Source organism: Amycolatopsis sp. NPDC004772 (genome assembly GCF_053601215.1).
On record NZ_JBSGBK010000036.1, the window covers coordinates 1 to 57,122 of the forward strand.

Below are 57,122 nucleotides of genomic sequence, written 5' to 3' on the forward strand. Positions count from 1 at the left end.
CGTCGTCGCGCTGCTGCTGGACGCACCCAATGTGGCGTTCGGTGCGTCCAACGCACCGAACGCCACATTGGGCGCGCTGGACGCAACCAACGCCACATTGGGGCGCTTGCTACCGCCCGGCGTCGAGTACGTCTTCGGCGACTCGATCACCGCCCTCACCGAGGAGGCGCACGGCGTGCGCGTCGAGTTCGAGCACGGCGGCTTCCGGACGTTCGACCTGGTCGTCGGGGCGGACGGCCTGCACTCGGCGGTGCGGCGGCTCGCGTTCGGCCCGGAAGCGGACTTCACCCGGCACCTCGGGCAGTACCTGGCGATCTTCCCGACGGCCAACTTCCTCGGTCTCGAGGACTGGCAGATCTGGTTCCGGCACGAGCACACCGGAGGCGTGGTCTACCCGGTGCGGGAGAACACCGAACTCCGGGTGACCCTCGGCTTCGGCTCGGAACCGCTGCCACGCATGGCCGTTCCGGAGCAGAAGCGGCTGGTCGCCGAGCGTCTCGGCGGGGTCGGCTGGGAGGTGCCGAAGCTCCTCGAAGCGATGGCCGCCGCGGACGTCTTCTACTTCGACGCCATGGCCCAGATCCACCTCGACCGCTGGTCTTCGGGCCGGGTCGTGCTGCTCGGCGACGCCGGATATTGCGCGTCGGCGCTGTCCGGGCAGGGGACGAGCCTCGCGCTGGTCGGCGCGTACGTCCTCGCGCAGGAACTCGGCCGGGCTCCTCGCGAAGAGGCCTTCGCGGCTTACGAACGGCGGATGCGGCCGTTCGTCGCGGTGAACCAGGCCCTGGCCACGGAGAACCTCGAAGGGCCGGCGTCGGAGGAGTCGGTGGAGCGGGCGAAGAACGCCATCAGTCTCGCTTGAGGAAGCCCGCCAGGGCCGCCGACGTGCGGTCCGGCACCTCGAGGTGGGGGAAGTGCCCGACGTCCGGCCAGATCTCCGGCTCGGTGTGCGGGCCCGCCCAGCGCGTCGACGACGTCGCCGTTTCGGGGAGGATGCAGGTGTCGTCGGCGCCGTGCAGCTGCAGCGTCGGCGCCGCGATCCGGGCGCCGACCGCGTCGGTGAACCGGCGGCCTTCGCCGCGGAACTGGGCGCGGAAGGCCCACCGGTAGTACTCGAGCGCGCTGTGCGCGACCCCGGGCACGAGCATCGCCTGCCGGAACGCCTCGACGCTGCCGGTGAAGTCCGAAGTGGACCGCCAGCGGCGCCCGGCCCAGCCGCCGAACAGGTCCTCGACGGCCTGGGCGTCGTCCTTCACCAGCCACTTCTCCGGCGCCATCGGCACCTGGAAGCGGAAGAGGTGCCCGGCCGCCCGGCCCTGGCCGCGCCACGGCCGGGCCGCGCCCGAGCGCAGGGCGAGCGGGTGGGCCGCGCCGATCGCCGTCACCGAGGACACCAGCCGCGGGTGCAGTGCCGCGACCGTCCAGGCGAGCATGCCGCCCCAGGCGTGCCCGACGAGGTGGGCGCGGCGCGCCCCGAGCGACTTGATCAGGCCGCCGACGTCACCGGCCAGCGTCCAGGCGTCGTAGCCGCGGGGTGGCTTGTCCGAGTCGCCGTAGCCGCGCAGGTCGACGGCGACCGCGCGGAACCCGGCGTCGGCCAGGGCGCTCAGCTGGTGGTGCCAGGTCCACCAGAACTCGGCGAACCCGTGCAGCAGCACCACGACCGGCCCGTCCCCGAGTTCGGCGACGTGCAGGCGGATGCCGTTCGCGGACACGTCGCGGTGGACCCACGGGCCGTCGAGCCGGACGATCGACGGGTCGGGGGACGCGTGCAACGACTCAGTCGCGCGTGGTCACGCCGGCTTCGGGCGCGCGCTGCGGCTTGAGCGCGGCGGCGGTCTCCTTGACGCTGGCGATGGTCCGCTCCGGTGCCTTGAACTTCTTCACCTTGCGGTAGCCCAGGAAGCCGGCCGCGCCCGCGACGAGCAGCATCAGGACGAACACGATGCCGAACGCGATCCAGCGGTACCGCACCCACTCGGCCAGCCCCTCGGCCGCGAAGAAGAACAGGAAGAACGTGCTGTACAGGAAGACCGTCAGCGCGATCAGGAAGAAGACGGCCCCCTTGAGGCCCTTCTTCACCTCGCCGACCAGCTCGGACTTCGCCAGCTCCATCTCGGCCCTGACCAGGGTGGAGATGTGCTGGGTCGCGTCGCCGACCAGCCGGCCGATCGACTGGTCGCCGGGGACGTCGGAGGCGGAGGACAGCGGGAGGTAAGGCACGGCCCCCACGCCGTCGGGGGTGCGTTCGTGTTTGGGGCTGCTCACCGGGTCATCGTGCCATGTGTCCCGAAACCGGGCGCGGCGGACTCACAGTGTGTCGGAGATTCGCGCATGAACCTTGCTACGACGGAGTAGCAAGGCCGCCGCCAGCAGGGACGCTGCCGCCGACGCGATCAGCACCGCCGCCTTCGCCAGCTCGCTCGTCTCACCCGGCAACGCGAGCTCCGCGATCAGCAGGCTCACCGTGAACCCGACCCCGCCGAGCACGGACAACGCGGCGATGTCCCGCCAGCCCATCCCGCGCGGCTTCTCCGCCAGCCGCAGCTTCACGGCGAGCAGGCTGGCCCCGAGGATGCCGACGACCTTGCCCCCGAGCAGCCCGGCGAGCACCGCGAGCGGCAACGCCGTGGTGAACACCGCGCCGAGCGCGTCGGCGTTGACCGAGATCCCGGCCGCGAACAGCGCGAACACCGGTACGGCGACGGCCGCCGACCACGGCTGGAGCCGGTGTTCCAGGCGCAGCGCGGGGGCCTCGGCCTCGCCCTCGTCGGCGCGGACGCGGGTGAGCAGGCCCAGCGCGACGCCGGCGATCGTGGCGTGGATGCCCGCCGAGTGCACCGCGACCCAGGTGATCAGCGCCAGCGGGACGTACAGCCACGGCGTCCGGACGCGGCGGTGCTGCAGGAACGCGTAGAGGGCGAGCGCGACAACGGCCACGGCCACGGCGACCAGGTCGAAGCCCGTCGTGAACAGCACGGCGATGACGATGATCGCGCCGAGGTCGTCCACCACGGCCAGGGACAGCAGGAAGACCCGCGCGCTCGACGGCAGGTTCGACGCCGTCAGCGCGAGCACGCCGAGCGCGAACGCGATGTCCGTGGCGACCGGGATCGCCCAGGCCCGTTCGATGCCCGGCGTCCCCCAGCCCACGGACAGGGCGACGAGCGCGGGCACGATCATGCCGCCGAGCGCGGCGACGACCGGCAGGATCGCCTGCTTGAACCGGGACAGCTCGCCGATGACGAGCTCGCGCTTGAGTTCCAGCCCGGCGACGAAGAAGAACAGGGCGAGCAGGCCGTCCTTCGCCCAGTCGCCGATCGTCAGGTCCAGGTGCAGGAATTCCGGGCCGAGCCGGAAGTCGCGTAGCGCGTGGTAGCTGTCCCGCAGCGGCGAATTGGCCCAGAGCAGCGCGACGGCCGTGGCGCCGAGCAGGATCAGCCCGCCGGTCGTTTCGGTGCGCAGGTACCGGGCGAATTCGCTGAACGGGCGGGTCATCGGGGCGGCTCCAGGGGTCGCTGATCACTGTTGCCGACCAGGCTTCCCGGCGCACCGTGGTCCGATTTTACCAGCCCTTTGTCACCCATTGTCATGACCGCTGTCACACGGGGTGCCGGTGGTGGGTAACCAGCTGGACTCTTAGCATGCGAAACGACAACGAAGTCCCTAGACAAAGGAAGACGAGTTGTGAGCACCTCAACCGAGGTCCAGCAGGACACGAGGTTCTTCGGGCACCCACGAGGACTGGCGAACCTCTTCGGCGTCGAGATGTGGGAGCGGTTCTCCTACTACGGGATGCTCGGCATCCTGCCGATCTACCTCTACTACCAGGTCGAGCAGGGCGGGCTGGGCCTCGCGCAGGAGTCCGCGCTCGGCATCGTCGGCGCGTACGGCGGCCTGGTGTACCTCTCGGCCGTCATCGGCGCGTGGGTGGCCGACCGCCTCCTCGGCTCCGAGCGGACGCTGTTCTACAGCGCCGTGCTGATCATGATCGGGCACATCAGCCTGGCGCTGCTGCCGGGCCTGGCCGGCATCGGTGTCGGCCTCGTGTGCGTCGCGGTCGGCAGCGGCGGGCTGAAGTCCAACGCGACGGCGATCGTCGGCACGCTCTACGCCGAAGGCGACGAACGGCGCGACGCGGGCTTCACGATCTTCTACATGGGCGTCAACCTCGGTGGCTTCGTCGGCCCGCTGCTGACCGGCCTGGCCCAGACGGAGGTCGGCTTCCACCTCGGGTTCGGCCTCGCCGCGATCGGCATGGCGCTCGGCCTGACGCAGTACACGTTCGGCCGCAAGAACCTCGGCGACAAGGCGAAAGAGGTGCCGAACCCGCTGCCGTCGTCGCAGCGCGCGCTGGCCATCGGTGCCGCCGTCCTGCTGGTGGCCGCGGTGGTGACCCTGGTCGTCACCGGTGTCGTCAACCCGAACAACCTCGCCGACGTCGTCGTGTGGGTGGTCGGCGTGATCTCGGTGATCTACTTCCTGGTCATCCTGACCAGCGGCAAGATCACCGCCGTCGAGCGCAGCCGGGTGTTCTCCTTCATCCCGATGTTCATCGCCAGCGCGGTGTTCTTCTCGCTGTACCAGCAGCAGTTCACGGTCGTCGCGGCCTACACCGACCAGCGGCTGGACCGGGACCTGTTCGGCTGGGTGATGCCGGTGTCCTGGGTCAACTCGATCAACCCGGTGTTCATCATCGTCTTCGCCCCGGTGCTGGCGGCGCTGTGGACGAAGCTCGGCGAGCGGCAGCCGTCGACGCCGATGAAGTTCGTCCTCGGCACGGTGCTGATGGGCGCCGCGTTCCTGCTGTTCCTGCCGATGGTGGGCAGCGGCAAGAACGCGAGCCCGATCCTCGCGATGGTCGGCATCCTGTTCGTGTTCACGATCGCCGAGCTGTGCCTGTCCCCGGTGGGGCTGTCGCTGTCGACGAAGCTCGCGCCCGAAGCGTTCCGGACGCAGATGGTGGCGCTGAACTTCCTGTCGATCTCGTTCGGCACGGCGATGTCCGGCAAGCTGGCCGAGTACTACTCGGTCGACGACGAAGCGCCGTACTTCAGCACGGTCGGTTTGGTCGCCATCGGGGTCGGCGTGCTGCTGTTCCTGGGCATCCCGTTCATCCGCAAGCTGATGAAGGGCGTGCACTAGCCCACGGTGACCCCGAAGACGACGCCGACGAAGTAGGTCACGACCATGGTGAGGGCGCCGACGCCGACGTTGCGGACGATCGCGCGCCCCACGTTCGCGTCGCCGAGCCTGGCGCTGACGTACCCCGTCAGCGTCAGGCCGACGACGACCGCGGCCGCGCACGCCCACACCCGCAGGGAGACACCGGCCCAGGCGATGGACAGGATCGGCAGCAGCGCGCCGATGGAGAAAGCGAGCAGCGACGCCCACGCGGCCTGCCACGGGCTGGTCAGGTTGTCCGGGTCGATGCCGAGCTCGGCTTCCGCGTGCGCCTGCAGGGCGTCCTTTTCGGTCAGTTCGCGGGCGACCTGGCTCGCGAGGTCCGGCGAGAGCCCCTTTTCCTGGTAGATCTCGGCGAGCTCGCGCTCCTCGGCCTCCGGCATCGTCTTCAGTTCCTGCTTTTCGAGCCGGAGCAGCGCCTGTTCGGTGTCGCGCTGGGTGCTGACGGAAACGTATTCCCCGCCGGCCATGGAAAAGGCGCCGGCGACGAGCCCGGCGATTCCGGCGGTGAGGATCGTCGTGCTTTCCGTGGTCGCCCCGGCCACGCCGACGACGATGCCGGCGACGGACACGATGCCGTCGTTCGCCCCGAGCACCCCGGCCCGCAGCCAGTTCAGTTTCCCGCCCACGCCCTGGTGTGGTTCGTGCGTGTGCTCCACGGCGTCACCGTCGATCGTTTCGGTCACGAGAACAGTGAAACACGAACGCGGAATCGTGGCGAGACCTGCCTTTTTTGTCAGGTCCGCCTAAATAACACATGCCTTACCTAAGCCGGTCCAGTGTGGACTCTCAGCTGCGCTGGGTCATGATGGGCGGATGGAAGAGCAGGTGTGGCAGCCGCTGGTCACGGTGGAGGGCTTGCCCTTGCTGGGCGGCGAGGGCCGCTTCCGGCTGCTGGAGCGAGCGGCGACCGGCCTGGCCTACTTGATCCACTACCCGGCGGGCGTGGCCTCGCCACCACACGCGCACGACCACGACTCGATCGTCTACGTGCTGTCGGGCCGCCTGCGGGGCGCGGTGGAGGGCGTCGAGGCCGTCCTCGAGCCGGGCGATTCGGTCGTACACCCACGCGGGGCAACCCACCACGTCGAGGCGCTGACGGACGCGATGTGGGTCGAGTTCAAGTCACCCCTGCCGGCCCGCCCACCGATCGCCTGAAGCGCCCCAATGTGGCGTTCGGTGCGTCAGATGCACCCAATGTGGCGTTCGGTGCGTTGAACGCAACCAACGCCACATTGGGGCGCTTGGAGCCGGTCGGAAAAGCGGAAACGCCCGGCCCGCGCGAGGCGGACCGGGCGTCTCCTGGAGTGAAGCTCAGGCGTCCAGCTCGGCGAGGGCCTGCTTGGCCTTCTCGAGCTCGGCCTCCAGCGCGGCGACCTTCGCGGCCTGCGCCTCGCGGGCCTGGTTGATCACCTCGTCGATCGGGCCGGACAGGTCGCTGTGCAGCTCCTTCGCCGCCCGCGAGACCGCCGCGGCCGGGATCTCGAGGCCCTTCGCGACCCACTTCGAGCCGTTCTTCAGCTCGGCCTGCCACTCGCCGTCGGCGGTGCCGGTGACCGTGAGGGTCAGTTCGACCGTGCGGGTCTTCTTCGCCGTCGACGCCGTCGCCGCGCCCTTCGGGCGGCCGCGCTTCGGCTTCGGGGCCTCCTCGGCGGCGGGCTCGGGCGAGTCCTCCGAGGGGGCCGGGGACGCCGACTCGGTGACGGCCGCCTCGTCGGCGGAAACCTCCGAAGCCGGAACCGGAGCGGAAACCGGAGCCGAAGCCGTTTCCTCGTCGTGCGTCAGGACATCCACGGTCATCGTCGTGTCGTCTCCTTGCCCGGGAAGGGGGTGTGGTTCGCGGCACAGCGTAGAACATGCGTTCGACTCGTGCCACTCGGGGGTGTCATGACAGAGCCCTCCCGGCGCGAAGCCGGAAGGGCTCTGACGGGGAGAACGCTAGCTCACTCCTCCGACTTGCCCGACTTCAGGCCCGACGAGATCAGGTCCATCACCGACGAGTCGGCCAGCGTGGTGACGTCGCCGACCTGCCGGTTCTCCGCGACGTCGCGCAGCAGGCGGCGCATGATCTTGCCCGAGCGCGTCTTCGGCAGCTCCGGCACGACCATGATCTGCCGCGGCTTCGCGATCGGCCCGATCTCCTTCGCGACGTGGTTGCGGAGCGCCTGGATGGCCTCTTCGCCGCCGTCGACGGCGTTGCCGCGCAGGATCACGAACGCGACGATGCCCTGGCCGGTCGTCGGGTCGGTCGCGCCGACGACCGCGGCCTCGGCCACCGTCGGGTGCGAGACCAGCGCCGACTCGACCTCGGTCGTCGAGATCCGGTGGCCGGACACGTTCATCACGTCGTCGACGCGGCCCAGCAGCCAGACGTCGCCGTCGTTGTCGTACTTCGCGCCGTCGCCGGCGAAGTAGAAGCCCTGGTCCTTGAAGCGCGACCAGTACGTGTCGCGGAAGCGCTCCTCGTCGCCCCAGACGCCGCGCAGCATCGACGGCCACGGCTTGTCGAGCACCAGGTACCCGCCACCGCCGGGCCCGACCTCGACACCCTGGTCATCGACGACCTTCGCGGAGATGCCTGGCAGCGCCTTCTGTGCCGAGCCCGGCTTGGTCGAGGTGACGCCCGGCAGCGGCGAGATCATGATCGCGCCGGTTTCGGTCTGCCACCACGTGTCGACGATCGGCGTCTGGCCCGCGCCGATGTTCTCGCGGTACCAGATCCACGCCTCCGGGTTGATCGGCTCGCCGACCGAACCCAGCACGCGCAGCGACGACAGGTCGTACTTCTCCGGGATCTCCGCGCCCCACTTCATGAACGTGCGGATCAGCGTCGGGGCGGTGTAGTAGAGGGAGACCTTGTACTTCTGGACGATCTCCCAGTGCCGCCCCTCGTGCGGGGTGTTCGGCGTGCCTTCGTAGACGACCTGCGTGACGCGGTTCGCGAGCGGGCCGTAGACGATGTAGCTGTGGCCGGTGATCCAGCCGATGTCCGCGGTGCACCAGTAGACGTCCTCGCCGGCCTTGTGGTCGAAGACGTTGTGGTGCGTGTACGCGGTCTGCGTCAGGTAGCCGCCCGAAGTGTGCAGGATGCCCTTCGGCTTCCCGGTCGTCCCGGACGTGTAGAGGATGAACAGCGGGTGCTCGCTGTCGAAGGCTTCGGGAGTGTGCTCTTCGGACTGTCCGTCGACGAGCTCGTGCCACCAGAGGTCGCGGCCGTCGGTCCACGGGACGTCGCCCTCGAGCTTGTCGCCCGTGCGCTTGACGACGATGACCTTCTCGACGGTCTCGGCGCCGTCGAGCGCTTCGTCGACGTTGGCCTTCATCGGCGCGGCCTTGCCGCGGCGGAACTGGCCGTCGGAGGTGATCACGATCTTCGCGGCGGCGTCGTCGACGCGGGCCCGCAGCGCCGTCGGCGAGAAGCCGCCGAAGACGACGTTGTGCAGCGCGCCGATCCTCGCGCACGCGAGCATCGCGAAGATGGCCTCGGGGACCATCTGCAGCTGGATCGCCACGACGTCGCCGGCCGTGACGCCCAGCGACGCGAGTGCGTTGGCAGCCTTGGAAACTTCGGTCTTCAGCTCGGCGTAGGTGATGTCCCGGGTGTCGCCCGGCTCGCCGACCCAGTGGATCGCGACCTGGTCGCCGTGGCCGGACTCGACGTGCCGGTCGACGCAGTTGTAGGCGACGTTCAGCTTGCCGCCGACGAACCACTTCGCGAAGGGCGCATTGGTCCAGTCCAGTACCGTGGTCCACTTCGTGTCCCACGTGAGCCGCTCGGCCTGCTTGGCCCAGAACGCTTCGCGGTCGGCGTCCGCCTCGGCGTAGAGATCGGCCTTCGCATTGGCCTGGCCAGCGAATTCGTCACTGGGCGGGAAGGTGCGGCTCTCGGTGAGCAGGTTGTCCAGGGCTGGGGACTGCTCGGTCATGGTTGCAAGGCCTCCTGTAGTGCGCCGACATGACGGCTAGCGGCACGCTAGCGACGTTAGTCCGCCTTGTAAAAGGTTGCACCCACGTTGGCCGCCCGGTTCACCGTGCCAGGCGAGCCCCGGTGACTAAGCGTTCGTTCAGCCGAGCCTTCGCGGCCGGCCACTCCGGCGCGAGCATCGAGTAGAGGACGGTGTCGCGCGACGACCCGTCCGGCCGGATCCGGTGCGCGCGCAGGATGCCTTCGCGAAGCGCGCCAAGCCGCTCGATGGCGCGTTGCGAGCGAAGGTTCCGGATGTCCGTCTCCCACGCGACCCGTTGCGCGCCAAGGGTTTCGAACGCGTGCGTGAGCAGGAGCAGCTTCGACTCGGTGTTCAGCCCGGTGCGCTGCCAGTCCGCGCCGATCCACGTGTGGCCGATCGACAGGATCCGGTGCTTCTCGACGACCTGGTAGTACGACGTCGTCCCGGCGACCCGGCCGGAGGGGACGTCGATCTGCGCGAACGCCCGGCGATCGGGGTCGGCGAGCGCCTGCTCGACCAGCCGCTCGGCCGCGGGGAGGTCCCGCGGCTGCCGGCTGCTCAGCCACGCCCAGATGCCCGGGTCGGCGCCGGCTTCCAGGAGGCCCTTGGCGTGCTCGGGGGACAGCGGCTCCAGGCGGACGTGCTCGCCGGACAGGGTCGGTCGGGTGTTCCAGTCGGTCACGCGACCACGGTAGATCGGCCAGTGGCTGCCCAGCAGGGCCAATTTCTGATCATTTTCAGAGGCCACTTGCGGGTTGCCTATGCTCGGCGGACCACGACGGAAGGGCGGGCTCGATGGCCGAAGAGCGGGAAGAGCTGAGCTGGGAGCTGTTCGGCACGGCGAGCCGTGAACTGGCTCACACCATCGCCGAAGACGGCTTCGCGCCGGACCTCATCCTCTCCATCGCCCGCGGCGGCCTGTTCGTGGCGGGCGCGCTCGGCTACGCGCTCGACGTCAAGAACCTGCACGTGATGAACGTCGAGTTCTACACCGGCGTCGACCAGCGCCTCGACCTGCCGGTGATGCTGCCGCCGGTGCCCAACGTCGTCGACCTGACGAGCAAGAAGGTGCTGATCGCCGACGACGTCGCCGACACCGGCGCCACGCTCAAGCTGGTCCGCGACTTCTGCCTCGAGCACGTCGCCGAGGTCCGCTCGGCCGTCGTCTACGAGAAGCCGCATTCGACGGTGAAGTGCGAGTACGTCTGGCGGCACACCGACCGCTGGATCAACTTCCCGTGGTCGGTCCTGCCGCCCGTGGTCACCCGCGAAGGACAGGTGCTCGACGCATGAGCGACCCCTTGAAGCCCCTCCTCGACCTCGAAGGCGTCGCGGCGGCGGCGAAGTCCGCGCAGGACGCGGTATTTGCGGTCCACCGCCTCCCGGCGAATCTCCGCGGCGGCGCGGCGACGGCGGCGGAAGCGTCCGTGCGCGCCGCCCGCGCGTCGGCCGGCATCGAAGGCGCGAACCCGGAACTGCCCCTCGACGGCGCGGTCGCCGACCCGGTCCTCGCGGGCGCGCTGCGCGTCGCGGAGACCCTGGAGTCGCTGCTGCCGACGTGGCGCCGGGCGCCGCTGCAAGCGTTGGCGCGCCTGCACGTCCTGGCCGCGGCGGACCTCGTCGAAGACCTCGACGCGTTGGGGCGCCCGCACTCCGGCGGCGGCCGGCTGGAGCTGCTGGCCCAGCTGGTGACCGGGGCGACGTCGGTGCCGGGCCCGGTCCTGACGGCGGTCGTCCACGGGGAACTGCTGGCGCTCAAGCCGTTCGGCAGCGCGGACGGCGTCGTCGCGCGAGCGGCCGCCCGGCTGACGATGGTGGCGACGGGCCTGGACCCGAAGTCGTTGAGCGTGCCCGAAGTGACGTTCTTCCGCCGGGTCCCGCGTTACCTCGAAGCGGCCGAGGGATTCGCGAGCGGGACGCCCGAGGGCGTACGCGAGTGGCTGCTCTTCTGCTGCGAAGCGTTCGAAGCCGGTGCGAGGGAAGCGAAGAGCATCTCGGACGCCGCTTCCTAACCGGACAGCTTCGCCGACCACTTCTCTTCGATCCGCCCGAACCGCCACACCGCCAGCGCGACGGCCCACGTCAGCACGAACAGCCCGACGATCCCGAACCCGACGTAGTCCAGGTTCACCGAGGCGATCGCGGCGAGCGGCCCGGACGTGATGTCCAGCTTTTCGGCGAGGATCGACACCAGCTCGATCGTCCCGATGAGCAGCGCCACCGCGACCGACAGCGCCGTCACCGTGATGTTGTAGAAGATCTTGCGCACCGGCTTCGCGAACGCCCAGCCGTAGGCGAAGTTCATGAAACAGCCGTCCACGGTGTCGAACAGGCTCATCCCGGCCGCGAACAGGATCGGCAGCACGAGGATCGCGTACCAGGGCAGCGCGAACGTCGCCGCGCCCGCGGCCAGCACGAGCAGGCCGATTTCGGTCGCCGTGTCGAAGCCCAGCCCGAACAGCAGCCCGACCGGGTAGATGTGCCACGGCTTGCGCACGGCCTTCGTCGCGCCGCGCAGCAGGCGGTTCATGACGCCGCGGTTGGCCAGCTGGTGTTCCAGCGCGGCTTCGTCGAACTCGCCGCGGCGCATCTGCCGGAACACCCGCAGGATCCCGACGAGCACCACCAGGTTGAGGATCGCGATCACGTACAGGAACACCCCGGACACCGACGTCCCGATCACGCCGGTCGCCTGGTGCAGCGCCGACGAGTCGTCCTCGACCTGCCCGGCCAGCGCGCGGACGCCCAGCGACAGCAGCAGGCACAGCACGAACACGATCGTCGAGTGCCCGAGGGAGAACCAGAACCCGACCGACAGCGGCCGCTGGCCGTCGCCCATCAGCTTGCGGGTCGTGTTGTCGATCGCGGCGATGTGGTCGGCGTCGAACGCGTGCCGCATGCCGAGCGTGAACGCCGTGACGCCCAGCCCGATCCCGAACACGCCGGACGTGCCCAGCGCGTAGTGGTGCGGCGCGACGAACGCCGTGAGCACGCCCCAGCCCACGACGTTCAGCAGCAGGATGACTCCGCCCATCCCGCCGATCGACACCCACTCGCGACGCGACAGCCTGCGCCGCGAGTCCTCGTCCGTGCCCGCCATCGCCACCTGCCCTTCCTCATCTGAGAGGTTAGACAGATGAACAGGTGAAGATCTAGCTTGCTCGCACCCTGAGGTTGTCCAACGCCTTGCGCACGTGCCCGCCCGACGCGTGCAGAGCCTTCGCGGCGCTCTTGACGTCCTCGCCGGACAGCAAGTGCACCAGCGCCACCTTGAGGTCGCCCCCGGCCTCGGTGAGCGCGTCCGAGCAGTCCGCCATCGTCATGCCGGTGGCTTCCTGCAGGATCCGGATGGTCCGGCCGCGCAGCTTCGCGTTCGTCGCCCGCATGCTGACCATCAGGTTGGAGTAGGTCCGGCCCAGCTTGATCATCGTCGCCGTGGAGAACGACGTCAGGATCATCTTCTGCGCCGTGCCCGCCTTCATCCGGGTCGAGCCGGCGATCGCCTCCGGACCGGTGTCGACGGCGATGAGCACGTCCACCCCGGCCGGCTTCGCGGCCTTGGCGTTGCCCGAGACCAGCCCGGTCCGGGCACCCTGGCGGGACGCCGCCAGCAGCGCACCCAGCACGTACGGCGTCCTGCCCGACGCCGTCAAGCCCAGCACGAAGTCGCCGGGCTGCACCATCGCGGCCATCTCGGCGGCCCCCGCCGCCGAGTCGTCCTCCGCGTTTTCGACGGCGTGCCGCAGCGCGCGCTCGCCGCCGGCGTGGTGCGCGATGAACCAGTCGCCCGGCACGTTGAACGTCGGCACCAGCTCGGCCGCGTCCAAGGTGGCCAGCCGCCCGGACGTGCCCGCGCCGACGTAGTGCACCCGGCCCCCGGCCCGCAGGGCGTCCACCGCGTGGTCCACCGCGCGCGCCACCTGGGGCAGCACCGCGGCCACGGCACCGGGGACCGTGCGGTCCTCGGCGTTGATCGCGCCCAGGATCCCCGCGGTGGACATCAGGTCGATGTCCTTGGTGCGGGGATTGCGGGTCTCGGTCGGCGAATCGACGTGCACCGCCTGCACGGGGACGGTCATCATGCGCCTCACAGTTTCTCCGGTCATTACTTGCCGGTTTCCCGCGGACGGCGACGACCGTCCGGCCTGACCCCCAAGCGGTGCGAGCCGACTGCGTCCCTGGTCGCGTCCAGCGCGCTGACCGACGCGTCCATGTGCCGCTGCGCGACCCCGATGAACAGGCAGTCGATGACGGTGAGCTGGGCGATCCGGCTCGCCGTCGCTCCCGAACGGAACGTGGTTTCCCGGGCCGCGGTCGTCAAAACATGATCGGCGACCTCGGTGATCGGGGACCGCGGGAAGTTCGTCACGGCGATGGTGATCGCGCCGTGCTCGCGCGCCACGCGCAGTGCCTCGACGGTGTCGGTGGTCGCGCCGGTGTGCGAGACGCCGATCGCGACGTCACCGGGGCTCAGCACCGCGGCCGAGGTGAGCATGATGTGCGTGTCCGACCACGCGAAGCACACGCGGCCGATGCGGTGCAGCTTCTGCTGCAGGTCGGCGGCGACGAACGCGCTGGCGCCCACGCCGTAGACGTCCACGCGGCCGGCGTTCGCGACGACCTCGATCACCCGCTCGAGGGTGGCGACCTCGAGCTGGTCGGCCGTCTCCTCGACGGCACGGGCGTCGGCGAAGCTGACCTTGCCGATCACGGCGGCCAGGTCGTCCTCCGGGCCGATCTCGCCGCCGAGGTTGCGCGTGGTGCGCGCCTCGGTGCGCGCGGTGTCCGCGGCCAGCGCGATGCGCAGCTGCGGGTACCCGCCGACCCCGACGGCCTTGCAGAACCGGGTCACCGTGGTCTCGCTCGTGTTGGCGGCCAGGGCCACCTCGGTGATACTGCGCCGCGCCACCGACGCGGGGTCTTCCAGCACCACCTTGGCCACGCGCTGTTCGGCGCGGGCCAGGCCGGGGAGCAGGGACCGGATCCGCACCAGCGGGCTGGAGTCGGCGTCCCGCACGGCCGTCTGGACCGATACGGCCTCGGACGGTGCCGTGCCGACTACGGATTCGGTATCACTCACCGTCGGAAAGTTACTAACCGTTGGCATCTGCGACAAGGCTACCCACACCCTTCGGTCGGATCGCAACCCGTCCGTGTCTGCGGATCTGGATTTGCGATTAATCACTGACCAGAAAGTCGCCAACCAGGTCGACCTTGTTAACGAGGTCAAGCTAACGACTTGGCAACTTAGTGTCGCGGTGCAAGCGGCAAAGGGACGGTAAAATCCGGCCGGCGGTGGACGTTCGGCGACCGGCCGGTCACCGAGAGGTCAACTGCCAACCCTCCGCAGTGAAAACGGCCGGGTCTCGTTCACCGTCGAGGAGTGATCGGCCGCTCTCGGTGACTTTCACACCGTCCACCGAAACTCCTCGTCCCGTGTAATTCGGGTCGGTGCTGTAACGCCAGCGCAGGCTCACCGACGCGCCCTGCGGCAGCGTGCCCACCACCCGCCACCAGGCGCGGTGCCCGTGTCCGGAGAGCGACGTCACGATTCCGGAGGGTGCGCCCGGTCCGGAAACCGATAGGGCGATCGGTTGCCAGTTAACGCCGTCGGTGCTCGCTTGCAGCTGAAGTGGATCACCTGGGCCCTCGGTGTCCACGAAGGCAGCGAACGAGACGCGCGCTTGATCACTATGCGTGGTGAAAGCCCGGGTACTCAGCGTAGCAACGGCGGCGTTACCGAGCGTGCTCGCCCAGGCGTCCTTCCCGGCCACCGGCCGCACCGCCATGGCCCTGGCCAGCGACGTCGCCCAGACCTGGCGGGCGGTGTTGATCGAGCCCCAGTTCCGGCTCGGGTGCACCCGGTTGGTCAGCAGGATCGCGAACGACCGGGACTCCGGGTCGATGACCAGCGTCGTTCCGGTGTAGCCGGTGTGCCCGGCGGTGACCGGCGACGCCAGCGCGCCCATGTACCAGGGCTGGTCGAGCTCGAAGCCGAGGCCGTGCGAGTCGTCCGGGAACTGCTGGTTGTAGTTCGTCAGCAGCTGCCGGACGGTGTCCTGCCGCAGGATCCGGTGCCCGCGGTAGCTGCCGCCGTTGAGGATCGCCTGGGCGAGCGTGGCCATGTCACCGGCGGTGCTGAACACGCCGGCGTGCCCGGCGACGCCGCCGAGCGACCACGCGTTCTCGTCGTGCACGCTGCCGCGCACCATCCCGCGCGGCGGGTTCGCCTGGAACTCCGTCGCGGCGATCCGGGCCAGCTTGGCGGCGGGCGGGTTGTACCCGGTGTCGGTCATGCCGAGCGGCGCGGTGATCCGGTCGTGGACGACCTTGTCGAGGGACTGCCCGGTCAGCTTCTCGACGATGAAGCCGAGCGTGAGCAGGTTGATGTCCGAGTAGAGGTACGTCGTGCCCGGCTTGTTCTTCAGCGGGCTGTCGAGCACCGCCTGCCGGCGCGACGGGATGTCCGGGTAACCCGCCCAGAGCGACGGGATCGGGTCGGCGTCGAACCCGGAGACGTGCGTGAGCAGCATCTTGACCGTGATGGCGGCCTTGTCGCCGGTGGCGAACTCCGGGAAGAAGCGGCTGACCGGGGTGTCGATGGTGAACTGCCCGCGTTCGACCAGCTGCATGACGGCGATCGAGGTGAACAGCTTCGAGATCGAAGCCATGTCGAAGATCGTGTCGTTCTTCATCGGGACCTGCTGGTCCGCGGGCAGTTCGGTGCCCGCCGCGTCGGCGTACCGCAGCGCGCCGCCGACCGCGTACCGGTCGACGACCACGCCGTCGTGCGCGAGGAGGCCGACCGCCCCGGAGAAGTGCGGGTGCCCGGAGGCGTCCGGCTTCGTCCAGCTCGCCAGGAAGTCCTCGGCGGCCTCGACCGGCGCCGGGTCGAGGCCGACGTCCTGGGGCCGCCCGTCGCGCAGCGTCGTCCACGGCGGGGCGAACCCCTGCTGCGGCCGGTCGAAGCGGCCGGCCGCCGGATCGTGGCTGGTGATGGCGCTGGCTCCCGAGTCGGACACAGTCAGAGTGGTCAGCGCGACCAGCACGCCGGTGGCCGCGACGAGCACCTTCCTAGCACGCACGAGTCTCCCCCTCAGCGGTACAGCAGGTAGTGGCGGCGTCTCCGGTCGAACCCGGCCAGCTCGGCCCGCCAGGCGCCGGTGACCTCGTCGACCCCCGCGCCGGCGTCGATCATGGTCCGGAGCCGGTCGGAGCCGGACAGCTTGTCGATGTAGTTGTCGGGCCGCCAGGCGAACACGTCCGGGTGCAGGGCCTTCGCCGTGACGAGCATGGCGACCGCGGTCCGGATCGCGTCGAAGGCACGTGGGTCGCTGACGGACAGCTGCACGCCGCCGCACGTCTGGTTGACGAACTTGCTGAACGTCGGGACGAAGTAGGTCTCGCGGAACTTCGCTCCGGGCAGCTGCTCGTCTTCGAGTTTCTCGCGCCAGCGCCAGTCGAGCCCGGGCGCGCCGATGATCTCGAACGGCCGGGTCGTGCCGCGGCCCTCGGAGAACACGGTGCCCTCGAACATCCCGGTGCCCGGGTAGACGAGCGCGGTGTCCGGCGTCGGCATGTTCGGGCTTGGCAGCACCCAGTTCAGCCCGGTCCGGTCGAAGGGCGTGTCGCGCTGCCAGCCGCGGACCTGGACGACGTCGAGCTTCAGCTCTGCGCCCGGCAGGAACTCCCCGGCGAAGAAGCGGGCGAGCTCGCCGACGGTCATGCCGTGCTGCTGCGCGATCGGCTGCCGCCCGATCCCCGAGGCGAACTTCGGGTCGAGCACCGGCCCGGCCGCGCGGCCGCCGAGCGGGTTCGGCCGGTCGAGCACGACGAATGCGGCTTTGACCTGCGCCGCGGCCACCATCGCCGTGTAGAGCGACCAGATGTAGGTGTAGAAGCGCGCGCCGACGTCGGCGATGTCGAAGACGACCGTGTCGACGCCCGCCTTGGTGAACAGCGAAGCGAGCTTCGTCGCGTCGACGCCGTACGCGTCGTAGACCGGGACGCCGGTGCGAGGGTCGGTGTAGTCGCCTTCGGAGCCGCCTGCCTGCGCGCTGCCGCGGAAGCCGTGTTCCGGGCCGAAGGCCGCCACCGGTTTCACGCCGGCGGCGACCATCGAGTCGACGATGTGGTCGCCGTCCAGCAGGACGCCGGTCGGGTTCGACAGCACGCCCAGCTTGCGGCCCTTGAGGGAGCGCCAGCCCTGCGTGGCCAGCTGCTCCGCGCCGGTGAGGACCCGGCCGGCCGTCTCCGCCGCTTCGGGTTGGGCTCCGGCCACGGCCGAGCCGCCCGCCAGCACGGGGACGGCGAGCGCGCTCGCGCCGAGGAAGTGCCGCCGGTTGAGGTTCACCAGGTCAGCCCGTGGCCGAAGGGGTACTTCACGGTCTGCACGTCGGCGCCCGCCGGGATGTCGACCGGCAGCTTCCCGACCGGTTTCGTCTCACCGAGGACGACCTTGGCCAGCGCCTCCAGGGTCGGCCCGATGTAGCCGTAGGTGGCCAGCCACGTCTTCACCGCGCTCGGGTAGCCGGCGTCGTACGGGATCTGCGCGGCGACCGCGACGACCGGCTTCCCGGTGGCCTGGAGGGCGTCGAGCAGCTTGGTCTGCAGGGGGTAGGTGGCGATGTTGTTCGTCAGCACGACGACGAGGTCGGCGGTCTGCGCCTTGGCGACGGCCTGCGCGACCTGGGCGTCCGTCGGCGTCTGGCCGGTCTGGTAGGCCGTCGCGGCTGTGCCGTGGGCGGTCAGCTTCTGCGCGAGGGTCGTCGTCGTGGAGACGCCCCAGCCGGTGACGAGCGCGGTCGCGGGCTTCTGCTTCAGGGGCAGGAGACCGGCGTCGTTCGCGACGGCCGTGATGCCGCGATCGGCGATGTCCTGGGCGGTCGCGAGGTTCGACGGCGTGCCGACGGTCTTCATCACCCGGTTCGGGTCAACGAACGGCGAGAACAGGATGCCGCTCTTGAACTTGAGCTTCAGCACGCGCAGCACGCTCTGGTCGATCCGCCGCATCGGGATGTCACCGGACTTCACCGCGGCGAGGACCGCGTTGATGGCGACGTCGAGGTGCACCGGCATGAGCAGCTGGTCGACGCCGGCCTTCAAGGCGAGGACGGGGATCTCGGCGTCGCTGTGCATCTCGCGCACGCCCTGCATTTCGAGCGAGTCGGTGATGACGACGCCGTCGTAGCCGAGTTCGCCGCGCAGCTTCCCGGTGACGATCGGCTTCGACAGCGTCGCGGGTTCGAGCGACGGGTCGAGGCTGGGGAACTGGATGTGCGCGGTCATGATCGAGTCGATGCCGGCCTTGATGGCGGCCTTGAACGGCGGCACGTCGGTGGCCCGCCACTGCGCCTCGGTGCTGTCGATCCGCGGCAGCCCGGTGTGGCTGTCGGTCGGCGCGGCGCCGTGCCCGGGGAAGTGCTTGGCCGTCGCCGCGACGGACTGCTCGAAGCCCTTGACCTCGGCCGTGACGAAGTCGCTGGCCAGGCCGGGCTGCCCGGAGAAGGACCGGACGCCGATGACCGGGTTGACGGGGTTGGAGTTGACGTCCGAATCGGGCGCGAAGTCCTGGTTGATGCCGACGGCCCGCAGTTCCCGGCCGAGGATGGTGGCGGCCTGCGTCGCGCGCTTCGTGTCCCGCCCGGCGGAGATGGCCATGGCGTTCGGGAACTCGGTGGCCGGTGCACCCATCCGCGTGACGGTGCCGCCTTCCTGGTCGGCGGCGATCTGCAGCGGGATGTGCGCCCCGCTCGTGACGGCGGCCTTCTGGAGCCCGTTGGACAGCTTCGCGACTTGCACGGGGTCGTCGAAGTTGTCGCGCGAGTCGTTGTTGAAGTAGATAACCCCGCCGAGGTGGTACTTCGCGACGACCTGCGCGGCGGTGTCGACGCCGAAGTCGGCCTGGTTCTTCGGGTTGACCTCGTCGGCGGTCTTGCCGTTCACCCAGGTGACGAACAGCTGCCCGACCTTCTGCTCGAGCGTCAGCCCGCGCAGGGCCTGCGTCGCCGCGGCCTCGGCCTGCGCGTCCACGCTCACGCTCGGTGCACTCGCCGCGGTCGCAACACCCACACCGGTGAAGGCGAGCACCCCCACGACGGGCAGGGCGAGCGCATGGAACCTCCGATTTCGGGACGTCACGACTCAGCCTCCCAGAAAGTAGCGGGCGCCGTCGGACGTGAGAAGTCCACTCGGAGGCGCCAGTATCGGGAAGCTACTCACCGAATCCGGCGATGTCCATCGGCCGACCGCGCGAACGCGCCAGTCGTACCCGGATCGGTAGCAAAGTCCCCCTCCGCAACCTGCACCCCCGAGTCCCGCCCCCAGTCACACGAGTCCCGGCCCCAGTCACGCGAGATCCGGCCCCAGTCACGCGAGATCCGGCCCCAATCACGGGAGTCCCGTCCCCAACCCCGCGTGTCGATCCCCCAATCACGCGTGATGCCCCGGGCCGCACGTCTCCGCGCCGCTTGACCCCCCAAATAGACGAGGCGGCACCCGTAGCCGAAGCCACGGGCGCCGCCTGCAAAGCGCGAACTTCTCGGGCGACCAAGCGTGCAACTCTGGTCGTACCTACATGGACTCGGCGTGTGGCGTCCCACTACGCAGTCCCTAGACGACGAGCCTCCCGCGGCGCGCTGCGCGTGGGTACCCGGAGTCCGCGCACGGAGGTTTGCCGGGGTGGAACAGGCTTCTCTTCTACCTGTTCCCTGGCCGACCGAACGTCCGCACCTACTTTCTACGCCGTGAGCCCGGTCACTTCAAGTGCGCGGACGGGTGCACCGGTACAGAGGCTGGATCGGGTGACATGGGCACCCTCCGCGACGGACAATTCGGGGCTGGGCCAAGCAAAGTGGAGGCCGTACGGCCGTGTGGGTGGCGGGTGTCCGGCTAGCGCGACCGACGGCGACGGTTGAGGCCATACCAGGTCGCTCCGGCGGCCACCGCGCCGACGCCGAGGGCCACCATTCCGGCCGATCGCGTCGGGATCCGGGTGCGCAGCGACATCGGCCGGTCGAAGGCCAGGATCGGCCAGCCGCGCTCGAGGGCCTCCCGCCGCAGGAGCTTGTCCGGGTTGACCGCGTGCGGGTGCCCGACGACCTCAAGCAGCGGGATGTCGGTGCTCGAGTCGGTGTAGGCGAAGCACTCGGCGAGGTCGTAGCCGTACGTAGCGGCGAGCTGCTTCGCGGCGACGGCCTTGTTGGCGCCGTAGCAGTAGAAGTCGACTTCGCCGGAGTAGCGGCCGTCGACGATCTGCATCCGCGTGGCCACGCTCCGGGTCGCGCCGAGCATCTCCGCCACCGGCGCGACGACCTCTTCGCCGGTCGCCGACAGCACGATCACGTCGTGTCCGTCTTCGCGGTGACGCGCGATCAGTTCGGCTGCCTCCGCGTACACGAGCGGGTCGACGACGTCGTGCAGCGTCTCGCGCACGATCGCCGAAACCTGGGCGACGTCCCAGCCGGCGCACAGCGCGGAAACTTCGGCGCGCAGCCGCTCGGTTTTGTTCTCGTCGGCGCCCGCGAGGGAGAAGACGAGCTGCGCGTATGCGCTTCGCAACGCCGCGCGACGGTTGATCAACCCTTCTTTGAGGAGGGGCTTGCTGAACGCCAGCGCGCTCGAAGAAGCGATGATCGTCTTGTCCAGGTCGAAGAACGCGGCCACCGCGTGCTCCGGGCCCGGCTTCCAGATGCGCGACGGCGCGCTGCTCGGTTCGGCCACCCGCCCAGGATAGGAGCTTGATCGCGGGGCGTCCCGTTGATCCACCACGCGCGCGTCGCGCCGGGCGGAAAATCCATGACAGGCAGGCACTTCGGGCGCGCTGTGCCGTTATCGAACTGTGTGCCTCATCCGATGCGCGAACCGGCGCCGGGCGGAGTTACAGTGAGGGAGCCCGGTGTCCAACCGGGCCGGTTCAGTCCGACCCCCCGGGGCTGAACCCACGGCGGCCCCCGTCCCTCCCCCCTGGCGGGGGCCGCCCTCTTACCTCCCGATTGCCTTTTCCGGCTGGGATTCCGCATTCTGCGCCGAGACCTTTTTGCCTTCCGCTTACCTTCGGCATTTCTCAGCTCCTTGTGAATCATGGATCGCGAAGCGCACGGAATCTTCGCGTGCGGATGTCCGTGCCCATTTCCACCGCAGCTGCGTCGATCCTGCCACGCCCCGCCCACGGAACCGGTTCGAACGGGGCGCACGGGCGGCAGTTGTCCACAACACCCCACTTGTCCACAGCCGCCCGCCCGACCCGTTGTGCCGCCCCACCCCCGCCCGCGACGGTGGAACCCGGGCCACCCACGGCCCGCACCGACGACGGGGGAGGAACGCATGACGGGGGAACGACCGCTGGTGATCGCCGCGGACGAAACCGTGCTCGACGAAATACTGCGGGTGGCCGCGGTCGCGGGCTGCGAGCTCGACAGCGCACCGGACCTGACAGCGGCGAGCGGGCGCTGGGCCCGAGCGCCGCTGGTGGTCCTCGACGAAGAAGCCGTGCGGCACCCACCGGCCCTGCCCCCGCGCGGCGGGGTCCTGCTGGTCTGCAAGGGCAGCCCGGGCCCGGAGACGTGGGAGCACGCGTTCCGCGGCGGCGTGGAGCGGGTGATCTCGTTGCCCGAAGAGGAAACCGCGCTGGCCGGCGCGTTCGCCGACGTCGTCGAGACACCGGCGGAGCAACCCGGCCTGGTCCTCGGCGTGGTCGGCGGCCGAGGCGGTGCGGGCGCGTCGGTGTTCGCGGCAACCCTGGCCCTCACGGCCGCCCGTGACCCGGGAGGCGCGTTGCTGCTGGACTGCGACCCGCTCAGCGGCGGCCTGGATGTGTTGCTCGGCTTGGAAAAGACGCCCGGAACACGCTGGCCGGACGTCCAGCTGAGCGGCCGGGCCTCGGTCTCCTCACTGGCGGCGGCTCTCCCCCAGCGAAGCCATCGAGGCAGCAGCCTCCCGGTGCTCGCGTCCGGCCCCGAAGGCAAGGGCCCGGACGTCGAGTCGTTGTCGGCGATCCTGACCGCAGGCCGCCGCGCGGGCCGGACGGTGGTATGCGACCTCCCGCGCAGCCTCGACGAGGCGGCCGAGGAGGTGGCGCTGAGAGCCGACCTGGTCCTGCTGATGGTGCCGATGGAATTCCGGGCCTGCCTGGCGGCGAAGAAGGTCCTGGGCCGCCTGTCGAAACTGACGGCCCGCATCGGGATCGTGGCATGTGGACACTCGAAGGACCCGTCCGTGAACACGGAAACCTTGATCGGCCCACCCCTGATGGCCTCAATGCCCCCGGAGCGCAACCTCTGGGGAGCAGTGGAGCGCGCGGAGTTCCCGACGAAGCCAAGAGGCCCACTGGCGACAACGGCAGCACAAATCCTCCAGACAGCCCGCCGAGAAGCCCAGGCGGCCAGCCGATGACCTTCACCGCGGCCGGCCTCCGCCCCACAACCGCCCCGACGAGGGTGTCGGAGCTGTTGCTGCCAACGATCATCAACCTTCTGACCCGAGCCCCAGCAAGCGCGGAAGCGTTCTCGGCACTGCTGCAGCCCAAGCCGGAGCCTCCGGCTCCCTCACGCCTGTCGCCAGACACCCGCGTCACCGCATCGCGCGGCAGCCACCCTGCGGCACCACCGCGCCCCGCTCCGCGCGCCGACCCACGGCCCGGCACCCGTGTCACCGCATCGCGCGGCGATCACCCCGCGGCACCGCCGCGCCCCGGCCCGCGCACCGACCCACCGCCCGGCACTCGCGTCACCGCATCGCGTGGCGATCACCCCGCGGCACCGCCGTGCCCCGCTCCGCGCGCCGACCCACCGTCCGGTACCCATGTCACCGCATCGGGTGGCGGCCGCCCTGCGGCACCACCGTGCCCTGCTCCGCGCGCCGACCCACGGCCCGGCACTCGCGTCACCGCATCGCGTGGCGATCACCCCGCGGCACCGCCGTGCCCCGGCCCGCGCGTCGACCCACCGCCCGGCACCCGCGTCACCGCAGCACGCGACCACCCACCGGCCATCCCGCAACCCACGAACCGACCAAGACGGGCAACCCCATGACCACCGACTTCGTGGACCGCGTCCGCAACCGCCTCGCGGGCGACCGCCGCCGAGCCGATCCGGTCGCCGTCGCGACCGCCGTCCGCGCCGAAGCGGGCGGCGCCCTCGGCCACGACGCCGTGCTCGACGCGGCCCGCCAGGCCCGTGACGAGTTCGTCGGCGCCGGCCCGCTCGCCCCGCTTCTCGACGACCCGGCGACCACCGACGTGCTCGTCACCGGCCCCGCCGAGGTCTGGACCGACGGCCCACAAGGCCTCACCCGCACCGGCATCCGCTTCAAAGGCGAAGAATCCGTCCGCCGCTTGGCCCAGCGCCTCGCCCTCGCGGCCGGACGCCGTCTCGACGACGCACAGCCCTACGTCGACGGCTGGCTCCCCGGCACCGGCCCCCACGGCCGCATCCGCGTGCACGCCGTCCTCCCACCGATCGCGGCCGGCGGCACCTGCCTGTCCCTCCGCGTCCTGCGCCCGGCGACGCACGACCTCACCACCCTGGGCGAACTCGGCGCGTTCGACGACGCCGGCGCCAAGCTGCTCCGCAACGTCGTCTCGAGGCGCGCGGCGTTCCTCGTCACCGGCGGCACGGGCGCGGGCAAAACCACCCTCCTGGCCGCACTGCTCGGCGCCGTCGAACCGGGCGAACGCATCGTCTGCGTCGAGGACGCCGGCGAGCTGCAGCCCGCGCACCCGCAGTTCGTCAGCCTCGTCGCCCGTCCGCCCAATGTGGAGGGTGCGGGCGCGGTCGGCCTGCCCGAGCTCGTGCGCCAGGCGCTGCGCATGCGCCCCGACCGGCTCGTGGTCGGCGAGGTCCGCGGCGCCGAAGTCGGCGCCCTGCTCACCGCGCTCAACACCGGCCACGACGGCGGCGCCTGCACCATCCACGCCAACTCCCCGGCGGAGGTGCCCGCCCGCATCGAGGCGCTGGCGGCGCTCGGTGGCCTCGGCCGCGACGCCGTGCACAGCCAGCTCGTCGCCGCGATCCGCGTGGTGCTGCACATGCGGCGCGAACCGGGTGGCCGCCGTCGCCTCGCCGAGGTCGGTGTCCTCCGCGCCGAACACGGCCGGGCGCGGGTCGTCCCGGTGTGGCGCGCGGGCCGGTGGACGGTCGATCGGCACCTCTTCCCGACGTCGGGGGCGATCGCGTGCTGAGTCTCCTGCTGGTGCGGATTTCCTTGCTGCTGAACGCTTTCCCGCGCAACCGAAGGAGGCGGCGATGATCACCCCGTGGCTCCCGCTGTGCGTGGGAGCGGCCCTCGCCTGCTGGCCCGCGGCGCCGAACCGGTTCCAGGTCATGATCGAGCCGACGGCCACCCTTCGGAAGCTCCACGGGTGGCGCGCCGTCCGCTGGCTGCTGCCGGCCGCCCTCGCCGGCTTGCTGGCGGGAGCGGGCGGCGCGATCGCCGCCGGCGTGCTGACGCTGGCGTGGAGCCAGGAGTGGCGAGCCCACCGCCGGGCCACCGCGGACCTGGCGATGGCGACGCACACCGCGACCGCGTTGCGGACGATGGTGGCCGAGCTCCGTGCCGGCGCCCACCCGGTCACGGCGGCAGAAGCCGCCGCGGACGTGGTCCCGGCGCTGGTGGGAGACCTCCGAGCCCTCGCGACGGCGGCCCGGCTCGACACCGAGTTGCACGCACCAGCGCTGCCGCACGTGGCCGCGGCCTGGAAGCTGGGCAAACGCCACGGCCTCCCGATGGCCGACGTCCTCGACGCGGCCCGCCGCGACGCCGAGGCAGGTGTGGCGTTCGCCCGCCGGATGCGCGCCAAGCTCGCCGGGCCCCGCGCGAGCGCGGCGGTACTCACCGGGCTGCCGGTCCTGTGCGTGCTGCTGGGGGAGGCCATGGGCGCGGCGCCGCTGCCCGTGCTGACCGGCAGCACCCCGGGCCAGGTGCTGCTGGTCGCCGGGTGCGCGCTGCTCTGGGCAGGTACGGCCTGGTGCCGGGCCCTGACCGGACGGGTGCGGATCCAATGACCGCGATCGCGCTCCTCTTCTTCGCCGGTGCCCTGCTGAGCTGGCCGGACGACACCATCGCGCGGCGCTTCGCCCGGCTGACCGACGGCCCGAAGCCCGTCCGCAAGAGCCACCGCGCGCTACCGCCCATTGCGGCGGCAGTGGGCGGAGTCTCGACAGCGGTGCTGGTCGGCGGGGTCGCCGGAGTGGTGGCAGGCACGATCGTGACGGCCACCGGATGGTGGGCGATCCGCCGCACCCGGCGGCCACGATCACCGGCCGTCGACATCGCCGCCAAGCTGCGGCTGGCGGGAACGCTCGACCTCCTCGCCGCGTGCCTGCGCGCCGGGCTGCCGGTGCCTTCGGCACTGGAGGCCGTGGCCGGCGCGGCGCCCGCGGCGGCGAGGGCGGCGCTGAGCTCGACGGCCGGCCTGCTCGCCCTCGGCTCCCGGCCGGACGAGGCGTGGGCGCCGGTGCGGGCCGTCCCGGGCCTCGGCGAGCTGGCGGCCACGGCGATCCGGACGTCCCGGTCGGGCGCGGCCTTCGCCACGGCGGCCGGCGACCTCGCCGGACGGTTCCGCGACGAGCTGGCCACCGAAGCCGAGGAGCGCGCCGAGAAGGCCGGGGTGGCGCTGGCCCTGCCGGTCGGTCTGTGTTTCCTGCCGGCCTTCTTCTGCCTGGGCGTGCTGCCGGTCGTCCTCGGCCTCGCGGGACGGCTCGGCCCGCTGTTCTGACCACAAACCCATACGAAGGGAATCCCCATGCGCGCGTTCCGCCGCCGCTTCCGCTCGGACGACGGTTCCACGACGGTCGAGTACGCCATCGTCACGGTCGCCGTCGCGGCCTTCGCCGCCGTCCTCTATTCCTTGCTCACCGGGGACTCGGTCGTCTCGTGGCTGACGAACCTGGTCATGAAGGCCCTGGCGGTGCCGTCATGAGGCACAAGGACGAAGGCTCGGTGACGGTGGAGGCAGCACTCGGCTTGGCCGGCCTGACGGTGGTGACGGTCCTGCTGGTCGCGGCCCTGGCGGTGCTGACAAGCCAGCTGCGCTGCACGGACGCGGCCCGCGAGGCAGCGCGCCTGCTGGCCAGAGGCCAGCCGCAGGAGGCAACGGCCGCGGTCCACCGGATCGGCCCACCAGGCGCGGACTTGGCGTTCGAGCAAATCGGCGAAGAAATAACGGCCAAGGTGACGGCCCACCCGGCGGCCGGCCTCCTCCCGGACATCCACCTCGACGCAACGGCCTACGCGGTGGCCGAGCCGGGCACGGAGGTGACGAATGGCTGACAACCAGGCCCCCGACAGAGGAGCGGCCACCATCTGGACGGCCATGGCGGTGGCGGCCCTGACGGTCGTGGCAACGCTGGTGTTGTGGCTGGGGGCGACGGTGACGGCACGCCACCGAGCGGAGTCAGCGGCCGACCTGGGCGCCCTGGCGGCGGCCTCCCACGCGAGCGAAGGCCCGGTCCGCGCATGCGAACGAGCAAGATGGGTGGCCGACCGCATGAGAGTGACGCTCCGGACCTGCCGCTGGCAACAGCTCGACGCACTGGTCGAGGTCGAGGCAAGCACCCCGGCGATCGCGGGCCTGCCGAGACCTTCCGCCCACGCTCGCGCAGGCCCAGCGGCCGAACCAGCACCCCCAGCCCCGGCAATCTCGGGGGACAACCTCGGCAGCACGCCCATCCGCCCACCCCACAGCTGATCCCAGCGGCAAGCGCCCAGCCTCGCGCGCGGACGAACCGACGCGCAGCCTCGGCGGCAGAGCCCAGCCGCCCGCCCAACGGCTGAGCCCGACTAGCGAGCGGGCATGCCTTCCGCCTCGCGCGAGGCTGAACCGACGCGGGGCCTCGGCGGCACGGGACGCGAGGCCTCGGCGGCACGCTCCATCCGCCACCCGGGGGGAGCTGACGCACGCAGCCCGCCGTTGCGCACGTGCCGCACCCTTCGCCCGTCCGCGACATCCGTCGCGGACCCGCGACACCCCGTCGCGCATCTGCGACACCTGCCGCGCTCGGCGATGCCTGTCGCCCGTCCGCGGCATCACTCGCGGACCCGCGACACCCCGTCCCGCACCCGCGAGACCTGCCGCGCTCGGCGCTACCCGTCGCGCATCCGCGACACCCCGTCGCGCACCCGCGACAGCTGTCGCGTACGGGTGATGCCCGTCGCCCGTCCGGGACACCCGCGAGACCTGGGAGCCCGGTCACCGAGGCATCCACCCTCAGACCCGTCGCACCTCGACGACAGCGCAACCCCAGCCAACCCGAGCCGCCCGGCGGACGCCGACCGGTCGGTATGGGGCGGTGACCGGCTGATCCGCGTGGGCGGGCGATGAGCGGCTGATTGTCACGGGCAGCGGTCGTTGGTGCACGGCGAGCGGTCGAATCGGCTGCTCACCTGGGCCGAAGCAGAGTCTCCACCGCGCCGGACGAGCGGCCGGAAGCCCTCGGATCCCGGGGTTTGCCACGACGAACGGTCCGTTTGCGGTCGCCGTTCGCCGTCCATCCGGGCCCGGGGGTTCGGTCGGGCCGTACGGATCACTGGGCGTTCATCGCCTCGTAACCACCGGTTGTCGCGCGGGGGTTCCGGGCAATGTGCAACTTGCCGTTAAGTGAGATGTGCGACACCACGGGGTCGCGGAGAACCGGAACTTGAAGGCAGGAAACACTGATGTTGGACGCGAATTGGCCGGACAGCTGGCGCGGTGCCTTCCGCATCGAACTGCGGGCGGAGGCGATCGGCCTCGCTTGGCGCGGCTGGCCGGTGCTCCCGGGTGTCGACCCCGCCCCGCTCACCGGTGGCGACGACCTCACCTGGCGCCGTCCGGTTCCGGCCATCGACGCCTGGCGTGAGCAGATCGGCACCCACGCCCACGAGGTCGCCACCTGGTTCTCCGACCGCACCCACAGCCTGCTCGTCGCCACCGGCACCGTGCTCGACGCCCTCGAGGTCGACGACGAGATCGGCAAGCGCGCCTGCCGCCTCCTCCGCGCCATCGGCCACCCCGCGCCGATCATCGCGCTGCCGAACGGCCGCTGGCTCTTCCTCACCACCGTCGCCGACCACGTGCCGGCCGAGCTGGCGTCGCGCGCCGGGATCCAGTGGCACGGCAAGGACAGCTACATCCCGCTGCCGCCGTCGCCGTTCCAGCACGGTGTCGTGCACTGGCGCGTCAAGCCCGAGGTCTGCGGCTGGCAGCTGCCGGACGCCGCCGAGGTGCACGACGTGCTCGTCCGTGCGCTGGCCGGCGCCGAAGCCCCGCAGCTGGTCCAGACCACCGCGGCCTGACAACCGGACCACCGCCGCCGGCCGGTCCCAGCCCGGCCGAGGCGGAGCAGGACACAATTCCATGGACCACCAAGTGGCCGTTCTAGGCACCGTGTTGACGCAACGCCCCGAGCACGGTGCCCAGCACAGCCACTGCCCCCGCCTTGTCCAGCGGTTCGTTGCCGTTCCCGCACTTCGGCGACTGAACGCAGGACGGGCATCCCGTCGGGCACTCGCAGGAGACGATCGCCTCCCGCGTTGCGGCCAGCCACGGGACAATCGCGGCATAACCGCGTTCGGCAAATCCCGCACCCCCGGGATGCCCGTCATGCACGAACACCGTCGCCTCCCCGGTGTCTTCGTGCCACGCGGTACTCACCCCGCCGATGTCCCACCGGTCGCACGTAGCGAACAGCGGTAGCAGGCCGATCGCCGCGTGCTCGGCGGCATGCAGGGCACCGGGGACCCGTGCCGGAACCAATCCGGCACCCCCCGGTGTCCTGCCACCCTCGCGAACGGGCCCCCGACCGTTCGCCTGGGTCTCCTCCCCGGTCCCCACCGGCCCCGCAGATTCGGTCCCCACCCGATGGCCCCCGGTCCCCACCTCGCCATCCGAACCATCCGAACCAGCAGAATCAGCCGAGTCCCCGGAACCGAGCAGCGAAGACGACACCGTGTACCAGACCGCACGGGTCCGCAGGCTCTGCTCCGGCAGATCGAGCGGCGTGTGGTCCAGGACCTCCCCGGACGGCCGTCGTCGCAGGTACCCGACCACCTGCGACGTCACGGCCACCTCGCCGAGGCAGACGCTCACCCCGCCGAAGTCCTGCTTTTCCTGCGTGCCCAGCACCGAGATGTCCACGATCTCGCGCGGTGTCGTCGTCCAGTCCGGGTTCTCCGCGTGGACCAGCGCCAGCCCCTGGTCCAGGTCCAGCTCGTCGACGACGTACGACGACCCCTGGTGCAGGTACACCGCGCCGGGGTGCACGGCGAAGCAGGCCGACCCCGGGTCGACCGTCCCGAGCATCCGGCCCGAGTCCGACTCGACCACCGCGATCTGCTCCCCGCCGGTGCCGCGGATGCCGACCTCGGCGTGCGGCCGGTCCCGCGAAGTCCAGTACCAGCCGCTCGACCGGCGCCGCACCAGCTTCTGCTCCGCCAGCTCGGCCAGCACCTCCTGGGCCGCCGCGCCGCCGAAGACCTCCAGCTCGGGCAGCGTCAACGGCAGCTCGGCGACGGCGCACGCGAGCTGCGGCGCCAGCACGTACGGGTTCGCGGGGTCGAGCACCGCCGTCTCCACCGGCCGCGAAAGCAGCGCGTCCGGGTGGTGCACCAGGTAGGTGTCGAGCGGATCGTCCCGCGCGACGAACACCACCAGCGCCGAATCGCCGGAGCGACCCGCCCGGCCGGCCTGCTGCCAGAACGACGCGAGTTTGCCCGGGTAGCCGGCCAGCACCACCGCGTCCAGGCCCGCGATGTCGACGCCGAGCTCCAGCGCGTTCGTCGTCGCGACGCCCAGCAGCCGGCCCGACAGCAGCGCCGCTTCCAACGCGCGACGTTCTTCCGGCAGGTAACCAGACCGGTACGCCGCAACGGTTTCCGACAACACCGGGTCCACTTCGGACAGAATGCGGCGCGCGCCCAGCGCTGCCAGCTCCGCGCCCCGCCGCGACCGGATGAACGCCAGCGATCGCGCGCCTTCCAGCACCAGGTCGGCGAGGATCCGCGACGTCTCCGCCCCGGCCGAACGCCGGACCGGCGCCCCGTTCTCCCCGGTCAGCTCCTCCAGCAGCGGCGGCTCCCACAACGCGACCGTGCGGGCGCCGCGCGGCGAAGCGTCCTCCGTCACGGCGACACAAGACACGCCCGTCAGCCGCGAAGCGAACGAAGCCGGCGAAGCCGTCGTCGCCGAAGCGAGCACGAAGACCGGCGAAGCGCCGTAGTGCTCGGCCACCCGCCGAAGCCGGCGAAGCAGCAGGGCGACGTGCGAGCCGAAGACGCCGCGATAGCTGTGGCACTCGTCGACGACCACGCAGCTGAGCCGCCGGAAGAACGTGGCCCACCGGCCGTGCGCCGAGAGGATGCCGCGGTGCAGCATGTCCGGGTTGGTGAACACCCAGTTCGCGTGCGCGCGCACCCAGTCGCGCTCGGCCATCGGCGTGTCCCCGTCGAACGACGCCGCCCGCACCCCCGGCACGTCCAAAGAGGACACCGAACGCAGCTGGTCCGCGCCCAGCGCCTTCGTCGGCGACAGGTACAGCGCGTTCGCCTTCTCGCCCGCGGCCAGCCGGGACAGCACCGGCAGCTGGTAGGCGAGCGACTTCCCCGACGCCGTTCCGGTCGAAATCACGACGTGCCGGCCCTCGTACGCGTGCGCCGCCGCCTCCGCCTGGTGTGCCCAGGGCGCCGAGACACCGCAGTCACGCAGCGCAGCGACGACCGCCGGATCCGTCCACGACGGCCACTCTGCGTAGCGCGCGGCGCGACCCGGCAGGTCCGCGACGTGCGTGACCGGGTGCTCGCGCGACGGGATGCCGGCGGTCACCCGCCTCAGCAGCCGCTGCCCACGTGATTCGTCCACCCGCCGAGCTTGGCACAGGGGTACGACAGTTCTGGCATCCCCAGCTGCGCCAACGGATCGGCGAAAGGGTGATCGATCAAGTGAGGAGGCTCACAAGGTAACGGAATGTACCGTCACCGGGACGGCGTGAAGACGCTGGTTGCGATACCAATACACTCCCGCAATCCACACCCTCTGTGGTGAGCGTCATGTGAGACGTGCATTGCTGCCCGGCTAGCGTGTCGCTCGGTACAGGGTCCATGCCAGCGCCGGCCGTGTCGAACCCTCGGCTTGCCGTCGACGCTGGCGCACGGCGACGTCTCATGGAGGACGAATGTCACGGCAGTTCCTCGCGGAGGGCGGCGGAAATCTCGCGCTCTCCGGAGGTGGCTACACGATTGTCGGTGTAGTCGCCGTGGTCGCGCTTGCCGCACTCGTCATCGGCTACGTCCTGCTCAAGGAGGTGCTGGCCGCAGGCCAGGGCACCGCCAAGATGCAGGACATCGCCAAGGCGGTGCAGGAAGGCGCGGCCGCGTACCTCAAGCGGCAGCGGAACACCCTCGCCATCTTCGGCGTGATCGTGTTCCTCCTGCTCTTCATCCTTCCCGCCGACGACTGGAACGAGAAGATCGGCCGTTCGATCTTCTTCCTGGTCGGTGCGGGTTTCTCGTTCGCGATCGGCTACCTCGGCATGTGGCTGGCGACGCAGGCCAACCTGCGCGTCGCGGCCGCGTCGCGTGAGGAAGGCGGCCGCGAGAAGGCGATGCGCGTCGCGTTCCGCACCGGCGGCGTGGTCGGCATGATCACCGTCGGCCTCGGCCTCTTCGGTGCCGCGGTCGTCGTGCTGGTCTACACCGGCCAGGCGCCCAAGGTGCTCGAGGGCTTCGGCTTCGGCGCCGCCCTGATCGCGATGTTCATGCGTGTCGGCGGCGGTATCTTCACCAAGGCCGCCGACGTCGGCGCGGACCTGGTCGGCAAGGTCGAGCAGGGCATCCCGGAGGACGACCCCCGCAACGCCGCGACCATCGCGGACAACGTGGGCGACAACGTCGGTGACTGCGCCGGCATGGCCGCGGACCTCTTCGAGTCCTACGCCGTCATGCTGGTTGCCGCGCTGATCCTGGGCAGCACCGCCTTCGGCGTGCACGGCCTGATCTTCCCGCTGATCGTGCCGGCCATCGGCGTGATCACCGCCGTCATCGGTGTCTACATCACCAAGGCGCGCGCGGGCGAAGGCGGCCTGGTCACGATCAACCGCTCCTTCTACATCTCCGCGGTGATTTCCGCGGTGCTGTCGGCGATCGCGGCGTTCGTGTACCTGCCGAGCAGCTTCTCCGACTTCGGCCCGGGCTTCGAGGGCACCGGCAACCCGGCGGTCATCGCGACCATTGCGGTGATCATCGGCATCGTGCTCGCCGCGGTCATCCTGAAGCTGACCGGCTACTACACCGGCACCGAGTACAAGCCGGTCAAGGACGTCGGCCGCACCTCGGAAACCGGCCCGGCGACGGTCATCCTGTCCGGCATCTCGGTCGGCTTCGAGTCCGCTGTGTACACCGCCCTCGTGATCGGCGCCGCCGTCTTCGGCGCCTACCTGCTGGGCGGCGGCATCGCGCTGTTCGCCGTGGCGCTGGCCGGCACCGGCCTGCTGACCACCGTCGGCGTCATCGTCGCGATGGACACCTTCGGCCCGGTTTCGGACAACGCGCAGGGCATCGCCGAGATGTCCGGTGACGTCGACGAAAAGGCCGCGCAGATCCTCACCGAGCTCGACGCGGTCGGCAACACCACCAAGGCGATCACCAAGGGCATCGCGATCGCCACGGCGGTCCTCGCGGCGACGGCGCTGTTCGGGTCCTACTCGGACGCGATCACGAAGACGCTGTCGGGCATGGGCACCGGCGTGGTCACCGGGCTCGACGCGGCGAAGTCGTTCGTCAACGAGATCGTCAGCCCGAACACGCTGGTCGGCGTGATCATCGGTGCCGCTGTGGTGTTCCTCTTCTCCGGTCTCGCCGTCAACGCGGTCTCCCGCGCGGCCGGCGCGGTCGTCTTCGAGGTGCGCCGCCAGTTCCGCGACATCCCGGGGATCATGGAGGGCACCACCCGTCCCGAGTACGGCAAGGTCGTCGACATCGTCACGCGCGACTCGCTGCGCGAGCTGACGACGCCGGGTCTGCTGGCGGTCTTCGCCCCGATCGCGGTCGGCTTCGGTCTGGGCACCGGCGCGCTCGCCGGCTACCTGGCCGGCGCGATCGCCTGCGGCACCCTGATGGCGATCTTCCTCGCCAACTCCGGTGGCGCGTGGGACAACGCGAAGAAGCTGGTCGAGGACGGCAACCACGGTGGCAAGGGCTCGTCGTCGCACGAGGCCACCATCATCGGTGACACCGTGGGTGACCCGTTCAAGGACACCGCCGGCCCGGCGATCAACCCGCTGATCAAGGTGATGAACCTGGTCTCCGTGCTGATCGCGCCCGCCGTCGTGCAGTTCTCGATCGGTCCCGACGAGAACGCCGCCGTCCGCATCATCATCTCGCTCGTCGCGGTCGCCGTGATCGTGGCGGCGATCGTGGTGTCGAAGCGGCGGGGCACCGTCATTTCCGACACCCCGGCCGAAATCAAGGCCTGAGTTCCAGGGTGACCCCGGGCCCGGTGCGCCGCGACGCGCACCGGGCCCGGGGCCTGCCCGTCCCAGAAAGGCCCGGCGACTTGCGAAGCACCACCGAGTCGGTACCGTCGGGCCTGCCGGGACGTCGTCGGGCAGGAGGTACGCGAGTGCGGCAGCGGACGACCGTTTTCGCCGCTCTCACCACGACGATCGCCATCGGTCTCGCCGGGTGCGGGCAGCCCGCCGAAGTGCAGGCGCCGCCGCGCGACCAGGACGTTCCGGTGATGACGCCGTCGCCCCGGCCCGATCCGGTGGCGAGCTGGGCGAGCGGCTACTGCGACGCGGTGACGCACCTGGTCGGCGCGCTCGCGTCGCTGCCGGCCGTCGACCCCAGTACGCCGCAGAAGGCGTCCCGGACGTCCAGTGACCTGCTCGCCTCGGTCGTCGACGGGCTCGACCAGAGCCTGGCCGGACTGAACGCGCTCGGAGCGCCGCCGCTGCCGTCGGCGGACGGCGGGCGCCAGGACGTCATCGGGCAGTTCACCGCGATCCGCGTGGACGCCGAGAACGCGCGGCAGCGCATCGAAGCGGCCCGCGGGAACGCCGCGGCGACGAAGGAGGCCCTCGGCCAGGCCAGGGCGACGCTCGACCGCATCGACGCGCTCGACTACCTCAAGGGCCTCAAGGACGTCCCCGCCCTCGCCGCGGCGGAACAGCGCACTCCGGCCTGCCGCCGGCTGGATCAGCCTGCCGGCTGAAGATCCGCGCGAGACCTCCCGCGAATCGAACTTGTGTTCTAGTATGGCGCGGTGGATCGGACGATCTCGCTCTTCTCCGCCGAGGCCAGCGGGCCGGGCCTGGGCGACCTGGCCGGACTGTTGTGCTGCCACGGCCAGATCACCGGCTTCGGGCGCACCGCCGCCCGGCTGTCGGTGGTCGTCGAAGAGCCGTGGCGGGCCCACGTCCTGGCCGGCGAGTTCCGCTGCCGTGGTGCGGACGCCCAGGTCTCGAAGGCCGACTGCGGCCGTCCGCAGGTCCGCACGTCCTTCCGGGTCGACCTGCTGCCGCTGGCGCTGCGGTGGCTGCGTGAGGGCTGCGCGGGCCCGGTCGAGGACGACTCGGGCAAGGCGGTGCCGGACGGGTTCCGGCTGAGCGGCGCGATGCTGCGGATGTGGGCGCTGGCCGGCGGCCGTCCCGGCACGCAGGGTTACCTGCTGGGCGTCGACCCGCTCGCGCCCGGCATGCACGAGCGGCTGGTCGAAGCGCTGACGCCGTTGGGCGTCGCGGCGAAGCTCACCGGTCCGAAGGCCGACGTCCCGGCCGTCAAAGTCACCGGGAAACGCCGGCTGGAGGCGCTGCTGGAGCTGATCGGGGAGCCGCCGCCCGGCGCCGAAGCGGCGTGGCCGGGCGCGGCCCCGCAACCGGTCCCGCACCCGGAGGCCGTGACGAGCACGGCCTGACCGGGTGCGGGAGCCGCGTCAGGGCCGGGGCAGCGTGCAGCCGGCCTGGGTGAGCGCGATTTCGTTGGCCGGGGTCAGGCACGCGGGAATGCCGTAGGTCTCCTGGCCGTAGTTCGTCTTGTAGTGCACGGTGACGTTCCCGGCCTGGTCGACCTCGCACGGGTTGTTGTCCGTGCAGCGCTGGCCGTCTTCGTTGCCGGTGTTGTTCACGCCGACGACCTTGCCGCCGGAGACGATCGGCGAACCGGAGGTCCCGCCGATGGTCTGGCAGGCGGACGTGTAGCGGATCGAGTCCTTCCAGGTCCAGCTGCCCTCCTTCAACCGGTAGACGAAACCGTCGATGTTGCAGGAGTAGATGCGCTTCCAGTACCCCGAGACGACGTCGATCGCGGCGCCGGCCGACGGGTGCGCGTTCGACAGTTCCAGCGGCGAGATCCCGTAGCTCGCCTTGATCTGCGCGTAGGTGGTGGTGAGCTGGTAGAGCGACACGTCGGTGTCGGTCATCGTGCCGTAGACGATCTTCTTGGCCCGGAGCGTCGCCTTGTTGCTGCCGCTGGCGCTGAGCAGCGTGAACGTCCGGCTGGAGGTGCGGTTGGTGATCACCTGGCCCGGCGCCGGGAAACCGGTTTCGAGGCAGTGCCCGTTGGACATCACGAGCGCGGGCGCGGTGTCGGGCGTCGCGGCGGGCTTGACCACCGATCCCGAGCAGTTGGACAGGGCCACGGTGCCGGCGAAGTTCGCCGCGGCCGCGTTCGCCGGTGTGACCCCCAGCAATACTGTGGCGGTCGCGGCGGTGAACAGGGCGCCGAGCAGGCGTCGGGTCATGGCGGGTCCTTTCGGCTGGACGGGGAAACCAGTGAAGCGGTGACATCCCCGCGCCCACCACCGTCGAACGGAGGGTATCCGGACGGTCACGCGCTAGGCTGCGCGGGACGTGGCCGAAATCACGTGGCAGGTAACTTGGGGAAACATCGTCGAGGTCAGCGGCGATGCGCTGGGCACAGGACCGGCGGCGTGTTGGGCCACCTCCGCGCCGTCCGGCCGGGAACAGCGTGCACACTGGCAGGTCGAGACACGGGCCCTGGCAGGGACGTGGTGCAGTCCCGCGGCGGCGGGACGAGATGAGCGGAGAGCAGGACAGCGTGGCAGGAGCACGGACCAAGAAGAACGGAGCCGCGGCGGGCAACGGCGCCGGGCACCGGCGGCTGGTCATCGTCGAGTCGCCGACGAAGGCCCGCAAGATCGCGCCCTACCTCGGCGGCGGATACGTCGTCGAGTCCTCCGTCGGGCACATCCGCGACCTGCCGCGCGGTGCCGCCGACGTCCCCGCCCAGTACAAGGGCGAGGCGTGGGCGCGGCTCGGCGTCGACGTCGACAACGGCTTCAAGGCCCTCTACGTGGTGACCCCGGACAAGAAGTCCAAGGTCACCGAGCTCAAGGGCCTGCTGAAGGACGTCGACGAGCTCTACCTCGCCACGGACCCCGACCGCGAGGGCGAGGCCATCGCGTGGCACCTCCTCGAGACGCTCAAGCCGAAGGTCCCGGTCCGCCGGATGGTCTTCCACGAGGTCACCGAGCAGGCCATCCGCGCGGCCGCCGACTCGACCCGAGAGCTGGACGCCGACCTCGTCGACGCGCAGGAGACCCGCCGCATCCTCGACCGCCTCTACGGCTACGAGGTCTCGCCGGTGCTGTGGAAGAAGGTCATGCCGAAGCTGTCGGCGGGCCGCGTGCAGTCGGTGGCGACCCGGATCGTGGTCGAGCGCGAACGCGAGCGGATGCGCTTCACCTCGGCGTCGTACTGGGACATCTCGGCGACCATGGACGCCGGTGAAGAGGCTTCGCCGCGGAACTTCCCGGCGCGGCTGGTCGCCGTCGACGGCGCGCGCCTGGCCACGGGCCGCGACTTCGGCTCGGACGGGCAGCTCAAGGCGTCGAACACCGAGGTCCGCGTGCTGGCAGAGGCCGACGCACGGCGCCTGGCCGAAGCGCTGAAGCAGCGTGACTTCAAGGTCGCGAGCGTCGAAGAGAAGCCGTACACGCGCAAGCCGTACGCGCCCTTCATGACGTCGACGCTGCAGCAGGAGGCCGGCCGCAAGATGCGGTTCACCTCCGAGCGCACCATGCGGATCGCGCAGAAGCTGTACGAGAACGGCTACATCACCTATATGCGTACCGACTCCACGACGCTGTCGGAGTCGGCGATCTCGGCCGCGCGCAGCCAGGCCACGCAGCTGTACGGCAAGGAGTACGTCTCGCCGACGCCGCGCCAGTACACGCGCAAGGTCAAGAACGCGCAGGAGGCCCACGAGGCGATCCGGCCGTCGGGCGAGGTCTTCCGCACGCCGGGGCAGGTCGCGGGCGAGCTGGACACCGACGAGTTCCGGCTCTACGAGATGATCTGGCAGCGCACGATCGCGTCGCAGATGGCGGACGCCAAGGGCACCACGATGTCCGTGCGCATCGTCGGCAACGCGACCTCGGGCGAGGAGTGCACCTTCGCCGCTTCGGGCCGCACGATCACCTTCGCGGGCTTCCTGAAGGCGTACGTCGAAGCGGTCGACACCGAGACCGGTGGCGAAGCCGACGACAAGCAGAGCCGCCTGCCGGTGCTGGAGAAGGACCAGGCGCTGACGGCGTCCGAGCTGAACCCGGACGGCCACACCACCTCGCCGCCGGCGCGGTACTCGGAGCCGAGCCTGGTCAGCAAGCTGGAAGAGCTGGGCATCGGCCGCCCGTCGACGTACGCGTCGATCATCAAGACGATCCAGGATCGCGGCTACGTCTGGAAGAAGGGCTCCGCGCTCGTCCCGTCGTGGGTCGCGTTCGCCGTGATCGGCCTGATGGAACGGCACTTCGAGCGGCTGGTCGACTACGACTTCACCGCCGGCATGGAGGACGAGCTCGACCGCATCGCGGCCGGTGACGAGCAGCGCGCGCAGTGGCTGTCGAAGTTCTACTTCGGCGGCGACATGGGTGTCGACGGCTCGATCGGCCGCCTGGGTGGGCTGAAGAAGCTGGTCGAGGGCAGCGTCGAGGACATCGACGCGCGCGAGATCAACTCGATCCCGCTGTTCAGCGACGCCGACGGTCACACGGTCGTGGTCCGCGTCGGGCGCTACGGGCCGTACCTCGAGCGCGAGGTCAACGGCGAGTCGCAGCGTGCGAACCTGCCCGAGGACCTGCCGCCGGACGAGCTCTCGCAGGAGATCGCGGAGAAGCTGTTCGCGACCCCGCAAGAAGGCCGCACGCTGGGCACCGACCCGGTGAGCGGGCACGACATCGTCGCGAAGGAAGGCCGCTTCGGGCCGTACGTGACCGAGGTGCTGCCGGAGATCGAGATTCCCGAGGACGCCACGGCCGCGCAGAAGAAGGCGCTGAAAGCGAAGGCGCCGAAGCCGCGCACGGGCTCGCTGTTCAAGTCGATGGACATCGAGAACATCACGCTGGACGACGCGCTGAAGCTGCTCTCGCTGCCGCGCGTGGTCGGCAAGGACCCGGAGTCCGGTGACGAGATCACGGCGCAGAACGGCCGCTACGGGCCGTACCTGAAGAAGGGCACGGACTCGCGGTCGCTCTCGACCGAGGACCAGCTCTTCTCGATCACGCTCGAAGAGGCGCTGAAGATCTACTCGGAGCCGAAGCAGCGTGGGCGGTCCGCCACCGCGAAGCCGCCGCTCAAGGAGCTCGGCGACGACCCGGTGTCGGGCAAGCCGATGGTGGTCAAGGATGGCCGGTTCGGCCCGTACGTGACCGATGGCGAGTACAACGCGACGTTGCGGAAGGGCGACGAAATCGAGTCGCTGACCGCGGAACGGGCGGCCGAGCTGCTGGCGGAGAAGCGGGCCAAGGGTCCGGCGCCGAAGCGGAAGGCGCCCGCGCGCAAGCCGGCTTCGACGACGGCGAAGACGGTCAAGGCGGGCACGACCAAGAAGGCGACCACGGCCAAGCGCTCGAGCTCGACCGCGACGAAGGCCAAGTGAGACCCGAGGGCCTCCTCCTGTGGGGAGGCCCTCGGCGTCACACCTTCAGGTGACACCTCGAACGGATGTTCGGGAAATTGTCGGTGGTCCCGGGTTTCCTGAACGCGTGACCAGCACACCACGCACCGTGCACACGGTGACCACCAAGATCCTGAAGCCGGTCCGGGCGGCGGCCGCCGGTAGTTCCACCGCCCTGGACCTGATGGAGGCGCTGCCCGAGTTCCCGGGCAGCGGCGGCGTCTGCGGCGTGGCCGTCGCGATGTCCGAGGAGCCGTGGACGTCGGCGTTCTTCGACGATCGGACCGCGTTCGGCATCGCCGGGGACGGGTTGAGCCTGTCCGGGCCCTCGCCGGGCGGCGTCGCGAAGCTGCTGCGGCTGGCGTTGACGCGCCTGCCGCCGTTGCCGCCGGCGCCGGGTGAGGGCCTGTACCTCGACGCTGACGAGCGCGGGGTGCTCGAACCCGAGCAGGAGTGTCTCGTCCTCGATTTGATGGACGACCTCCGGCGGACCCGGCGTGGCACCGTCCAGTTCGACATCCACCGCGACGGCTCACCGCCGCAGTGGGAGATGCTCGCGTTCGTCGACGACGACCGCGGCCGGCACCTGGCGGCCTTGGAGAGACCCAGGGGTGGCCACCGCCGGCTCTGGTGGCTGCCCGGGACCGTGGAGAGGCTCGCCGAGCTCGTCGAAGGGCGGGTTCCGGAGCATGGCTGAGCCGCTCGCCGACCGCTCACCGACCGATGTCACCATCTCGAACATATGTGCGAGAAATTGTCGGTGCCAGGGTGTTCAATCGAGGGGTGAGCAACGCAGTCGCCGTCTTCGACGTCATCGACGAGGTCATCGCCCCGCTGTCGGCCGAGGTGCCGGAGCGGCCCTCGGTGATGGAGTTCTACGACCCCGAGTTCGAGATCCCGCCGGTGCTGGCGGACACCGGTCCGCTGCCGGGGCGTCGCTCCGCACCCGCGTCGAGCCTCGCGGACGAGGTGGAGCAGTACACGCGCTTCGTGGCGGGGATGGCCGCGATCGGCCTCGCTCCGGGCGGCGAGGTCACGGCGGAGGCGGTCGGCCTGTACCGGGCCCTGCGCGGCGGCTTCATCCGCGGCGTGGTCACCGGCGTCTTCCCGGCGCGGGCCAAGCCGTGGGAGGTCCGCTTCTTCGGCGACGAGGACTACACGACGGTCCTGCACAAGCTGGGCAACCGCGCGCGGCTGCGGTCGGGCTTCCTCAGCGAGCTGCCGGGCTGGGTGTTCGACGGCCTGCCCGACCGCCCACCAGGGCCGGGCGAGCACGTGCGCATCGAGACGGACGAGCGCGGCCTGATCCCGCGGCACTGCGAGAGGGCGGTCGACCTGATCCGCCAGTCCGCGGCCCGCCCGAGGCTGGGCACGGTCCTGGTCGACCTGGCGGTGCGCAACGCCATCCTGGCCGAATACCCGCACGGCGCGTTCGGCCTGGTGGACAACGACCTGGGCCGCTACCAGTTCAGCGCAGCAGTGGCCAGAAGCGGCCGCTGGACGGTGACGTGGGGTCCAGCCTCGCGCAGAACGGCGGAGCAGTGGATCGTCGAGGCGGTGCAGAGCCATGCATGAGCAAAGGGAGGTCCGAAAGACGGCAGGTGAGGGAGTGGACAGGGTGGTAGCGGCGGCCTCGAAAGACCTGACGGTCCGAGAGGCAATCCTCGCGGCAGCCGAGCTGAACAACGGCATCCCAGAGCAACGCCCCTCAGTCGACCCAGCGCCAACCCCGCCCATCTCAAGCGACCCGGCCGGCTCGGATCACGCGGCAGGCGCTGGTGGCGCGAGTCGCCCGGTCGGCTCGGCCGGCCCGCCCGGCTCGCCTGGCGCAGCCGGCCCGGTTGGCGCGAGCGGTCCGGCTGGCTCGGGTAGTTCGGCCTGCGCAGGCGGCCCACGTAGCCGGGCTGGCGCGAGCGGCTCGGGTGGCTCGGCAAGCGCGGCCCGCCCACCCGGTCCAGCTGCCGGGCCCGGTTCCCGTGCAAGCGAGAGGCGGCGGCATGGCTGAGCGCACAGCGGCCCGAGAGCTGCTCGAGCTGGCGGCCGGCCCGGTGCTGGCGGCCATGCCGGACCGCGAGCCGGTCGATCGGCTCTACAACCCGGACGTCAGCGACCACGACATCCTGGTCCACGGCCCGGTGTCGGACGACCCGGCGGACCTGGTGGCCGAGGTCGAGCGCCACATGGCGTGGGCCGCCTGGATCGACGGCACCCCGTTCGGCACGAACGGCGAGCTCAACGAGATCGGCTTCGAGGTGGTCTCGCTGATGCTGCGCGGCTCAGTCCGCGCGGCCCTGTGCGGCGTGTTCGACGACGGCCCGGAGACGGCGGACATCCGCTGCTACGCCGACGGCGAGCGCGCCTTCATGATGGGCTCGCTCCCCGGCCGCACGGCGATCCACCTGGCCGACTTCGAGGAACTGCCGGAGATGCTGGTGGCCGAGCTACCGGACGTCCCGTTCGGTGCTTCCCCGAGAGCAATCTGGGTCTCGGTCGACGACGACGGCCTGGTCCACGACGGCCAAGACGACGACATAGGAGCAATGCGAGAGCTCCTGGCCCGCCCGAGATCGGGAACGGCGGTCCTGGACATGTTGGCCTTCGGAGGCCTGTGCGCGGAGTTCCCCGACCACGGTTTCGTCCTGGTCGACACCGACCTGGGCCGCTTCGCCCTGGCCGCACTCGACCGAGGAGAGGGCCGCCGCCAGCTGGTCCTGAGCCCCTTCAGTCGCGGCATGCTCCGCGACTGGTGCCGCAAGATGATCGACCTCGGACAGGAGGAGACGCCCTGAGCAAAGGCCGCAGGTGGGGCAGAAGCGGCAGGGCCGGCCCCCGGTCGGCTCGCCCCGGCGGGCCACCCAGCCCACACCGACCCAACAGCCCAGCCCGCCCGCTCGATCCAGCCCAGCCCGCCCGGGCCAGCCCGCCCGCTCGATCCGGCCCAGCTCGCCCGGGCCAGCCCGCCCGGCCCGGCCCCGCCCAGTCGGCCCGGCCCGGCCGCCCAACCCGCACCTAAACCCAACCCCGAACTGGCCACCCGAAGGCCAGCCCCTGGCCACCACCCCAACCCAGCCACTGTGACCCGATTCACTACGATCTGTCACCAGCAGCGGTCGACCTGGTGACCGTCGGACTGGACACTTCAGGAGGTTCGGGTGCGGGCTTGCGCTGCGTGACCGACCATCCACTGGAGACAGAGCCATTGGGCGGATGCGTTATCCGCCAGCGTCGCTACCCTGGAAAGGCGAGGACATTCAGTAGTGAGGTGGTCACCATGAGCGCGAACGGTGAGGCTCCCTTCTTCAATGCCCCCGAGCTCACTCAGCGCGACGGCACACTGTCCGAAGCACCTGGCGAGATGTTCGCGGACCCGGTCTCCGGGCTGGTCACGGCGTCGCCCGAGCCGCGCACCGCGGTCCCGAATGGCCACGAGCCCATCGCCATCCCGGTGGCCGGGCCGGTGCAGCCGGACGAGGAAGCCGTGCGGCGGATGGTCGAGGAGACGCTCCGCGAGGACAAGGCGCCCGAGGCGGTCCCGCCGGCCGGCACCTTGAACCAGGGCCAGCCGTTGGGCCTGCTCCCGAGGCAGCGAACACGGCGGCGCACCTGGCCGACGAGGCCGCCGCAGATCATGCGGCCCGTGCGGCAGGAGCCGCTGGCCGATGAAGACCTCGACGACGTCGAGCTCGTGCCCGTCAAGCGGCGGCGGCTGCCGAGGATGCCTTCGGTGTCGATGCCGGCGTTCAACCGGCCGTCGTCGAGCGCGGCCGGGGTCATGCTCGCCGTCGCCTTGCTGATCGTGTTCGGGTTCGTCGCCATCGAGATGGTTTCGAGCCTGGTCAGCAGCGTGACGGGGCTGTTCGACTAGCGCCCTCGCCCGCCTCGCACCACGGGGCCGTCCCGCGCGCCAGACGCCGATCGGGCTACCCTGGCTTCACGGTCGGGTCCCTCCCGGCACCGCGGTGACTAGTGGGGTGGGCGTATCAGCGAGGGCGTGCGATCGGTACCCGGGGCCGGCCCGGGTGCGTCGTCGGGCGCCGAGGCGTCCACGATCAACCGGGTCCGGCGGGTACTGGCGATCAAACCGTTCCGGCGCCTGTGGGGCGTCACGTACCTGTGCAGCGTGGCCGACTGGCTGAACATCCTGGCCCTCACCGGCCTGGCCACGAAGCTCACCGACAACTACTTCGCGCAGAACTTCGCCTTCGTCGGCGTCGTCCTGACCGGCCTGGCGCCGGGGCTGCTGTTCGCCCCGGTCGGCGGGCTGCTCGCGGACCGGTTCGACCGCCGCAAGGTCATGGTCGTCGCCGACCTGCTGCGGTGCGGCTTCCTGCTGTCCATCGCGATCGTCAGCGCGCCCTGGTGGCTGCTCGCCGGCAACTTCCTCGTCGGCTGCGCCTCCAGCATGTGGATCCCCTCGAAAGAGGCCGCGGTCCCGAACCTGCTCCGCCGGCCCGACCAGGTCGAGACGGCCAACCAGCTCGGCATGGTGATGACCTACGGCCTCGCCGTCATCACCGCGGCCGGCGCGAACGCGGTCATCACCGGCGTCAACACGACGTTCCACCTGTTCCCCGGCGACCCGAGCCTCAACATCGCCAAACTGGTCGTCATCATCACCGGCCTGCTCTACCTGGCGAGCGCGATCCTCATCGCCACGCGGATCCCCGAACTCTCGCTGCGCAACGTCCACGCGACACCGGAGCAGAAGGTCAAGCAGGCCGACGAGGAAAAGCTCGGCATCGGCGCGATGATCGCCGACGGCTTCCGGTTCATCCGCAGCACACCACTCGTGCGCGGGCTGCTGGTGGGCGCGTTCGGCGCGTTCGTCGCCGGCGGCGCCGTGATCGGTTCGGCCAAGCCGTACTCCTCCAGCCTGGGGGCCGGTGACTCCGCGTTCAGCCTGCTCGTCCTCGCCGTCTTCCTCGGCCTCGCCACCGGCATGGTCTTCGCGCCCAAGCTCGCCCGCCGGCTCCCGCACGACCGGCTGTTCGGCCTCTCGATCGTCGCGGCCGCGATCTCGCTCGCCCTCGTGGCGCTGTCCCCGCACCTGACCATCTCGCTGATCACTGTGGTGCTGGTCGGCATCTGCGCCGGCACCGCGTTCCTGACCGGCGTGACGATCATCGGCTCGCGCGTCGAGGACGCCATCCGTGGCCGGATCAACGCGATCTACCAGCTGATGATGAAGCTGGTGCTGTTCGGCACCACGGTCACCGTGCCGCTGCTCGTCGGCGCGGTGCAGCGGAACACGATCACCGTCTGGGGCAACCCGCTCACCATCGACGGCACGCGCCCGGTGATGCTCGGCGGCGCCACGATCGCGCTGGTCGCCGGGCTCTTCGCCTACCGGCAGATGGACGACAAGCGCACCGAGCCGATCCTCGCCGACCTGCGCAACGCGCTGCGCCGCTCGCCGCGGCGCGTCAACGGCTTCCTCATCGCCGTCGAGGGCACCACCGCGATCAACACCGCCATCCAGGCCGTCAACCTCGCCGACTGGATGCGCGGCGGCACCCGGCCGGTCGTCGTCGCCGCCGACCCCGCGCTCGACGACCAGCGGCTCACCGCGCTCGTCTCCGGCGCCTCGCTCACCGGTGCGCGTGCCCAGGCGCTGGCCGCCGCCGCGGTGCGGGCCGACATCGTGGAGCGGCACGTCCAGCCCGCGCTGGACGCCGGCTCGGTGGTCGTGATGGAGCGGTTCGTCGACTCGCCGCTGGCGCACCTGTCCGCCGTCGCCGGGCTCGACAGCGACGAGCTCGAAGGCCTCGCCGACTGGGCGACCGGCCGGCTGCGCCCGGACCTGACCATCCTGCTGGACGCCGCCCCGAACGGGGCCCCGCGCGACAAGTCGGCCGCGATGAACGACCAGTGGCGCGTCCAGCACCTGCTCACCGAGATGGCCGCGGCCGACCCGGACCGGTACGTCGTGATCGATGCCGACGGTACCGACGTCGAGGTCGCCGAGCGCATCCGCACCGCGCTGCGCGCCGTGTTCGTCGGACGGCTGGCCGCGCTGGCGCCGACGACGGAGAAGCCGGTGACGCTCCCGCTGGACACCCTCCCCATCGAGACCCCGGAAGAGCCTCGCGTGGAGGCGAAGTGACGACGACCGAACGCATCGGCGTCTGGAACCAGCTGGTCGGCCAGGAACCCGCGGTCGAAACGCTGAGCGCGGCCGCTTCGGCCGCCGCCAAGATCGTCGCCGGCGAACCGGCGCCGCCCGGCGCGATGACGCACGCCTGGCTGCTCACCGGCCCGCCCGGCTCCGGCCGCTCGGTCGCCGCGCGGACGTTCGCCGCGGCCCTGCAGTGCAGCACCGGCACCGGCTGCGACGCCTGCCCCGGCTGTCACACGACGATGGCGGGCACGCACGCCGACGTCCGGCTCGTGGTGCCGGAAGGCCTGTCGATCTCGGTCGCCGAGATGCGCGCGCTGGTCCAGGCGGCCGCACGGCGCCCGACGACCGGCAACTGGCAGGTCGTGATCATCGAGGACGCGGACAGGCTCACCGAAGGCGCGTCGAACGCCCTGCTGAAGGCCGTCGAGGAGCCGCCGGACCGCACGGTGTTCCTGCTGTGCGCGCCGTCGGACCACCCCGAAGACGTCTCGGTGACGATCCGCTCGCGCTGCCGCCTGGTGACGCTCCGGACGCCGCCACCGGAGGCGATCGCGGACGTGCTGATGCGCCGCGACCACGTCGACGCCGAACGCGCGCAGTGGGCCGCTTCGGTGTGCGGCGGCCACGTCGGCCGCGCGCGCCGGCTCGCCACCGACGAGGCCGCGCGGCAGCGCCGGGCCACCGTGCTGCGGATCCCGCTCGGCCTCCGCCGGATGAGCGACGTCTTCACCTGCGCCGACCAGCTGATCAGCGCGGCCGAGGCGGACGCGGGCGAGGCCAGCAAGGCCCGCGACGAGGACGAGCGCAACGAGCTGCGGACAGCGATGGGCGGTGACGGCGTCGGCAAGGGCGTCGCGGGCGCCAAGCGAGCCGCCGAAGCCGCGGTCAAGCAGCTGGAGAAGAAGCAGAAGTCCCGCGCGACCCGAACCCAGCGCGACACGCTCGACCTCGCGCTGGTCGACCTCGCCGGCTTCTACCGCGACGTCCTGGTGACGGCGACCCACTCCGGCGCGACGCTCAACCACCCGGACCACGCCGACCAGATCCGCGAAGCAGCGTCGTCGTGGACGACGGAGTCGACGCTGCGCCGGCTCGAAGCCGTGCTGGAGTGCCGCGAGGCGATCGAGCTGAACGTGAAGCCGCGCATCGCCGTCGAGGCGATGGTCACGACGCTTCGCCAAGGCTGAACACGAAGGAGCCCGCCAGGCGTACCTGGCGGGCTCCTTCACACCCCTCGGGTCACTCGCGCGGACGCGGCGAGGGTTTGAACGGCTTCTCTTCGACGGCCACGGCCAGCGGGCGCCGCCGTCCGCCCGGCATCGCGGCCACCATGACCACGCCGAGCAGCAGCATCGCGGTGCCCGTCCAGAACAGCGGCACGGTGTCGTACGCACCGCCGGTGTAGGCCAGGTTCTTCACCGGCCCCTTCGGCGCCTCACCACCCGCGGGCGGCGGTGTCGACGCCGTCCCGCAGATCACGCCGCCGGTCGGCGCGTACGCCCGGGCGATCTGCTCGCCGAGCGAGAGCTGGGCCAGCGACGACGGCAGGTTCTTCGCCTGGTCGTCCGGCAGCAGGCTCTTGAGCTTGGTCGTCGGCAGCAGCTGCAGGTCGAACATCCGCGCCGACGCACCCAGCTGGAACCCCTTGAACGGCGTGGTCATGTTCGCCGACTTCTGGTCCAGCCCGGCGATGCTCAGCCGCAGCACGCCGAGGTCGAGCACGGTGCCCGCGGTGGTTCCCACCTGCTGGACCGGACCTTCGAGAGGCGCCAGGAGACCGCCGACAACGGGCAGATCCTTGAGCTTGCCGAATTGGTCGCTCAGCGGCTTCAGCGGCAGCCCGATCGGGATGTCCTTGGTCGGGTGCGCCGCGTCGAGCGTGTAGAGCGTCTTCCCGCCGGCGGCGATGGTCAGGACCGGCGCGGTGTACTCGACCTTGGACGTCTTCGCGTCGCCGGTGGAGGTCACCTTGAGCGTCGGCTGGCTGGCGACCTTGATGCTCAGCGCCAACGGCGTGCCCTTGAGGATTTCGATGTCCGCGGCCTGCAGCGTTGATGTCGACTGGACGGCCTTGTTCTTCGACCCCGGGATGTCGACCAGCTTCACCTGCGACCGCGACGACAGCGTGTTCGGCAGGCTCAGCAGCGAGCCGTTGCCGTCCGCGGCCGTCTGCCCGCCGCCCTGCAGCAGGCCGCCGAGGCTCTGCAGGCCCTTGGTCAGGTCGAACCCGCTCGCCAGCGAGCTCGGGTCGAGCTTCGGCTTCAGCGCGTCCAGGCCGAGGTTCGGCATCGACGGCACGACGTTCAGGAGCGACAGGCTGGCCACCGACGTGCTGGCGTCGGCGATGGTGTCGACGCACGGGCCGAGCGAGTCGCTCCACCGCGCGTGCGCGCTCCCGTTGAGCAGGCCCACGTTCAGCAGCGGGTTCGACGGCGCGTTGAGGCCACCGGTGATCGGCTGCGGGTTGTCGGGCAACGCGGTCTGCACGACGCTACCCGGCGTCTGCGGCGCGTTTCCGCCGATGGACAGCCCGAACGGCGAGGCCTGCGCGATGGCCTTCTCGTAGCTCAGGTAGGCGTCCGAGTTCGCCGACGCGCTCGACAGGCCCATCCCGGCCTCGAGCGCGGACTGCTTCGGCAGCGTCTGCCCGAACCCGGGGAGAATGGTGCTGGTGGGCACGGCGTTGGGCAGCAGCCGGATGATCCCGAGAGCGGTCCCGGCATCCCCGACGGCCTGCCCCAGCGGCTGCGGCCCGATCGGCGCGGAGATGGGCGCCTGCCCCGGATGCGCCGGCTGCGGAATCGGCGTCGTCGGATAGGTCGGATCGGCCATCGCCGGCGCCGCGCTGAGCAGGAGCAACGCAGCAGCCGCCGGCAGGGCCGCCGAGCGGGGCAGTCTTCGCCGCATGTGCCAGAGCCTCCAAGTGGGGTCGGCCGGGGAGTGAGACCGGCGTCATAGGGCCTTAACGACGATCCCCCCGGAAAGTGACGCGCACAGCTTCCGCTACACTTGTCGACGTCGCCAGCGGAAGCCGGAGACACGCCGCCTTAGCTCAGTCGGCCAGAGCGATTCACTCGTAATGAATAGGTCAGGGGTTCGATTCCCCTAGGCGGCTCAGTGAAATCAGGCCCCGTCCGAGACATCTCGGGTGGGGCCTGACTCGTCTGGTGAGGGTCGAAGTGAGTGGCCGCTGGATGGAGGTTCTCTTGCACAAGATGGTGGTCCTGTATCCCGAGCCCGCCGATCCCGCGCACTTCCGCGAGTACTACGTCACCCACCACCTGCCGCTGGTCGCTCGGATGCCCGGGCTGCTCGCGTGGCGGTACAGCTTCGACGTGGCCGCGACGCGGGGGCAGTCTCCGTACTTCGCGATCTTCGAAGCCGACTTCGCCGATGCCGCGGCGATGACCGCCGCGCGGGAGTCGCCTCAAGGCCTTCAGGTCGCCGCCGATGTGGCCAACTACGCCACCGGGGGTGCCGTCGTCCTCCACTACCCGGTGCAGGCCTGAGGCCGTCCGAAGGGCCTGGACCCCTCGGACGGCGACCTGCCTACTTCGGCGGGGTCAGCTTCACCACCGTGGCCGTGGCGTCGCCGCGGGGGGTTCGATAGGTGATCTCGTCGCCCGCTTTGGCGCCGACCAGGGCCAGGCCCAGGGGGCTGTCCGAGGTGATCGCGTCCGCGTCCTCGCCCGGGACCGTCACCACCTGGAACGTCTCTTCGTCTCCGTCGGAGAAGCGCAGGGAGACCACCGTGCCGTCCGGGAGCTGGCTGTTGCCGTAGCCGCCGTGTTCCATCTTGGCCGCCAGGTCGGCGATCTGGCGGTCGAGGCGGGCCGCGGCCTCCGCCCGGTCGATCACGTCCGCCTGGTCCGCCGCGTCCCCGGTGCGTTCCTGCTCGCCGGGTTGCGGCGCGAGGGCTTCCCGCTGCGCGCGCAAGTTCGCGATTTCCTTCTCCAGCTGGCTGCGCGCAGCCGGGCTGAGCCCCTTGTCCCCTGAGATCACCATGCCGGGCATTGTCCGCTGCGCGGAGCGGGGTGGCCAATCCGGTTTTTCACCCGAAAGCCACCCACACGACGTCTGCCCTAGGGTTTGGGGTCCGGCGTCCAGGAAGAAGGTAACGAGAATCACCGTGAGCGCAGTCCCCGGCCGCAGCGAGCAGCTCTCGCCGAACCAGCTGGCCAAGCAGGAACAGATCGTCGAAGCCGCCCGCGTCGTGCTCGCCCGCGACGGGCTCGCCGGGTGCACCGTCCGGGCCATCGCCGACGCCGGCCCGCTCACCAAGAGCGCGATCCACTACTACTTCGCCGACATCGACGTCCTCATCGATCGGGCGATGGCGGCGCACATCACCGCCTTCGCCGCGGGCCTGCGCGAGGTCGCCGCGAAGCACGGCGAACCCCGCGAGCGGCTCTTCGCCGTCCTCGAGGAGTACCTGAGCGTCTTCGCCGCGAACCCGAACGCCGCCTTCCTCTGGTTCGAGTACTGGATCGCCGCCGGGCGCGCGCAGCACCCGCAGGCCATCGACGTCATGCTGACCTCGCTCACCGAGCTGCTCGCCGAGCTCCTCGCCCCGCTCGACGTCGACGACCCGCGCGCCCGGGCCCGCGCGCTCCTGTCGTACCTGCTGGGCACGGTCGTCCAGCAGCGGGTGCGCCCGCGGCCGTTCGCCACGCTGCGTGCCGACATCGAGGCGCTCTGCTTCGCGAACTACGGGTAGAAACCACCAATAGATCCGTACTGCTCCGGATTGTGCGCTACGTCCGGCTCCGGCCAAGGTCGAGGAACCCCCGAGAGCAGGAGACGTGATGCGCACACGAACGTGCATGGCAGCGGCCGCGGCCGCCCTCTTGGTGCTCACCACCGGCGGCCAGGCCGGGGCCGCCCAGCCCGACGGCCCGCAGGTGTACGAGGTGACCGGTGCCGCCACCGCCCAGCAGCGCACTGTGATAGCGCGGACCGGCGCGGACATCCTCGACGCCGACGGCGCGACGACCACCGTCATCGCCAACCCCGGCGAAGCGGCCCAGCTGCGTGCGCACGGCTTCGGCGTCAAGGCGCTCGGCAAGGTCAACCGGCCGCAGGGGACCGAGGCCGTCCTGGACTTCCCGGCCGGCTACACCGGCTACCACACCTACGCGGAAACGCAGACCGAGCTGCAGAAAGCCGTCGCGAACTACCCGTCGCTGACCAAGCTCGGCAGCGCCGGCAACTCGTACGAAGGCCGCGCCCTGTCGCTCATCAAGATCAGCGACAACGCCGCCACCGACGAGAACGAGCCCGAGGTCCTCTTCACCTGCAACCAGCACGCGCGCGAGCACCTCACCACCGAGATGTGCCTCCACATCGTCCAGCGGCTGACCAGCGGGTACGCCACCAACAGCGCGATCAAGCGGCTGGTCGACAGCACCGAGATCTGGGTGGTCCCGAGCGTCAACCCGGACGGCTCCGAGTACGACATCTCCGGCGGCACGTTCCGCAGCTGGCGCAAGAACCGCCAGGGCCCCGGCACCGACACCAACCGCAATTGGGGCTACAAGTGGGGCTGCTGCGGCGGCTCGTCGGGCCAGACGTCCAGCGAGACCTACCGCGGCACGGCGGCGTTCTCCGCGCCCGAGACCCGCGCGGTCTCGAACTGGGTGAACTCGCGGGTCGTCGGCGGCACCCAGCAGATCAAGACGCACATCGACTTCCACACCTACTCCGAGCTGGTGCTCTGGCCGTTCGGCTACACCTACGCCGACACCGCGCCCGGCCTGACCGCGGCCGAGGCGCAGAAGTTCCAGTCCCTCGGCCGGCAGATGGCCGCGACCAACGGCTACACGCCGGAGCAGTCCAGCGACCTCTACATCACCGACGGCAGCGTCAACGACTGGATGTGGGCGACGCACAAGATCTGGAGCTTCACCTTCGAGATGTACCCGAAGGGCAGCAGCCCGGGCTTCTACCCGCGCGACACCCAGATCGGCCCGCAGACCACGCGCAACGACCAGGCCGTGGACATCCTGATCAACGCCGCGATCACCGGCTGACCCCCAGCAGCCCCGGCCGCGGCCTGCGAACGGCCCCCTTCCCCGCTGGACCGGGGAAGGGGGCCTGCGCGGTCTAGGGTGCGGGCATGCCTCAGTTCTCGTTCGAAGGGCGCAGCCCGCAGGTCCACCCGGACGCCTGGATCGCCCCCACCGCCACCCTCATCGGCGACGTCGTCGTCGAGAAGGACGCCTCCGTCTGGTACGGCGCCGTGCTGCGCGCCGACTTCGGCAAGATCGTCGTCCGGGAGGGCGCGAACATCCAGGACAACTCGGTCGTGCACGTCAACGTCGGCAAGGTCTGCGAGATCGGCCGGAACGTCACCGTCGGCCACCAGTGCCTGGTGCACGACTGCACGGTCGGCGAGCAGGCGCTGATCGGGAACGGCTCGACCGTGCTGGACGACGCCAAGATCGGCGAGCGGACGCTGGTCGCGGCCGGGGCCACCGTGACGCCGGGCACCGAGGTGCCGTCCGAGGTGGTCGCGATGGGCAGCCCGGCGAAGAAGTTCGTCCCGCTGACCGACTCCGCGCGGCTGTGGGTCGAGCACAACGCGGCCGTCTACCAGGACCTGGCGAAGCGGCACAAGGCCGGCGTCGAGGCACTGGATTGAAGTTGACCCTCCAGTAACTGGAGACTCTAGCTTCGGGGCATGGCTCCGAAGAAACTCACCCACCAGGTCACCCTCGAGCTCGCCGCGGGCAACGCCCCGGTCGTCGACCTCGGCAAGATGCTGGGGCAGACCGGGATCAACCTCGTCGAGCTCAAGAAGGCCTACGACGCGGCCACGGCGAGCCAGCGCGGCGACATCGTGCCGGTGGTCGTCTCGGTGTTCGAGGACCGCTCGTTCGCGCTCCGGCTCAAGACGCCCCCGACGTCCTTCCTCATCAAGAAGGCGTTGGGGGACAAGGGTTCGTCGCGGCCCGGGCACGAGGTCGCGGGGAAGCTGACCACGCAGCAGCTGCGCGAGATCGCCGAGCGCAAGCTGCCGGACCTCAACACCTCCGACGTCGAGGCGGCGATGCGCACGATCGCGGGCACCGCCCGGTCCATGGGCGTCGTGGTCGTCGACTGAGGTGCGCAAGCACGCGGTCGTGCCGCCGTTCCACGCGCTCGACCCCGAGCTCGGGGTCGCGGAACGGTTGCTGCGCCAGGGAAATCCGCAGCTGTGCGGCATCGCCGCGCAGCTGCCCGACGAACCCGCGGCCGCGCGCCGCCTCAACGCCGTGCTGGCGGAGGCCGGGGCGCGGCCGCGGCTCGTCGACACCGGCGTGGCGTGGCGGATCGTGTACGTGACGCCGTTCGCGGAGACCGGCGAGCTGGCCGCGGGCGCGGCGGGCCTCGCGGAACTGGTGACCGTCGGCGGCTGGCGGCGGGTGAAGCGCTGCGCGACCTGCGCGCGGCCGTTCTGCGACCGCACCTCCGGGTGCACCCGCAAGTGGTGCGCCGAACACCGCCGGGCCCGCGGCGGCGTGGACTAGGCTGTTTCCCGCAGCAGCGACTGGCGCCATCGAGGTGGAGCACCACCGGGAAGCGACGACGAGGCCGGCACCGCGCGCCTGGGTGAAGGCCACTCCAGAGCCGGAGTACGCCATGACACACCAGCCGAAACTGAACGCACTCGCCGCCGCCGACCCCGCCATCGCCGGGCTCGTCGAGGACGAAGCGAAGCGCCAGCACGACAAGATCCGCCTGATCGCGTCGGAGAACTACGTCTCGCAGGCCGTGCTCGAGGCGACCGGGAGCGTGCTCACGAACAAGTACTCCGAGGGCTACGCGGGCAAGCGCTACTACGAGGGCCAGCAGTTCATCGACCAGGTCGAGCAGCTGGCGATCGAGCGGGCGAAGGCCGTCTTCGGCGCCGAGCACGCCAACGTCCAGCCGTACTCCGGGTCGCCGGCGAACCTGGCCGTGTACCTGGCGTTCGCGCAGCCGGGCGACACCGTGCTCGGCATGGCGCTGCCGGACGGCGGCCACCTCACGCACGGCTGGAGCGTATCGGCGACCGGCAAGTGGTTCACGCCGGTGCGCTACGGCGTCGCGAAGGAGACCGGCCGCGTCGACCTCGACCAGGTCCGCGACCTCGCGCGCCAGCACCGGCCGAAGCTCATCTTCGCCGGCGGCACGGCGATCCCGCGCACGATCGACTTCCCGGCGTTCGCCGAGATCGCCCGCGAGGTCGACGCGGTGCTCGTCGCCGACATCGCGCACATCGCCGGCCTGGTCGCGGGCGGGGCGCACCCGTCGCCGGTCGGGCACGCGCAGGTGATCACGACGACCACGCACAAGACCCTGCGCGGCCCGCGCGGCGCGATGATCCTGTCCGACGCCGACCACGCGAAGGCCGTCGACAAGGCGGTCTTCCCGGGTCTTCAGGGCGGCCCGCACAACCACACGACCGCCGCGATCGCGGTCGCGCTCGGGGAAGCGCAGCAGCCGTCGTTCAGCGAGTACGCGCACACGATCGTCGCCAACGCGAAGGCGCTGGCCGACGCGCTGCTGGCGAAGGGGTACGACCTGGTCTCCGGCGGCACGGACAACCACCTGCTGCTGATCGACCTGACGAACAAGGCGGTCGCGGGCAAGCCGGCCGCGCAGGCCCTCGACCGCGCGGGCATCGAGCTGAACTACAACACGGTCCCGTTCGACCCGCGCAAGCCGTTCGACCCGTCCGGCATCCGGCTCGGCACGTCCGCGATCACCACCCGCGGCCTCCAGCCGGAGGACCAGGTGCAGGTGGCGGAGTGGATCGACCGCACGGTGACCGCGGCCGCCGCGGCCGAGGAGGCCGCGCTGGACACGATCGCCGCGGAAATCCGCGAGTTCCTGGCGCCGTTCCCCATCCCGGGCTACTCCGCCTGAGCCAGCGCGTCCAGCACCAGCGCGTGCAGGGCCGGCGCGGCCGCGACGAAGCTGCTGTCCGACGGCGTCCACGGGGCGCCGCCGGCGGTGGTGACGACCGCGCCGGCCGCACGCGCGACCAGTGCGGCGCCGGCCAGGTTGGTGGCGTCGGTGCCGTACTGCCAGAAGAAGTCCAGCCGGCCGGCGGCGACGTCGGCGACCTGCCAGGACGTCGGCCCGAGGTTCCGCACCGCGGCGACTTTCGGCAGTACTGCGGTCAGCGAGGCGCCTGCTGCTTCGGCCACACCGGGCTGCTTCGCGATGAACGGCGGCTGGCTGGTCGCGGCGACGGCTGCTTCGAGGCTCTTCTTCCGTGACGGCTCGATCGGTGTTCCGTTCCTCTCGGCGCCTTCGCCCCGCTGCGCCGCGTAGGTCTCTTTCAACCACGGCGAGTGCAGCACCGCGAGCTCCGGCTCGCCGTCGCGGACGAGCGTCACGGTGAGGCAGTACTGCGGGAGGCCCTGGAGGAGCTGGACGGCGCCGTCGAGGGCGTCGACCACCCAGACCTCGCCGTCGGGGAGCTCGTCGAACTCGCCCGCCCACTTCGCTCCGGGCCGGAGGCCGGTGAGCGCGGCCCGGAGGTCCGCCGCCAGCGGGTCGTCGATGGCCGAGAAGATCTCGCCGAGCTCCCCGAGGGAGGCGGGTGGCCGGTCCGGGGCACGGACGCCGGCGGCCAGGGTTTCCACGATGTCGAGCACCGGTTTCAGCATGCGCCCAGGATTAAGCTGATCGGCGAAACCGAGTACTCCAGCCCGGCAGAGTGAGCGGAAGCGGACTGCACAATGCAGCGTCTGACCGAAATCGAACAGCGAGTGGTTTCGGCCCTCCAGGTCGACGGCCGGGCCGGTCCCAGCCGGATCGCCGAAGTCCTCGGCCTCTCGCCGCGGACGGTCACCCGCGTGATCGCGCGCCTGAGGGCCGACGGGCGGCTCGGTGTCGTCTGCGTTCCCGATCCCCGGCACGGCCTGCGGGGCGCGATGCTCCTGCGCGTGAAGGTGCTTCGCGGCCGGACGCCGGTGATCGCCGACGCCCTGGCCAAGCGCGAGGACGTCCTGTTCGTCGACATCCTGGCCGGCGGCGAGGAAATCAGCGCGGTCGCGCTCGGCGGGCTCGACGGACGGCTGGTGCACGACGCGCTGCCCGCCACGTCCGCGGTCACCGAGCTGCGCGCGCACTCGATCCTGCACGTCTTTTCCGACGCGGCGCAGTGGCGCACCGGTTTGCTCACCGATGCCGAAGCCGCGGCCCTGAGCCCGCCGCCACCCGGCGTGGACGTCACGCTCGACGAACTCGACCGGCGGCTGCTCGCCCGCCTCGCCGTCGACGCCCGGCTCGGTCCCGGAGAGCTGGCGCCCGAAACCCCGGAGTCGACCGTCCGCCGCCGGCTCGACCGGCTGGCCGCGGCCGGGCGGATCCGGACCTACGCCAACGTCGACGTCCGCGCGCTGGGCCTCGAGATCGACGCGAATGTCTGGATGACCGTGCCGCCGGGACGGCTCGACGAGGTCGGGCGGACGCTGGCGGATCACCCGATGGTCCACGGCACCCTGGCCACGACCGGCGTGACGAACCTGATGGCCGCCGTCTGGTGCCGCGACCTCGGTGACCTCTACGCCTTCGTGACGCGGCTCGATGTGCCGTCCGCCGAGGTGACCGTGGTCGCGAAGGCCGTCAAGCGAGGCGCGAGACCGGGGTCACAGAATATTTGATTGCACGGTACAAGCTTCCCGGGGAATACTTGGCTCAGACAAGTAGTTGAGAGGTACAAGCAACTACGCGGACTTCGAGGGAGACCCCATGAGCGACACCACCACGGCGGAAGGAGCAGCCGCTACGAACGGCAAACTGACCCACCGCCAGATCCTCACCGTGCTGTCCGGGCTGATGCTCGGCATGTTCCTCGCCGCGCTCGACCAGACCATCGTGTCGAGCTCGATGCGCACCATCGCCGACGAGCTCCACGGCCTGTCCCTGCAGGCCTGGGCCACCACCGCCTACCTGATCACCGCCACGCTTTCGACGCCGCTGTACGGCAAGCTGTCCGACCTCTACGGCCGCAAGCCCATGTACCTCACGGCGATCTCGCTGTTCCTGGTCGGTTCGCTGGCCAGCGGCATGGCGACGTCGATGTACGAACTCGCCGCCTTCCGCGCCTTCCAGGGGCTCGGCGCCGGTGGCCTGATGTCGCTCGCGCTGGCGATCATCACCGACATCACCGCGCCGCGGGAACGCAGCAAGTACCAGGGCTACTTCATGGCCGTCTTCGGCATCTCGAGCGTGGCCGGGCCGGTCGTCGGCGGGTTCTTCGCCGGCATCGACACCTTCGCCGGCATCACCGGCTGGCGCTGGGTCTTCCTGGTCAACGTCCCGATCGCGCTCGCCGCGCTGGTCGTCGTCACGAAGGTGCTGAACCTGCCGCACACCCGCGTGGACCAGAAGGTCGACTACTGGGGTGCCGTCGCGCTGGCCACCGGCCTGGTGCCGCTGCTGATCGTCGCCGAGCAGGGCCGCGAGTGGGGCTGGGGCTCCGCCGCTTCGATCGCGATGTACGTCGTCGGCGCGCTGGGCGTCACCGCCTTCGTCTGGATCGAACGCCGGATGGGCGACGCCGCCCTGCTGCCGCTGCGCCTGTTCAAGCGGCCGGTGTTCCGGATGTCGACGATCGTCACCGTCGTGCAGGGTGCCGGGATGTTCGGCGCGATGATGTCGCTGCCGCTGTACCTGCAGATCGTCAAGGGCGCGACGCCGACCCAGGCCGGCCTGCAGATGCTCCCGCTGACGCTCGGCATCATGGTCGCCAGCCTGACCAGCGGCCGGATCATCGCGGCCACCGGCCGGTACAAGATGTTCGCGGTGGCCGGGATCGGCCTGATGGCGGCGGCGCTGTTCGCGCTGTCCACGATCACCGTCGACAGCTCGCTGGCCCTGGTCATGGTGATCGCCTTCGTGATTGGCCTCGGCCTCGGCGCCTCGATGCAGACGCTGGTGCTGGCCGCGACCAACGACGTCCGCCCGCAGGACATCGGCGTCGCCACCTCGGCGGCGACGTTCTTCCGGCAGAT

51 protein-coding genes, 1 tRNA gene and 1 riboswitch (1 of these 53 running past the window's edge) are annotated in these 57,122 nt (G+C 70.9%); of the genes, 33 read left to right on the plus strand and 19 right to left on the minus strand.

Going from position 1 to position 57,122, the window contains the following annotated elements; all coding sequences use genetic code 11:
• Positions 1-862, plus strand: an 862-nt coding sequence (locus tag ACWEF6_RS22115; protein WP_449684685.1) for an FAD-dependent monooxygenase, incomplete at its 5' end; no start/stop codon positions are given.
• Here ACWEF6_RS22115 and ACWEF6_RS22120 read toward each other — a convergent pair.
• Genes ACWEF6_RS22120 through nhaA form a run of 3 tightly spaced genes read right to left on the minus strand, consistent with a single transcriptional unit; the run spans position 849 to position 3,498 of the window.
• Complete coding sequence (locus ACWEF6_RS22120; RefSeq protein WP_449684686.1) at positions 849-1,775, minus strand: alpha/beta fold hydrolase; 927 nt, start codon at positions 1,773-1,775, stop codon at positions 849-851. The two genes, ACWEF6_RS22115 and ACWEF6_RS22120, sit on opposite strands and share 14 nt — an antisense overlap.
• A 4-nt stretch (positions 1,776-1,779) precedes the next feature.
• The gene (locus tag ACWEF6_RS22125; RefSeq protein WP_310969179.1) at positions 1,780-2,268 is read right to left on the minus strand and encodes a phage holin family protein; all 489 of its coding nucleotides are present in this window, start codon (positions 2,266-2,268) and stop codon (positions 1,780-1,782) included.
• 42 nt (positions 2,269-2,310) lie between these two features.
• The gene (nhaA, locus tag ACWEF6_RS22130) at positions 2,311-3,498 is read right to left on the minus strand and encodes a Na+/H+ antiporter NhaA (protein WP_449684687.1); all 1,188 of its coding nucleotides are present in this window, start codon (positions 3,496-3,498) and stop codon (positions 2,311-2,313) included.
• A 189-nt stretch (positions 3,499-3,687) separates the two neighbouring features.
• Between nhaA and ACWEF6_RS22135 the strand changes: the two genes are divergently transcribed.
• A complete protein-coding gene (locus tag ACWEF6_RS22135) occupies positions 3,688-5,145 on the plus strand; it encodes a peptide MFS transporter (RefSeq protein ID WP_449684688.1) in 1,458 nt (485 codons plus the stop codon).
• Here ACWEF6_RS22135 and ACWEF6_RS22140 read toward each other — a convergent pair.
• A complete protein-coding gene (locus ACWEF6_RS22140) occupies positions 5,142-5,870 on the minus strand; it encodes a VIT1/CCC1 transporter family protein (protein WP_310969175.1) in 729 nt (242 codons plus the stop codon). The two genes, ACWEF6_RS22135 and ACWEF6_RS22140, sit on opposite strands and share 4 nt — an antisense overlap.
• 130 nt (positions 5,871-6,000) lie before the next feature.
• On the opposite strand from ACWEF6_RS22140, the gene ACWEF6_RS22145 reads away from it, so the two are divergent.
• The gene (locus ACWEF6_RS22145; RefSeq protein WP_449684689.1) at positions 6,001-6,342 is read left to right on the plus strand and encodes a cupin domain-containing protein; all 342 of its coding nucleotides are present in this window, start codon (positions 6,001-6,003) and stop codon (positions 6,340-6,342) included.
• A gap of 156 nt (positions 6,343-6,498) precedes the next feature.
• Here the strand turns inward: ACWEF6_RS22145 and ACWEF6_RS22150 are convergent, their stop codons facing one another.
• The 3 genes from ACWEF6_RS22150 to ACWEF6_RS22160 form a co-directional block, all read right to left on the minus strand.
• Positions 6,499-6,984: a DUF6319 family protein gene (locus ACWEF6_RS22150; RefSeq protein ID WP_191312656.1), complete on the minus strand. Its 486-nt coding sequence runs from the start codon at positions 6,982-6,984 to the stop codon at positions 6,499-6,501.
• Positions 6,985-7,127: 143 nt separating this feature from the next.
• Complete coding sequence (gene acs / locus ACWEF6_RS22155) at positions 7,128-9,110, minus strand: acetate--CoA ligase (RefSeq protein WP_449684690.1); 1,983 nt, start codon at positions 9,108-9,110, stop codon at positions 7,128-7,130.
• A gap of 100 nt (positions 9,111-9,210) precedes the next feature.
• Positions 9,211-9,813 carry a GNAT family N-acetyltransferase gene (locus tag ACWEF6_RS22160; protein WP_449684691.1) on the minus strand — a complete coding sequence of 201 codons (603 nt, stop codon included), beginning with the start codon at positions 9,811-9,813 and terminating at the stop codon, positions 9,211-9,213.
• A 113-nt stretch (positions 9,814-9,926) separates the two neighbouring features.
• Here ACWEF6_RS22160 and ACWEF6_RS22165 point away from each other — a divergent pair, with 113 nt between their 5' ends.
• Together ACWEF6_RS22165 and ACWEF6_RS22170 are read left to right on the plus strand one after the other, a co-directional pair.
• Positions 9,927-10,424: a phosphoribosyltransferase gene (locus tag ACWEF6_RS22165; protein ID WP_191312649.1), complete on the plus strand. Its 498-nt coding sequence runs from the start codon at positions 9,927-9,929 to the stop codon at positions 10,422-10,424.
• Positions 10,421-11,143, plus strand: a complete 723-nt coding sequence (locus ACWEF6_RS22170) for an oxidoreductase (protein ID WP_449684692.1) — start codon at positions 10,421-10,423, stop codon at positions 11,141-11,143. The genes ACWEF6_RS22165 and ACWEF6_RS22170 overlap by 4 nt, the downstream gene beginning before the upstream one ends.
• On the opposite strand, the gene ACWEF6_RS22175 is transcribed toward ACWEF6_RS22170, so the two are convergent.
• From ACWEF6_RS22175 to ACWEF6_RS22205, 7 genes are all read right to left on the minus strand, one after another.
• The gene (locus ACWEF6_RS22175; RefSeq protein ID WP_449684693.1) at positions 11,140-12,231 is read right to left on the minus strand and encodes a HoxN/HupN/NixA family nickel/cobalt transporter; all 1,092 of its coding nucleotides are present in this window, start codon (positions 12,229-12,231) and stop codon (positions 11,140-11,142) included. The two genes, ACWEF6_RS22170 and ACWEF6_RS22175, sit on opposite strands and share 4 nt — an antisense overlap.
• A gap of 52 nt (positions 12,232-12,283) precedes the next feature.
• Entirely contained in the window at positions 12,284-13,213 is a 930-nt protein-coding gene (locus ACWEF6_RS22180) for an N-acetylmuramic acid 6-phosphate etherase (protein ID WP_449684694.1), read from the minus strand.
• A 23-nt stretch (positions 13,214-13,236) separates the two neighbouring features.
• A complete protein-coding gene (locus tag ACWEF6_RS22185; protein ID WP_449684695.1) occupies positions 13,237-14,238 on the minus strand; it encodes a MurR/RpiR family transcriptional regulator in 1,002 nt (333 codons plus the stop codon).
• Positions 14,239-14,449: 211 nt separating this feature from the next.
• Complete coding sequence (locus ACWEF6_RS22190; protein ID WP_449684735.1) at positions 14,450-16,180, minus strand: serine hydrolase; 1,731 nt, start codon at positions 16,178-16,180, stop codon at positions 14,450-14,452.
• Positions 16,181-16,227: 47 nt separating this feature from the next.
• A complete protein-coding gene (locus ACWEF6_RS22195; RefSeq protein ID WP_449684696.1) occupies positions 16,228-17,484 on the minus strand; it encodes an exo-beta-N-acetylmuramidase NamZ family protein in 1,257 nt (418 codons plus the stop codon).
• Positions 17,481-19,220, minus strand: a complete 1,740-nt coding sequence (locus tag ACWEF6_RS22200) for a glycoside hydrolase family 3 protein (protein ID WP_449684736.1) — start codon at positions 19,218-19,220, stop codon at positions 17,481-17,483. Before ACWEF6_RS22200 ends, ACWEF6_RS22195 begins: the two co-directional genes overlap by 4 nt.
• Positions 19,221-20,021: 801 nt before the next feature.
• Complete coding sequence (locus ACWEF6_RS22205; protein ID WP_449684697.1) at positions 20,022-20,852, minus strand: HAD family hydrolase; 831 nt, start codon at positions 20,850-20,852, stop codon at positions 20,022-20,024.
• Between the two features lie 603 nt (positions 20,853-21,455).
• Here ACWEF6_RS22205 and ssd point away from each other — a divergent pair.
• From ssd to ACWEF6_RS22245, 8 genes are all read left to right on the plus strand, one after another.
• Positions 21,456-22,523, plus strand: coding sequence for a septum site-determining protein Ssd (gene ssd, locus ACWEF6_RS22210; protein WP_449684698.1), 1,068 nt, complete (start codon positions 21,456-21,458; stop codon positions 22,521-22,523).
• 634 nt (positions 22,524-23,157) lie between these two features.
• Entirely contained in the window at positions 23,158-24,309 is a 1,152-nt protein-coding gene (locus tag ACWEF6_RS22215) for a TadA family conjugal transfer-associated ATPase (RefSeq protein WP_449684699.1), read from the plus strand.
• A gap of 64 nt (positions 24,310-24,373) precedes the next feature.
• Positions 24,374-25,132 (plus strand): type II secretion system F family protein, encoded by a 759-nt coding sequence (locus ACWEF6_RS22220; RefSeq protein ID WP_449684700.1) that lies wholly within the window; start codon positions 24,374-24,376, stop codon positions 25,130-25,132.
• Positions 25,129-25,845 carry a type II secretion system F family protein gene (locus ACWEF6_RS22225; RefSeq protein WP_449684701.1) on the plus strand — a complete coding sequence of 239 codons (717 nt, stop codon included), beginning with the start codon at positions 25,129-25,131 and terminating at the stop codon, positions 25,843-25,845. Before ACWEF6_RS22220 ends, ACWEF6_RS22225 begins: the two co-directional genes overlap by 4 nt.
• A gap of 27 nt (positions 25,846-25,872) precedes the next feature.
• Positions 25,873-26,049: a DUF4244 domain-containing protein gene (locus tag ACWEF6_RS22230; protein ID WP_310969148.1), complete on the plus strand. Its 177-nt coding sequence runs from the start codon at positions 25,873-25,875 to the stop codon at positions 26,047-26,049.
• A gap of 20 nt (positions 26,050-26,069) precedes the next feature.
• Complete coding sequence (locus ACWEF6_RS22235; protein WP_449684737.1) at positions 26,070-26,399, plus strand: TadE family type IV pilus minor pilin; 330 nt, start codon at positions 26,070-26,072, stop codon at positions 26,397-26,399.
• Positions 26,392-26,817 carry an Rv3654c family TadE-like protein gene (locus tag ACWEF6_RS22240; RefSeq protein WP_449684702.1) on the plus strand — a complete coding sequence of 142 codons (426 nt, stop codon included), beginning with the start codon at positions 26,392-26,394 and terminating at the stop codon, positions 26,815-26,817. The genes ACWEF6_RS22235 and ACWEF6_RS22240 overlap by 8 nt, the downstream gene beginning before the upstream one ends.
• A 968-nt stretch (positions 26,818-27,785) precedes the next feature.
• Positions 27,786-28,403: a bifunctional DNA primase/polymerase gene (locus ACWEF6_RS22245; RefSeq protein WP_449684703.1), complete on the plus strand. Its 618-nt coding sequence runs from the start codon at positions 27,786-27,788 to the stop codon at positions 28,401-28,403.
• 82 nt (positions 28,404-28,485) lie between these two features.
• Here the strand turns inward: ACWEF6_RS22245 and ACWEF6_RS22250 are convergent, their stop codons facing one another.
• Entirely contained in the window at positions 28,486-30,927 is a 2,442-nt protein-coding gene (locus tag ACWEF6_RS22250) for a DEAD/DEAH box helicase (protein WP_449684738.1), read from the minus strand.
• 349 nt (positions 30,928-31,276) lie between these two features.
• Here ACWEF6_RS22250 and ACWEF6_RS22255 point away from each other — a divergent pair, with 349 nt between their 5' ends.
• From ACWEF6_RS22255 to ACWEF6_RS22265, 3 genes are all read left to right on the plus strand, one after another.
• The gene (locus ACWEF6_RS22255) at positions 31,277-33,574 is read left to right on the plus strand and encodes a sodium-translocating pyrophosphatase (RefSeq protein ID WP_449684704.1); all 2,298 of its coding nucleotides are present in this window, start codon (positions 31,277-31,279) and stop codon (positions 33,572-33,574) included.
• Positions 33,575-33,720: 146 nt separating this feature from the next.
• The gene (locus tag ACWEF6_RS22260; RefSeq protein ID WP_449684705.1) at positions 33,721-34,311 is read left to right on the plus strand and encodes a hypothetical protein; all 591 of its coding nucleotides are present in this window, start codon (positions 33,721-33,723) and stop codon (positions 34,309-34,311) included.
• A 51-nt stretch (positions 34,312-34,362) separates the two neighbouring features.
• Positions 34,363-35,013, plus strand: a complete 651-nt coding sequence (locus tag ACWEF6_RS22265) for a hypothetical protein (RefSeq protein ID WP_310969141.1) — start codon at positions 34,363-34,365, stop codon at positions 35,011-35,013.
• Positions 35,014-35,031: 18 nt separating this feature from the next.
• Here ACWEF6_RS22265 and ACWEF6_RS22270 read toward each other — a convergent pair whose 3' ends face one another.
• Positions 35,032-35,838 carry a S1 family peptidase gene (locus ACWEF6_RS22270; RefSeq protein WP_449684706.1) on the minus strand — a complete coding sequence of 269 codons (807 nt, stop codon included), beginning with the start codon at positions 35,836-35,838 and terminating at the stop codon, positions 35,032-35,034.
• Between the two features lie 296 nt (positions 35,839-36,134).
• Here ACWEF6_RS22270 and topA point away from each other — a divergent pair, with 296 nt between their 5' ends.
• The 7 genes from topA to ACWEF6_RS22305 all read left to right on the plus strand — a co-directional run bounded on the left by topA (position 36,135) and on the right by ACWEF6_RS22305 (position 46,319).
• Positions 36,135-38,996, plus strand: a complete 2,862-nt coding sequence (topA, locus tag ACWEF6_RS22275) for a type I DNA topoisomerase (RefSeq protein WP_449684707.1) — start codon at positions 36,135-36,137, stop codon at positions 38,994-38,996.
• 136 nt (positions 38,997-39,132) lie between these two features.
• The gene (locus tag ACWEF6_RS22280; protein WP_449684708.1) at positions 39,133-39,711 is read left to right on the plus strand and encodes a hypothetical protein; all 579 of its coding nucleotides are present in this window, start codon (positions 39,133-39,135) and stop codon (positions 39,709-39,711) included.
• Between the two features lie 86 nt (positions 39,712-39,797).
• Positions 39,798-40,589 (plus strand): ESX secretion-associated protein EspG, encoded by a 792-nt coding sequence (locus tag ACWEF6_RS22285; protein WP_449684709.1) that lies wholly within the window; start codon positions 39,798-39,800, stop codon positions 40,587-40,589.
• 422 nt (positions 40,590-41,011) lie between these two features.
• Positions 41,012-41,803, plus strand: coding sequence for a hypothetical protein (locus ACWEF6_RS22290; RefSeq protein WP_449684710.1), 792 nt, complete (start codon positions 41,012-41,014; stop codon positions 41,801-41,803).
• 482 nt (positions 41,804-42,285) lie between these two features.
• Complete coding sequence (locus tag ACWEF6_RS22295) at positions 42,286-42,879, plus strand: hypothetical protein (RefSeq protein ID WP_449684711.1); 594 nt, start codon at positions 42,286-42,288, stop codon at positions 42,877-42,879.
• 126 nt (positions 42,880-43,005) lie between these two features.
• Entirely contained in the window at positions 43,006-45,117 is a 2,112-nt protein-coding gene (locus ACWEF6_RS22300; RefSeq protein ID WP_449684712.1) for a bifunctional MFS transporter/dTMP kinase, read from the plus strand.
• Positions 45,114-46,319: a DNA polymerase III subunit delta' gene (locus ACWEF6_RS22305; RefSeq protein WP_449684713.1), complete on the plus strand. Its 1,206-nt coding sequence runs from the start codon at positions 45,114-45,116 to the stop codon at positions 46,317-46,319. The genes ACWEF6_RS22300 and ACWEF6_RS22305 overlap by 4 nt, the downstream gene beginning before the upstream one ends.
• 52 nt (positions 46,320-46,371) lie before the next feature.
• Here the strand turns inward: ACWEF6_RS22305 and ACWEF6_RS22310 are convergent, their stop codons facing one another.
• A complete protein-coding gene (locus tag ACWEF6_RS22310; protein WP_449684714.1) occupies positions 46,372-48,039 on the minus strand; it encodes a hypothetical protein in 1,668 nt (555 codons plus the stop codon).
• Positions 48,040-48,173: 134 nt separating this feature from the next.
• On the opposite strand from ACWEF6_RS22310, the gene ACWEF6_RS22315 reads away from it, so the two are divergent.
• Together ACWEF6_RS22315 and ACWEF6_RS22320 are read left to right on the plus strand one after the other, a co-directional pair.
• Positions 48,174-48,247, plus strand: a tRNA-Thr gene (locus tag ACWEF6_RS22315).
• 100 nt (positions 48,248-48,347) lie between these two features.
• Positions 48,348-48,641 (plus strand): EthD family reductase, encoded by a 294-nt coding sequence (locus tag ACWEF6_RS22320; protein WP_449684739.1) that lies wholly within the window; start codon positions 48,348-48,350, stop codon positions 48,639-48,641.
• Positions 48,642-48,681: 40 nt separating this feature from the next.
• Here ACWEF6_RS22320 and ACWEF6_RS22325 read toward each other — a convergent pair whose 3' ends face one another.
• Positions 48,682-49,137, minus strand: coding sequence for a GreA/GreB family elongation factor (locus ACWEF6_RS22325; protein WP_310969099.1), 456 nt, complete (start codon positions 49,135-49,137; stop codon positions 48,682-48,684).
• A 124-nt stretch (positions 49,138-49,261) separates the two neighbouring features.
• Between ACWEF6_RS22325 and ACWEF6_RS22330 the strand changes: the two genes are divergently transcribed.
• The 6 genes from ACWEF6_RS22330 (at position 49,262) to ACWEF6_RS22355 (ending at position 54,021) form a co-directional block, all read left to right on the plus strand.
• Entirely contained in the window at positions 49,262-49,849 is a 588-nt protein-coding gene (locus ACWEF6_RS22330) for a TetR/AcrR family transcriptional regulator (protein WP_086853331.1), read from the plus strand.
• A 106-nt stretch (positions 49,850-49,955) separates the two neighbouring features.
• Positions 49,956-51,161: a M14 family metallopeptidase gene (locus tag ACWEF6_RS22335; protein WP_449684740.1), complete on the plus strand. Its 1,206-nt coding sequence runs from the start codon at positions 49,956-49,958 to the stop codon at positions 51,159-51,161.
• Between the two features lie 86 nt (positions 51,162-51,247).
• Positions 51,248-51,772 (plus strand): gamma carbonic anhydrase family protein, encoded by a 525-nt coding sequence (locus ACWEF6_RS22340; protein ID WP_449684715.1) that lies wholly within the window; start codon positions 51,248-51,250, stop codon positions 51,770-51,772.
• Positions 51,773-51,811: 39 nt separating this feature from the next.
• Positions 51,812-52,234, plus strand: coding sequence for a 50S ribosomal protein L11 (rplK, locus tag ACWEF6_RS22345; RefSeq protein WP_449684716.1), 423 nt, complete (start codon positions 51,812-51,814; stop codon positions 52,232-52,234).
• Position 52,235: 1 nt separating this feature from the next.
• Positions 52,236-52,640 (plus strand): hypothetical protein, encoded by a 405-nt coding sequence (locus ACWEF6_RS22350; RefSeq protein WP_449684717.1) that lies wholly within the window; start codon positions 52,236-52,238, stop codon positions 52,638-52,640.
• A 6-nt stretch (positions 52,641-52,646) separates the two neighbouring features.
• Positions 52,647-52,731, plus strand: a riboswitch (ZMP/ZTP riboswitch).
• A gap of 21 nt (positions 52,732-52,752) precedes the next feature.
• Positions 52,753-54,021 (plus strand): serine hydroxymethyltransferase, encoded by a 1,269-nt coding sequence (locus tag ACWEF6_RS22355; RefSeq protein ID WP_449684718.1) that lies wholly within the window; start codon positions 52,753-52,755, stop codon positions 54,019-54,021.
• Here ACWEF6_RS22355 and ACWEF6_RS22360 read toward each other — a convergent pair.
• The gene (locus ACWEF6_RS22360) at positions 54,009-54,770 is read right to left on the minus strand and encodes an inositol monophosphatase family protein (protein WP_449684719.1); all 762 of its coding nucleotides are present in this window, start codon (positions 54,768-54,770) and stop codon (positions 54,009-54,011) included. The two genes, ACWEF6_RS22355 and ACWEF6_RS22360, sit on opposite strands and share 13 nt — an antisense overlap.
• 72 nt (positions 54,771-54,842) lie before the next feature.
• On the opposite strand from ACWEF6_RS22360, the gene ACWEF6_RS22365 reads away from it, so the two are divergent.
• Positions 54,843-55,769 carry an Lrp/AsnC family transcriptional regulator gene (locus tag ACWEF6_RS22365; RefSeq protein ID WP_449684720.1) on the plus strand — a complete coding sequence of 309 codons (927 nt, stop codon included), beginning with the start codon at positions 54,843-54,845 and terminating at the stop codon, positions 55,767-55,769.
• Between the two features lie 88 nt (positions 55,770-55,857).
• Positions 55,858-57,122 carry the 5' portion of an MDR family MFS transporter gene (locus tag ACWEF6_RS22370; protein ID WP_449684721.1) on the plus strand. The gene runs 385 nt beyond the window's last position, so the window shows 1,265 of its 1,650 coding nt (coding positions 1-1,265); the start codon lies at positions 55,858-55,860; its stop codon lies off the right edge, out of view.

Bases quoted from the DNA above. Each gene is read 5' to 3' on its own strand.
- nhaA (WP_449684687.1), bottom strand. From the start codon at position 3,498: ATGACCCGCCCGTTCAGCGAATTCGCCCGGTACCTGCGCACCGAAACG.
- ACWEF6_RS22145 (WP_449684689.1), top strand. From the start codon at position 6,001: ATGGAAGAGCAGGTGTGGCAGCCGCTGGTCACGGTGGAGGGCTTGCCC.
- ACWEF6_RS22150 (WP_191312656.1), bottom strand. From the start codon at position 6,984: ATGACCGTGGATGTCCTGACGCACGACGAGGAAACGGCTTCGGCTCCG.
- acs (WP_449684690.1), bottom strand. From the start codon at position 9,110: ATGACCGAGCAGTCCCCAGCCCTGGACAACCTGCTCACCGAGAGCCGC.
- ACWEF6_RS22165 (WP_191312649.1), top strand. From the start codon at position 9,927: ATGGCCGAAGAGCGGGAAGAGCTGAGCTGGGAGCTGTTCGGCACGGCG.
- ACWEF6_RS22170 (WP_449684692.1), top strand. From the start codon at position 10,421: ATGAGCGACCCCTTGAAGCCCCTCCTCGACCTCGAAGGCGTCGCGGCG.
- ACWEF6_RS22175 (WP_449684693.1), bottom strand. From the start codon at position 12,231: ATGGCGGGCACGGACGAGGACTCGCGGCGCAGGCTGTCGCGTCGCGAG.
- ACWEF6_RS22180 (WP_449684694.1), bottom strand. From the start codon at position 13,213: ATGATGACCGTCCCCGTGCAGGCGGTGCACGTCGATTCGCCGACCGAG.
- ACWEF6_RS22185 (WP_449684695.1), bottom strand. From the start codon at position 14,238: ATGCCAACGGTTAGTAACTTTCCGACGGTGAGTGATACCGAATCCGTA.
- ssd (WP_449684698.1), top strand. From the start codon at position 21,456: ATGACGGGGGAACGACCGCTGGTGATCGCCGCGGACGAAACCGTGCTC.
- ACWEF6_RS22215 (WP_449684699.1), top strand. From the start codon at position 23,158: ATGACCACCGACTTCGTGGACCGCGTCCGCAACCGCCTCGCGGGCGAC.
- ACWEF6_RS22220 (WP_449684700.1), top strand. From the start codon at position 24,374: ATGATCACCCCGTGGCTCCCGCTGTGCGTGGGAGCGGCCCTCGCCTGC.
- ACWEF6_RS22225 (WP_449684701.1), top strand. From the start codon at position 25,129: ATGACCGCGATCGCGCTCCTCTTCTTCGCCGGTGCCCTGCTGAGCTGG.
- ACWEF6_RS22230 (WP_310969148.1), top strand. From the start codon at position 25,873: ATGCGCGCGTTCCGCCGCCGCTTCCGCTCGGACGACGGTTCCACGACG.
- ACWEF6_RS22240 (WP_449684702.1), top strand. From the start codon at position 26,392: ATGGCTGACAACCAGGCCCCCGACAGAGGAGCGGCCACCATCTGGACG.
- ACWEF6_RS22245 (WP_449684703.1), top strand. From the start codon at position 27,786: ATGTTGGACGCGAATTGGCCGGACAGCTGGCGCGGTGCCTTCCGCATC.
- ACWEF6_RS22255 (WP_449684704.1), top strand. From the start codon at position 31,277: ATGTCACGGCAGTTCCTCGCGGAGGGCGGCGGAAATCTCGCGCTCTCC.
- ACWEF6_RS22270 (WP_449684706.1), bottom strand. From the start codon at position 35,838: ATGACCCGACGCCTGCTCGGCGCCCTGTTCACCGCCGCGACCGCCACA.
- topA (WP_449684707.1), top strand. From the start codon at position 36,135: ATGAGCGGAGAGCAGGACAGCGTGGCAGGAGCACGGACCAAGAAGAAC.
- ACWEF6_RS22290 (WP_449684710.1), top strand. From the start codon at position 41,012: ATGGCTGAGCGCACAGCGGCCCGAGAGCTGCTCGAGCTGGCGGCCGGC.
- ACWEF6_RS22295 (WP_449684711.1), top strand. From the start codon at position 42,286: ATGAGCGCGAACGGTGAGGCTCCCTTCTTCAATGCCCCCGAGCTCACT.
- ACWEF6_RS22310 (WP_449684714.1), bottom strand. From the start codon at position 48,039: ATGCGGCGAAGACTGCCCCGCTCGGCGGCCCTGCCGGCGGCTGCTGCG.
- ACWEF6_RS22320 (WP_449684739.1), top strand. From the start codon at position 48,348: ATGGTGGTCCTGTATCCCGAGCCCGCCGATCCCGCGCACTTCCGCGAG.
- ACWEF6_RS22325 (WP_310969099.1), bottom strand. From the start codon at position 49,137: ATGGTGATCTCAGGGGACAAGGGGCTCAGCCCGGCTGCGCGCAGCCAG.
- ACWEF6_RS22335 (WP_449684740.1), top strand. From the start codon at position 49,956: ATGGCAGCGGCCGCGGCCGCCCTCTTGGTGCTCACCACCGGCGGCCAG.
- ACWEF6_RS22340 (WP_449684715.1), top strand. From the start codon at position 51,248: ATGCCTCAGTTCTCGTTCGAAGGGCGCAGCCCGCAGGTCCACCCGGAC.
- rplK (WP_449684716.1), top strand. From the start codon at position 51,812: ATGGCTCCGAAGAAACTCACCCACCAGGTCACCCTCGAGCTCGCCGCG.
- ACWEF6_RS22355 (WP_449684718.1), top strand. From the start codon at position 52,753: ATGACACACCAGCCGAAACTGAACGCACTCGCCGCCGCCGACCCCGCC.
- ACWEF6_RS22360 (WP_449684719.1), bottom strand. From the start codon at position 54,770: ATGCTGAAACCGGTGCTCGACATCGTGGAAACCCTGGCCGCCGGCGTC.
- ACWEF6_RS22365 (WP_449684720.1), top strand. From the start codon at position 54,843: ATGCAGCGTCTGACCGAAATCGAACAGCGAGTGGTTTCGGCCCTCCAG.